General features: G+C 65.7%; 51 protein-coding genes (2 of these 51 running past the window's edge). 22 read left to right on the top strand and 29 right to left on the bottom strand.

Going from position 1 to position 57,130, the window contains the following annotated elements:
* Positions 1–59: the end of a peptidylprolyl isomerase gene (locus AC3A35_RS07130; protein ID WP_487435291.1), read on the top strand. The gene continues 223 nt to the left of window position 1, outside the view; 59 of the gene's 282 nt are visible here — the last part of the coding sequence; its start codon lies off the left edge, out of view; the stop codon is at positions 57–59.
* Between the two features lie 132 nt (positions 60–191).
* Here the strand turns inward: AC3A35_RS07130 and AC3A35_RS07125 are convergent, their stop codons facing one another.
* The 8 genes from AC3A35_RS07125 to AC3A35_RS07090 form a co-directional block, all read right to left on the bottom strand.
* Positions 192–3,032, bottom strand: coding sequence for an Hsp70 family protein (locus AC3A35_RS07125; protein WP_487435290.1), 2,841 nt, complete (start codon positions 3,030–3,032; stop codon positions 192–194).
* Between the two features lie 75 nt (positions 3,033–3,107).
* The gene (locus AC3A35_RS07120) at positions 3,108–5,021 is read right to left on the bottom strand and encodes an Hsp70 family protein (protein ID WP_487435288.1); all 1,914 of its coding nucleotides are present in this window, start codon (positions 5,019–5,021) and stop codon (positions 3,108–3,110) included.
* Complete coding sequence (locus AC3A35_RS07115) at positions 5,018–5,587, bottom strand: DUF2760 domain-containing protein (RefSeq protein WP_487435286.1); 570 nt, start codon at positions 5,585–5,587, stop codon at positions 5,018–5,020. The genes AC3A35_RS07120 and AC3A35_RS07115 overlap by 4 nt, the downstream gene beginning before the upstream one ends.
* A gap of 402 nt (positions 5,588–5,989) precedes the next feature.
* Positions 5,990–6,613: a NapC/NirT family cytochrome c gene (locus tag AC3A35_RS07110; RefSeq protein WP_487435285.1), complete on the bottom strand. Its 624-nt coding sequence runs from the start codon at positions 6,611–6,613 to the stop codon at positions 5,990–5,992.
* 168 nt (positions 6,614–6,781) lie between these two features.
* Entirely contained in the window at positions 6,782–8,110 is a 1,329-nt protein-coding gene (locus AC3A35_RS07105) for an ethylbenzene dehydrogenase-related protein (RefSeq protein ID WP_487435284.1), read from the bottom strand.
* 243 nt (positions 8,111–8,353) lie between these two features.
* Complete coding sequence (locus tag AC3A35_RS07100) at positions 8,354–9,823, bottom strand: aminoacyl-histidine dipeptidase (RefSeq protein ID WP_487435282.1); 1,470 nt, start codon at positions 9,821–9,823, stop codon at positions 8,354–8,356.
* A 38-nt stretch (positions 9,824–9,861) separates the two neighbouring features.
* Positions 9,862–10,140: an acylphosphatase gene (locus tag AC3A35_RS07095; protein ID WP_487435280.1), complete on the bottom strand. Its 279-nt coding sequence runs from the start codon at positions 10,138–10,140 to the stop codon at positions 9,862–9,864.
* Between the two features lie 23 nt (positions 10,141–10,163).
* Positions 10,164–10,478: an EthD family reductase gene (locus AC3A35_RS07090; RefSeq protein WP_487435279.1), complete on the bottom strand. Its 315-nt coding sequence runs from the start codon at positions 10,476–10,478 to the stop codon at positions 10,164–10,166.
* Positions 10,479–10,701: 223 nt separating this feature from the next.
* On the opposite strand from AC3A35_RS07090, the gene AC3A35_RS07085 reads away from it, so the two are divergent.
* The gene (locus AC3A35_RS07085) at positions 10,702–11,352 is read left to right on the top strand and encodes an SGNH/GDSL hydrolase family protein (protein ID WP_487435278.1); all 651 of its coding nucleotides are present in this window, start codon (positions 10,702–10,704) and stop codon (positions 11,350–11,352) included.
* Between the two features lie 33 nt (positions 11,353–11,385).
* On the opposite strand, the gene AC3A35_RS07080 is transcribed toward AC3A35_RS07085, so the two are convergent.
* The gene (locus AC3A35_RS07080) at positions 11,386–12,003 is read right to left on the bottom strand and encodes a DUF5610 domain-containing protein (RefSeq protein WP_487435277.1); all 618 of its coding nucleotides are present in this window, start codon (positions 12,001–12,003) and stop codon (positions 11,386–11,388) included.
* Positions 12,004–12,382: 379 nt separating this feature from the next.
* Between AC3A35_RS07080 and AC3A35_RS07075 the strand changes: the two genes are divergently transcribed.
* The 10 genes from AC3A35_RS07075 (at position 12,383) to AC3A35_RS07030 (ending at position 28,236) form a co-directional block, all read left to right on the top strand.
* Positions 12,383–14,656 carry an NADP-dependent malic enzyme gene (locus AC3A35_RS07075; protein ID WP_487435276.1) on the top strand — a complete coding sequence of 758 codons (2,274 nt, stop codon included), beginning with the start codon at positions 12,383–12,385 and terminating at the stop codon, positions 14,654–14,656.
* A 109-nt stretch (positions 14,657–14,765) separates the two neighbouring features.
* On the top strand, positions 14,766–15,941 hold the full coding sequence (locus tag AC3A35_RS07070) for an acetyl-CoA C-acetyltransferase (protein ID WP_487435275.1): 1,176 nt from the start codon (positions 14,766–14,768) through the stop codon (positions 15,939–15,941).
* Positions 15,942–16,115: 174 nt separating this feature from the next.
* Entirely contained in the window at positions 16,116–16,859 is a 744-nt protein-coding gene (gene phbB / locus AC3A35_RS07065) for an acetoacetyl-CoA reductase (protein WP_487435273.1), read from the top strand.
* 270 nt (positions 16,860–17,129) lie between these two features.
* Entirely contained in the window at positions 17,130–17,819 is a 690-nt protein-coding gene (locus AC3A35_RS07060; protein WP_487435272.1) for a hypothetical protein, read from the top strand.
* Between the two features lie 273 nt (positions 17,820–18,092).
* Positions 18,093–18,824: a S1 family peptidase gene (locus AC3A35_RS07055; RefSeq protein WP_487435271.1), complete on the top strand. Its 732-nt coding sequence runs from the start codon at positions 18,093–18,095 to the stop codon at positions 18,822–18,824.
* A gap of 137 nt (positions 18,825–18,961) precedes the next feature.
* A complete protein-coding gene (locus tag AC3A35_RS07050; protein WP_487435270.1) occupies positions 18,962–19,087 on the top strand; it encodes a hypothetical protein in 126 nt (41 codons plus the stop codon).
* Positions 19,088–19,675: 588 nt separating this feature from the next.
* Positions 19,676–23,014, top strand: a complete 3,339-nt coding sequence (locus tag AC3A35_RS07045) for an ATP-binding protein (RefSeq protein ID WP_487435269.1) — start codon at positions 19,676–19,678, stop codon at positions 23,012–23,014.
* Positions 23,011–24,741, top strand: coding sequence for a sensor histidine kinase (locus tag AC3A35_RS07040; protein ID WP_487435268.1), 1,731 nt, complete (start codon positions 23,011–23,013; stop codon positions 24,739–24,741). The genes AC3A35_RS07045 and AC3A35_RS07040 overlap by 4 nt, the downstream gene beginning before the upstream one ends.
* On the top strand, positions 24,738–25,175 hold the full coding sequence (locus AC3A35_RS07035) for a response regulator (protein ID WP_487435267.1): 438 nt from the start codon (positions 24,738–24,740) through the stop codon (positions 25,173–25,175). The genes AC3A35_RS07040 and AC3A35_RS07035 overlap by 4 nt, the downstream gene beginning before the upstream one ends.
* Before the next feature lie 178 nt (positions 25,176–25,353).
* Positions 25,354–28,236, top strand: a complete 2,883-nt coding sequence (locus tag AC3A35_RS07030; RefSeq protein ID WP_487435266.1) for an EAL domain-containing protein — start codon at positions 25,354–25,356, stop codon at positions 28,234–28,236.
* A gap of 44 nt (positions 28,237–28,280) precedes the next feature.
* Here AC3A35_RS07030 and AC3A35_RS07025 read toward each other — a convergent pair whose 3' ends face one another.
* Complete coding sequence (locus tag AC3A35_RS07025) at positions 28,281–28,880, bottom strand: cysteine hydrolase family protein (RefSeq protein ID WP_487435265.1); 600 nt, start codon at positions 28,878–28,880, stop codon at positions 28,281–28,283.
* A 121-nt stretch (positions 28,881–29,001) separates the two neighbouring features.
* Between AC3A35_RS07025 and AC3A35_RS07020 the strand changes: the two genes are divergently transcribed.
* Positions 29,002–29,880 carry a LysR family transcriptional regulator gene (locus AC3A35_RS07020; protein ID WP_487435264.1) on the top strand — a complete coding sequence of 293 codons (879 nt, stop codon included), beginning with the start codon at positions 29,002–29,004 and terminating at the stop codon, positions 29,878–29,880.
* Between the two features lie 99 nt (positions 29,881–29,979).
* Here AC3A35_RS07020 and AC3A35_RS07015 read toward each other — a convergent pair whose 3' ends face one another.
* A complete protein-coding gene (locus AC3A35_RS07015; RefSeq protein WP_487435262.1) occupies positions 29,980–31,287 on the bottom strand; it encodes a cation:proton antiporter in 1,308 nt (435 codons plus the stop codon).
* 202 nt (positions 31,288–31,489) lie between these two features.
* Positions 31,490–32,494 carry a nucleoid-associated protein gene (locus AC3A35_RS07010; RefSeq protein WP_487435260.1) on the bottom strand — a complete coding sequence of 335 codons (1,005 nt, stop codon included), beginning with the start codon at positions 32,492–32,494 and terminating at the stop codon, positions 31,490–31,492.
* A gap of 197 nt (positions 32,495–32,691) precedes the next feature.
* Between AC3A35_RS07010 and AC3A35_RS07005 the strand changes: the two genes are divergently transcribed.
* Positions 32,692–32,955, top strand: a complete 264-nt coding sequence (locus tag AC3A35_RS07005) for a hypothetical protein (protein WP_487435259.1) — start codon at positions 32,692–32,694, stop codon at positions 32,953–32,955.
* Positions 32,956–33,018: 63 nt separating this feature from the next.
* Here AC3A35_RS07005 and AC3A35_RS07000 read toward each other — a convergent pair whose 3' ends face one another.
* The 11 genes from AC3A35_RS07000 to AC3A35_RS06950 form a co-directional block, all read right to left on the bottom strand.
* On the bottom strand, positions 33,019–33,963 hold the full coding sequence (locus tag AC3A35_RS07000) for an alpha-E domain-containing protein (RefSeq protein WP_487435258.1): 945 nt from the start codon (positions 33,961–33,963) through the stop codon (positions 33,019–33,021).
* 25 nt (positions 33,964–33,988) lie between these two features.
* Positions 33,989–35,407, bottom strand: coding sequence for a circularly permuted type 2 ATP-grasp protein (locus AC3A35_RS06995; protein ID WP_487435256.1), 1,419 nt, complete (start codon positions 35,405–35,407; stop codon positions 33,989–33,991).
* Between the two features lie 367 nt (positions 35,408–35,774).
* Complete coding sequence (locus tag AC3A35_RS06990) at positions 35,775–36,272, bottom strand: Csu type fimbrial protein (protein ID WP_487435255.1); 498 nt, start codon at positions 36,270–36,272, stop codon at positions 35,775–35,777.
* Positions 36,269–38,686, bottom strand: a complete 2,418-nt coding sequence (locus AC3A35_RS06985) for a fimbria/pilus outer membrane usher protein (RefSeq protein ID WP_487435254.1) — start codon at positions 38,684–38,686, stop codon at positions 36,269–36,271. The genes AC3A35_RS06990 and AC3A35_RS06985 overlap by 4 nt, the downstream gene beginning before the upstream one ends.
* Before the next feature lie 34 nt (positions 38,687–38,720).
* Complete coding sequence (locus AC3A35_RS06980) at positions 38,721–39,365, bottom strand: fimbrial biogenesis chaperone (protein WP_487435253.1); 645 nt, start codon at positions 39,363–39,365, stop codon at positions 38,721–38,723.
* Positions 39,366–39,462: 97 nt separating this feature from the next.
* A complete protein-coding gene (locus AC3A35_RS06975; RefSeq protein ID WP_487435252.1) occupies positions 39,463–39,984 on the bottom strand; it encodes a Csu type fimbrial protein in 522 nt (173 codons plus the stop codon).
* A gap of 166 nt (positions 39,985–40,150) precedes the next feature.
* A complete protein-coding gene (locus AC3A35_RS06970) occupies positions 40,151–41,035 on the bottom strand; it encodes a response regulator transcription factor (protein ID WP_487435251.1) in 885 nt (294 codons plus the stop codon).
* A 329-nt stretch (positions 41,036–41,364) separates the two neighbouring features.
* Entirely contained in the window at positions 41,365–42,546 is a 1,182-nt protein-coding gene (locus AC3A35_RS06965; RefSeq protein WP_487435250.1) for an acetyl-CoA C-acyltransferase family protein, read from the bottom strand.
* A 21-nt stretch (positions 42,547–42,567) separates the two neighbouring features.
* A complete protein-coding gene (locus AC3A35_RS06960; RefSeq protein ID WP_487435249.1) occupies positions 42,568–43,494 on the bottom strand; it encodes a CobD/CbiB family protein in 927 nt (308 codons plus the stop codon).
* A gap of 221 nt (positions 43,495–43,715) precedes the next feature.
* Positions 43,716–44,210, bottom strand: a complete 495-nt coding sequence (locus AC3A35_RS06955) for a CoA pyrophosphatase (RefSeq protein ID WP_487435248.1) — start codon at positions 44,208–44,210, stop codon at positions 43,716–43,718.
* 216 nt (positions 44,211–44,426) lie between these two features.
* Entirely contained in the window at positions 44,427–45,077 is a 651-nt protein-coding gene (locus tag AC3A35_RS06950) for a TIGR02281 family clan AA aspartic protease (RefSeq protein ID WP_487435247.1), read from the bottom strand.
* Between the two features lie 125 nt (positions 45,078–45,202).
* Here AC3A35_RS06950 and AC3A35_RS06945 point away from each other — a divergent pair, with 125 nt between their 5' ends.
* The 6 genes from AC3A35_RS06945 to AC3A35_RS06920 are packed head-to-tail and all read left to right on the top strand — an operon-like array spanning position 45,203 to position 52,122.
* Entirely contained in the window at positions 45,203–45,646 is a 444-nt protein-coding gene (locus tag AC3A35_RS06945; RefSeq protein ID WP_487435246.1) for a type IV pilin protein, read from the top strand.
* Complete coding sequence (locus AC3A35_RS06940; protein WP_487435245.1) at positions 45,637–46,251, top strand: GspH/FimT family pseudopilin; 615 nt, start codon at positions 45,637–45,639, stop codon at positions 46,249–46,251. The genes AC3A35_RS06945 and AC3A35_RS06940 overlap by 10 nt, the downstream gene beginning before the upstream one ends.
* Positions 46,248–46,685, top strand: coding sequence for a type IV pilus modification PilV family protein (locus tag AC3A35_RS06935; protein WP_487435244.1), 438 nt, complete (start codon positions 46,248–46,250; stop codon positions 46,683–46,685). Before AC3A35_RS06940 ends, AC3A35_RS06935 begins: the two co-directional genes overlap by 4 nt.
* 12 nt (positions 46,686–46,697) lie before the next feature.
* Positions 46,698–47,819, top strand: a complete 1,122-nt coding sequence (locus AC3A35_RS06930) for a PilW family protein (RefSeq protein WP_487435242.1) — start codon at positions 46,698–46,700, stop codon at positions 47,817–47,819.
* A complete protein-coding gene (locus AC3A35_RS06925; protein WP_487435241.1) occupies positions 47,819–48,472 on the top strand; it encodes a pilus assembly PilX family protein in 654 nt (217 codons plus the stop codon). The genes AC3A35_RS06930 and AC3A35_RS06925 overlap by 1 nt, the downstream gene beginning before the upstream one ends.
* Before the next feature lie 29 nt (positions 48,473–48,501).
* Positions 48,502–52,122 carry a pilus assembly protein gene (locus tag AC3A35_RS06920; protein WP_487435240.1) on the top strand — a complete coding sequence of 1,207 codons (3,621 nt, stop codon included), beginning with the start codon at positions 48,502–48,504 and terminating at the stop codon, positions 52,120–52,122.
* Between the two features lie 140 nt (positions 52,123–52,262).
* Here the strand turns inward: AC3A35_RS06920 and AC3A35_RS06915 are convergent, their stop codons facing one another.
* On the bottom strand, positions 52,263–52,535 hold the full coding sequence (locus tag AC3A35_RS06915; RefSeq protein WP_487435239.1) for a hypothetical protein: 273 nt from the start codon (positions 52,533–52,535) through the stop codon (positions 52,263–52,265).
* A gap of 274 nt (positions 52,536–52,809) precedes the next feature.
* Between AC3A35_RS06915 and AC3A35_RS06910 the strand changes: the two genes are divergently transcribed.
* Together AC3A35_RS06910 and AC3A35_RS06905 are read left to right on the top strand one after the other, a co-directional pair.
* Positions 52,810–53,835: a hypothetical protein gene (locus AC3A35_RS06910; RefSeq protein WP_487435237.1), complete on the top strand. Its 1,026-nt coding sequence runs from the start codon at positions 52,810–52,812 to the stop codon at positions 53,833–53,835.
* 78 nt (positions 53,836–53,913) lie between these two features.
* Positions 53,914–54,978 carry a 2Fe-2S iron-sulfur cluster-binding protein gene (locus AC3A35_RS06905; protein ID WP_487435236.1) on the top strand — a complete coding sequence of 355 codons (1,065 nt, stop codon included), beginning with the start codon at positions 53,914–53,916 and terminating at the stop codon, positions 54,976–54,978.
* Here the strand turns inward: AC3A35_RS06905 and AC3A35_RS06900 are convergent.
* The 5 genes from AC3A35_RS06900 to AC3A35_RS06880 form a co-directional block, all read right to left on the bottom strand.
* Complete coding sequence (locus AC3A35_RS06900) at positions 54,969–55,163, bottom strand: YjfB family protein (RefSeq protein WP_487435235.1); 195 nt, start codon at positions 55,161–55,163, stop codon at positions 54,969–54,971. The two genes, AC3A35_RS06905 and AC3A35_RS06900, sit on opposite strands and share 10 nt — an antisense overlap.
* A 100-nt stretch (positions 55,164–55,263) precedes the next feature.
* Positions 55,264–55,749, bottom strand: coding sequence for a YajQ family cyclic di-GMP-binding protein (locus AC3A35_RS06895; RefSeq protein ID WP_487435234.1), 486 nt, complete (start codon positions 55,747–55,749; stop codon positions 55,264–55,266).
* A 20-nt stretch (positions 55,750–55,769) separates the two neighbouring features.
* Positions 55,770–56,093 (bottom strand): pyrimidine/purine nucleoside phosphorylase, encoded by a 324-nt coding sequence (gene ppnP / locus AC3A35_RS06890; protein ID WP_487435233.1) that lies wholly within the window; start codon positions 56,091–56,093, stop codon positions 55,770–55,772.
* A 14-nt stretch (positions 56,094–56,107) separates the two neighbouring features.
* On the bottom strand, positions 56,108–56,338 hold the full coding sequence (locus AC3A35_RS06885; protein WP_487435232.1) for a DUF2788 domain-containing protein: 231 nt from the start codon (positions 56,336–56,338) through the stop codon (positions 56,108–56,110).
* 40 nt (positions 56,339–56,378) lie between these two features.
* Positions 56,379–57,130: the 3' portion of an argininosuccinate synthase gene (locus tag AC3A35_RS06880; RefSeq protein WP_487435231.1), read on the bottom strand. It continues 478 nt past the right edge of the window; the window shows 752 of its 1,230 coding nt (coding positions 479–1,230); the start codon falls outside the window, past its right edge — the gene reads right to left on this strand; its stop codon occupies positions 56,379–56,381.

The following is a 57,130-nucleotide window of genomic DNA, read 5'->3' as shown; positions in this document are numbered from 1 at the left end:
GCCCGGTTAAGACCCAGTTCGGCTATCACCTGCTCGAAGTCACCAGCCGTCGCGACTGAGTCTGGCGTTCCCCGCGCACCCCGTGGGGACTCCACACCGCGGCCCGGGCCGGAGAATGCGTTCGGGGCCTGCCCTGCGACACATCCTGATCCGGGCCCCGCGTCCGGCCCGGCCCGCCGGCCAGGCCTTGATCAGCGCTCGATGAGGATCAGGCCTGCCGGCAGGGATTCGCCGAATGCGCGTCGCCGATCGGCCTCGTCGAGCGCGACCACGCTGCGCACCTGAACGATCCAGCTCTCCGGGGCATTGACCTGCGCCAGTCGGCGCGCGACCTCCTCGCGCGTTGCCGGCGCCAGATCGCGCGCGCGGTCGCCGGTGTAACGGGCGAGCTGGGCGGCAGCGAAGGCGGCCGGTTCGACCTTTCTCCAGTCGAGGGCGAAGACCGCGGCCAGCCATTCGCTCGCGACCTCGGCCGGCACCACCGTGTGCGGGCTGGCGTAGAGCGGCTCGCGCGCGCCGACCCGGCCCAATGCCCACCAGGCCTGAAGCTTTTCGGCCGGCAATGCCAGCCGTTCGAGCAGCCAGCGCCCCACCTCCACCTTGTGCGCCACCGGCACCCGCTCGAGCGACGCCGCCAGCCGCACCATGTCGTCGTAGGCGCCGAAGGCCGCGCTCCGGTTGCGGCGAGGGGCGGCAACCAGGGCCTCGAGCTGGTTGGCGAGGGTCTCGAGCAGCACCAGTTGCGCGGGCTCGGCCAGACCGGCCGCGGCGCGCCGCCACAGGGTCCACCACTCCGACCAGTTCTGGCGTTCGTTGACGTACTGGATGCCATGTTCGAACAACGCCCACAGCTGTTCCACCCGCCAGCCGTCCAGCGGGGCGCCGCAACCGGGGCGCAGGCAGTAGCCCGCGAGGTTGAGCCACACCCGTTCGTGTTCGGGCGAGCGCCGACGGCGTCTGGCCCGCTCCCACAGCGCGTCGAACAGCGCGCGCGCCAACGCCATGTCCCACTCCTCACGCTTGCCCAGCAGGTTTTCGAGTTCGCCGCGCAACTGGCGCACCGGTTTGTCCGCGCGGCCCTGCGCCGGGCTGCCGAATACCCGGTCGATGCGCTCGACCGCGGCGCCGAAATGCGCCGGCAGACCGGCCAGCGGGTCGGGCGCGGTGTCGGCCTCGAGCTCGGTCCCGGCGCCACGCAGTTGAAACTCCAGCAACCAGCGACGGGCAGGGTCGGCTGCGCTGACGCAATGCATGCGCAGGGTGCCGACCTCGGTGATGGCGCTGATGAGCTCGACCGCGACCTCGCCGCGCCCGCCCCCCTCACCCGGCACGCCCACCACGGTCGCGATCGGGGGCAGGCGGACGAAGTCCTCGCCGGCGAGCGACACCACGTCACCGGGCCGATAGACGCGGTCGGCGCTCGACGCGACCAGGTGAAAGCGCACCGGCTGCCCCAGGCGCAGGGCAAAGCGGTGATCGGCCAGATGGATCTCGCTGTCCTCCACCGTGCCGCGTGGCAGCACGCAGATGCCGCGTGTGCTGCCGCCCGGCTCGCCGGTGTGATCGCGGGCGTGCCCGTCGAGCACCAGGAAATAGCTGCGTGCCGAGCCGCCCCCGATGGCCGGCGCCACGCCTTCGCGCCCGAGTGCGTAGGCCACCGCGCCGCGCGCCACGGCCACCTCGGGCTCGGTGTTGGCGAGCACCCGCGGCGGCGATCCGCGCCAGCCCGCAAGCGTGTCGACCAGCCGGCTGGCCAGCGTCGACGAACGAAACACGCCGCCATTGAGCAGCACCGTATCGGGCACCGCCAGGCCCTCGGACCCGGACGCAGACGCGTCCGCCGCCGGGTCGCCGAGGGCCGCGCGCGAGGCCGCGGCGTAACGCCCGAGGAAGGCGGCGAGGTGGCGCGTGATCGCGGGGTCGGCCGGATAGGGCAGGCCGAACTCGACGATGCCGGAACGCCGCCGGCGCGGGGTCTCGTCGGCTGCCACCGGCGGGAAGAAGCCGTCGGCGACGAGCTGCAGGACCTCGTCGCGGGTGAGTTCGGTGGAGCGCGCGCCGCCCACCAGGCGCGCGCCGGTACCCAGCAGCGTGACCGTGACCTGGTCCGGCGCGGCCTCGGCGAGCAACAACTCCTTGGCCGCGCGGCAGTGCTGCACCAGTTGCGAGAAGCGCGCCGCAGTCAGCCCCTGCCCGGCCCCGCCCAGGCGCGGCTCGAGCAGATGGGCAAGGGCCAGATCCATGTTGTCGCCACCCAGCATCAGATGCTCGCCCACCCCGATGCGGGTGAGCCGCGGGGCGGCGTCGCCGGTGGCGGCCCGATCCGATGCAACCTCGATCAGGGTGAGATCGGTGGTGCCGCCACCGACGTCGCACACCAGCAACAGACGGGTGTGGCGCAACTCGGCGGCGAGGCGGGCGCGGTGGCGAAACAGCCAGTCATAGCAGGCCGCCTGCGGCTCTTCGAGCAGGCGCAGCGTGGGCAGACCGGCCATACGGGCAGCCTCGACGGTGAGTGCGCGTGCGCCTTCGTCGAACGACGCGGGTACCGTGAGCACGATCTCCTGCGCTTCCAGCGGTGCATGCGGAAAGTGCTGCTGCCACGCCGCGCGCACGTGCGCCAGATAGCTCGCGCTCGCAGCCAGCGGCGAAACCCGGGCTACATCGTCGCCCGCACCCCAGGGCAGGATGGGGGCGAGGCGATCGACCGCGGCGTGCGACAGCCAGCTCTTGGCGCTCGCGACCACCCGCCCGGGCACCTGCGCACCGAGCTCGCGGGCGAACGCCCCCACCACCACCTGGGCCACCCCGGCCAGGTCGGCGCTCAGCCACGGCAACTCGGTGTCGCCCACCGCCAGTTCGCCCGCCGCCGGGTGATAGCGCAGCGAGGGCAGCAAGGGCCGTTCGCCCACCGCACCGGGGGCCACCAGCTGGGCGACGGGCAACAGACGGATGTCGTCGCTGTCCGGCGCGGCGTAGGCCACCACGGTGTTGCTGGTGCCGAGGTCGATGCCGACCCGGTAGCGCTTCACCGGACCGCCTGCCGGGCGGTACCCGGGTATGCGGCACACGGGGCGGCGTACCCGGCGGACATACGGACGGCCACGTCAGGCGGAGGCGTCGCCACGGACCTCGAACTCGACCTTCCAGCGCTGCTTGCCGTCGACCGGCAGGGCTTCCAGTTCCAGGGTGCCGGTTTCGGTGACCCGCGCGTGCAGCCTGACCCGCACGATCTCGCCGACCGCGCGGCCGTCCGCCGGCAGGGTGGCCTCAATCTCCTCGAGCTCGTGCAGTTCATCGGGCGCCCAGGCATCGAGCAGCGTGCCCACCTGGTCGTGGCGCCGCACCGACGAGCCGAAGAAGCGAAAACGTACCGGCTCGCCCACCACCAGGCCGAACTCCAGTGCCGGCAGCGCGGCCTCGGTGCCCTCCTCCATGCCGAACGGCGCCAGGCACAGGGCCTCGATCGGCGGCTCCATGCCCGGCACTGCGGGCATGGTCGATTCGACTGCCACGTAGTAGGCGCGCGCCGTGCCGCCGCGAATGCGCACCCCGCGACCACGGCGCACATAGCCGTAGTAGGCGGCGCCACGCGCCACCGCCAGATCGAGATCGGCCCCGGCGAGCAGGCGCGCCGGCGGCGCCCCTTCGGCGCCGAGCCAGGATGCCAGGGTGGCGAGCAGGCGCTCGGCCAGCAGGTTCGACTTCAGGACGCCGCCGTTGAACAGCACGGCAGTGGGGTGGAGAAAGCTCGCCTCGTCCGGCGGTGCGCCAAACCCGTCGAGTTCGGCGGTGGCCTCGCGCTGGCGGGTGAGGAAGGCAGCCAGGTGACGGGTGATGGCCGCATCCTGCGCATAGGGCAGGCCCAACTGGGTGAGCGCGCTGCGGGCTCGGCTTTGCGGATGCTCGACAACGGCCACCTCGGGAAAGAAACCGTCGAGCAGGATGGCGTCGAGTTCGGCGCGGGTGAGTTCGGTGCGGATCGAGCCGCCCACCAGTTTCGAGCCGCGGCTCGGTACCACCAGCGCCACCGTGTCGACGTCCGCATCGCCGAGCAGGGTTTCCTTGGCCGCGCGACAGGCATGGGCGAGCGCCCGCGTCTGCCATGCATCGAGCCGGGTGCCCTGCTCGGCGAGCTTGCGCACCACGCCGTAGGCGAGCGCCAGATCCATGTTGTCGCCGCCGAGCAGGATGTGATCGCCCACCGCGACCCGGTGCGGCTCCAGCGTGCCGTTGCGCTCGACCACGGCGATCAGCGACAGGTCGGTGGTACCGCCGCCGATGTCGACCACCAGGATGATGTCGCCCGGGCGCACCTCCTTGCGCCAGCGCCCGGCGCTGCTCTGGATCCAGCTGTAGAGCGCGGCCTGCGGCTCTTCGAGCAGGGTCAGGCGGGCGTAGCCTGCGGCCGTGGCAGCCTCGGCAGTGAGCTCGCGCGCGGCCGGATCGAAAGACGCGGGGATGGTGACGGTGACATCCTGGTCGGCAAACGGGGCCTCGGGATGGGCCGCGTTCCACGCCTCGCGCAGATGGGCGAGGTAGCGCACCGACGCCTCGAGCGGCGAGATGCGCGCCACTTCTTCGGGGGCATCGGCGGGCAGGATAGCCCCGCGCCGATCCACGCCGGGATGGCACAGCCAGCTCTTGGCACTCGCCACCATGCGGATCGGCGTGGTCGCGCCGCGTGCGCGCGCCAACGCGCCGACCGCGAAATCGTTGTCGGCCGCCCACGGCAGGCCGAGATCGCCGGGAGCGAGTTCGCTTTCGTGCGGCAGATAGACGAAGGACGGCAGCAGCGGCTGGTCCTCGACCGCGCCCGGAGCGCTCAGTTGCGGAATGGAGAGCACCTCCAGCTGCGCCTGCTCGCCGTCGCTGGCCTCGGTGTCGACATACGACAGCGCGCAGTGAGTGGTCCCGAGATCGATCCCGATGGCGTAGCGCGGGCGGGCGTCGACCGCATGGTCGAGGACCTCCGGCGTCGCGTCGGCCTGCTCATCCCCGGCCGTATTCCTGCGGCTCACAGCTCCACCTCCGCGGGCGCGATGATGGCCGCATCGTGGCCCGCGGAGAGACGCGGCAGGCGCGCATCGGTGATTCGCCAGCCACGGTGGGTGAGTTGCCCGGAGAACGGCGGCTGGCCCACCACATTGCCGCTGAGGCGGATCGCCGCCGCTTCGAACCCGGCAGCCAGGGTGATGCGCTCGCCCTCTGGCTCGGTGCGCACCGGCTGCAGCGTGAAGTGCTCGCGCAAGGCCTTGCGGCAACCCTCGTGCACCAGGCGCGCGGCCGCGCCGATGTCGGCGTCGCTGTAGGCGACGATGTCTTCCTCGACGAAGTCGACCAGGCGCGCCTCGCGCTGCAGCAGGCCGAGCAATTGCAACGCGGCGTCTGCCGAGGCCTGCTGCTGCAGCGGAGCTTCGCGCGCCGGCTGGGACGCGGGAGCCTCCGCGGCCACCGGCTGCGGAGCCGGCCCGGCTTCGCGCAGCTGCCGGATGCGCGCGGCCAGCTCGGCGTTGCCGAGAATCGCGAAGAAGGTCCCGAAGGCAATGGAAATACGACCGAGCAGGGAGGGGCTTGAATCAATCATGCAGGCGCTCCTGGAATCGTGGTGATTGAAGACGGATCGGGGAAGCGCTGCTGCCGAAGCAGGAGGCATCCTCGTGCCGGCGTGGCGGGCGTCGATGCCGAACGATTTTTGCACTGCAATATAGCGCATTCTTGAGCAACTGCCAGCGGCCCGCCGGCAGTTACCGACGGGAAGGCCGGGCGCCAGGGCAAGGGGAGTCTACATGAACACCGCCGGCGCCGACGCGGTGGAAGCCGCCGCGCCGGCATCGATCACCCGGGGTTCAACCGCAGCGCGGCGGCCACGCGCGGCGGGGTGACCGGGGGCCACGACGGCCAGGATTTCCGCTCGCGCGCAGCCGGGTCGCGGCAGCTGGCGGCAAGCTCGGGAATCGCCGCGGGGTTGCGCTCGCACGCAACCCGATCACTCCGCGATCACCTTTTCGTAATGCGCCTCCCAGCCGTCGGGGAGCTTGTGCGCGATCCCCTGATGGCAATCGATGCAGGTCTCCTTGTTCGCCGGGGCCTCGGTGTGAAGGCGCTGGGCGCGCTTGGCCTGATCGCCGATCGCCATGGCGTCGAACGCGTGACAGTTCCGGCACTCGCGCGAATCACTGGCCTTCATCGTCCGCCAGACGTTGCCAGCGAGCGCCAGTCGCTCGGCGTCGAACTTTTCGCGGGTGTTGATGGTGCCGAGCAGCTTGTGATAGACCTCGCTCGATGCACGGATCTTGCGCACCATCTTCGGTCCCCACTCCCGCGGCACGTGGCAATCGGCGCAGGTCGCGCGCACGCCGGCGGCATTCCGGAAGTGCGGCGATTCCTCGTATTCGGGCTGGATGAAGGCGCTCATTTCGTGACAGGAAGTGCAAAACGCCGGCGTATTGGTCACCTCGAGCGCGGTGTGGAATCCGCCCCAGAAGATCACGCCGACGATGGCGCCGACGAGGAAGATGCCACCCCAGGCGAAGCGCCCGGAAGGACGCCAGAACCACCGCCATAGCCTCGTGAGCGCGTTCGGTGAGCGTTGATTGTCGGATTGTCCCATGCTGCCTCCGCTGTGTGAGATGCCCCGGGCCAGGCAAGGCGCAACGCAAGCGGCGGATTACCGGGAACGCAGCCCGAACCTGGCCTGTCGGGACAAAAAACCGTCGTTGATGCGCCGCGGCGGGGTGTATTCGGTGGCGCCGCCGCGGCAAGCCGGACTATGGTCGGGTCATGGCACGGTCACGGCCGGGATCGTTCCCCCGGCGCCGACGCTCAGTGTCAGCGGGAACGAGACGTGGTGGAAACGGGTGGTGACGTTGTCGTCATGGATCGCGAAACCCACGTTGTACACGCCCCCCGCCTTGAGGATCTTGTCGTCCTCGGGATGGCCGGTGTCGAGCTTGCGCGTCCACAGCACCGTCCACTTGCCGTCTTTCCAGCTTCCCTTTACGTCGCCGTTGTCCGCTGCCGATCCTGCCGCATCGGCGCGCGACAGCACTCGGCCGGGCAGGATGTCGCCCTTCTTCCAGCCCGCCTTGGGATCGTAGGCGACGGCATTTTCTTCGCGGATGATCGCGTGCGGCTTCGCGGCGTTGCCGATGTCGGCCATCGCGATCGCCTTGACCCCGACCTTGCTCGCGTCGAACATGAATTTCGGGGTCATCGTCTTTCTGTCGACATTCCAGCTGAATGGCCCCTTGCCGGCATCGGGCAGGCGGTACTCAAGCACATAGCCGTCATCGGCCATGCCCACCGCATTGCTGCGCGCCCCGCGCCACTGCATCAGTTCGACGAATTCGCCCGCAGCCTTGAGCTTGGCGATGTCCTCCGGCGACTTGGTCTTGTCCCATTTCGCCGCGTCGTCGGTACGCGTGTTCGGCAGGTACTTGCGTACATCGCTTTCCTTCAGCATGCCGCCGATCAGCGCATGCGCCTGCACCTGCTCCTTGGTGGCCTCTTCCGGCATGTCGCGCATGCCGTTGTGGCAACTCAGCCAGCAACCCTGATTCTTGAACAGCGGGATCTTGCCATCGTCGATCATGATCGCCAGGCGGTCCTCATACAGCGGTGGCTCGGCGCCACTGCGCACCTTGTCTTTCGACCGCGGTCCGCCGATGAAAGCCCATTTCTCGCCGTCATACATCATGTAATCGTGCATCTGACCGGCACGATCCATCTGCGACTTCCACTCGAAGCGGAGATAGAGATTGTCCTTGTCATGAGCGGCCTGGACGTCGAGACTGGTCGAACCATTCTTGCCGGCAATGGGCGCGGGCTCGAGCCGTCCGCCCTTGACGATCGCCTTGCCCAGTTCCTCCTCCTCGCCTTCGTGACACGACGTACAGGCGTCACCGGCCTTGACCTTGTTGTCGGCGCGCCGGTGAGCCGGGCTCTTCACCCAGTCGTAGCCGGCCTGCCCCGGATAGAACAGCTTCACGGTATGGGTCGGGATCTTCGACCAGTCGGCAGGTGGCGCAGACCATGCGGGCATCGATATGACGGTTGCCACTGCGGTGATGGTTGCGCCATATGACAGTCTTGTAGCGAATGTATTCATTATTTTGTCCTCCTCCATGAAACGGGCACGACAGCAATACCAGGAGCCCCGGTCGCGACACGCCAGTGCGCCGGGCCTTTACCAAACGCGTTGCCAGTTCAGTATAGGCTTGGCATTGCGAAAAACCACGCCGATGGCCACGTTATTTGGTTCACGCCGGCCGCGCCGGCCCTGCGGCCCACGGCGGCATGATGTCAGTGGCGTAGCGCCGCACGGTGGCGGCGGCGCTCGATCGTGGCCGGCTCAGCGCACCACGCGGGGCGGAATTGCCGCCAGCACACTGGCCAATAGGCGCCAGGCACGCTCCACGCTGCTCACTTCCAGTCGCTCGCCGGGTGCATGGGCGCCGCGGATCGTGGGGCCGAAGGAGATCATGTCCATGTCCGGCCAGGTCGCGGCAAAGATGCCGCACTCCAGCCCGGCGTGGATCACCTTCACCGCGGCCTCGCCACCGAACTCGCGCCGGTAGGCGTCCTGGAACAAGGCCAGCAGGCCGGAGTCCGGATTCGGCGCCCAGCCCGGGTAGGGCTCGGTGAGCGTAGCCGGGATGCCGGCGAGCGAATACAGGCTGACGATCTCGGCCGCGAGCGCACGCGTACCGGCATCGACCAGGGATCGCACCATCAGTATCGCCTGCAGGCGTTCGGCATTAAGGCGCAGCATGCCGAGGTTGTTCGAAGTTTCCACCACGCCCGGCACGCGCGCGCTCATGCGCCGCACGCCGTGCGGGGTCGCATGCAGGAGCGCCAGCACGGTGCGTGCGGCATCAGCGCTGAGTGCCCGCGCCGGCAGGTCGGATTCCGCGGCGAGGTGCAGGCGGAAGCCCTCGTCCACGCCGCCCAGTTCATCGGTGATCTCCGCCCCCAGCCGCGCCACCTCCGCCTGCAGTGCCGCGGCATTGCCATCGGCCACCACGATCACCGCCTGCGCCTCGCGCGGCAAGGCATTGCGCGCCGTGCCGCCCTCCATCGATGCCAGCCGGAATGCCACCCTCGCCTGCGCCAGGCCCTGCAGCACGCGCACCAGCAGCTTGATCGCATTGCCGCGCTGCAGGTGGATATCCACCCCCGAATGCCCGCCCTGCAGCCCGTCGACGACGACCCGCAGGGCCTGCAACCGGGCCGGAACGGGCTCCGAAGCGAGCGGCGCATCCACCACCACGTCGGCCCCGCCGGCGCAGCCGAGGTAGAACTCGCCCCAGTCCTCGGTATCGACGTTGATCAGCAAGCGCCCCTGCACGGCGTCCGCACGCAGGCCGTGCGCGCCGCTCATGCCGGATTCCTCGTCCACCGTGAGCAGCACCTCGAGCGCCGGATGCGCGAGTTCGTCCGACTCCAGCACCGCCAGCGCCAAGGCTACCCCGATGCCGTTGTCCGCGCCCAGCGTGGTCTCGTCCGCCACCAGCCAGCCATCACGCAGCTCGGCGCGGATCGGGTCGCGCAGGAAGTCGTGGCCGCTGGCGGCGTTCTTCTGGCACACCATGTCCAGATGCCCCTGCAGCACCACGCCCGGCCGGTCAGCGTAACCCCATGTGGCCGGTTTGGACAGGACCAGGTTGCCGGTGGCGTCGATGGCGACGCCGAGCCCGCGCATCCGTGCCCAGCCGGCGAGTTCGTCGCGCAGGGCACGCTCGTGGCCCGAGGAACGGGGGATGCGGCACAGGGTGGAGAAATGGCGCCAGACGGCGGCGGGTTGCAGCGCGGAAAGATCCATCGGGTGCGTCCTGCTCGATGCGGGTTGGCGGCTACGGTTCAGCCGGTCGGTCGCTGCACGAAGGAATCGAAGCACCCGTCTCCGTCGCTGACCACGACCTCGCGCACGCGCGCCTGCGGCGGCCCGGCGTGCGCCCATGCGATGAGCACGTCCAGGGTTTCCGCGTCGCCGGAGATCATCGCCTCCACCGAGCCGTCGGGCCGATTGCGAACCCAACCGCAGACCCCCAGCGAGCGGGCCTGCTCGACCATGGACCAGCGATAGCCGACGCCCTGAACGACGCCGCTGATCTCAAGGCGTAGAACGCGTTCAGACATGAGTCGGCCTCCTGCCATCCGGGTCAACCGACCACGACTTCGCTGATCTGCAGCACCGGGGCGAGGTCGGTGTAGTTCGGAATGTCGCCGAGGATCTCCTCCGCATGCGGCCCGAACCCGGCCTCGAAGGCCTCGACCGACTCGCAGTACAGGTGGCACATTGCGACGTAGGTCGGCGGCGTATCCCGAGCGTCGCCGGAGAGTCCCCGGTCCACCGTATAGTAGATGCAGTGGTCGCCCATCCTGTCTTTCACCATGGGAAGGTGGACGTCACGGTAGTACGTGTGGTCGAACCGCGCACCGGGTGTGTTGGGGTACATCACGCTGACCTTGATCATGCCTGTTCTCCTCGAAGATGGGCCCCGCTTGCCGGGGAGGAAAGTGTCCGCCACTCCCGGGTCGCCGCGCAAGCGCAGATGGCTTGAAATGCGTGAACGGCATTGCCAGAATGCGGGCACACCGTGCGCCGCCCCCTTTGATCCCGGCGACATGGGGCACATCCGGGGCCGTCCGATCACACCCGCTGGTTCTTTCGCGCAATAGTGCATCACGGAGGGCGCCATGCAGCACATCCTCGTCTATGCCGACTCCCTGTCGTGGGGCATCATCCCCACCACCCGCAGGCGCCTCACCTTCGACCAGCGCTGGCCGGGGGTGATGGAGATCGCGCTCGCGGCCGCCGGTCGTCGGGTACGCGTGATCGAGGACTGCCTGAACGGTCGGCGGACAGTGTGGGACGACCCGTTCAAACCCGGGCGCAACGGTCTGCTCGGCCTGGCCCAGCGGATCGAAATCCATTCGCCGCTGGACCTCGTCGTGCTCATGCTCGGGACCAACGACTTCCAGTCGATGCACGCATTGAACGCCTGGCATTCGTCCCAGGGGATCGCGGCGCTGGTATCCGCGATCCGCACCGCGCCGATCGAGCCCGGCATGCCGGTGCCCGCGGTGCTGGTGGTCGCGCCACCGCCGATCCAGGCGCCGCGCGGGCCGATCGCGCCGAAATTCGCCGGCGCCGAGGCCAAGTGCGTGGGATTGGCGGCCGCCTACCGGCAGACCTGCGCCGAACTGGACTGCCATTTCTTCGATGCCGGAACGGTCACGCCGTCCAGCCCGGTCGACGGCGTCCATCTCGACGCGGACCAGCATGCCTTGCTCGGGTGGGCACTGGCCACGGTCGTCGCGCCCTTGTTGGCGGCCACGACGCGGTAGGAGGCGGTCGGACTGGAGCGATCGTCACGCCCCTCAGGTGGCCGCCGCGCCGGCATCGTCTGCCGCAGCGGCCTCATCGGGCGGGCTCGACAGCGCCGCCAGGCGGCTGGCGAGGAGGTCGTCCAGGCCCTTCTGCACCAGTTCGTAGGTCCTGGCGATGCCGGTGGCGCTATCGCCCTGGAGCACGCCGAGCCCCTGCAGGATGTCGGCCGCCTCGTTGTAGCCCTGCTCGAAGCCGCTGCGTATCAGGTCCACGAAATCCCGCACCAGGGTCGCCTGATCGCCGCCCGCGTTCTGCGCGGCGTAGCTTTCGAAGAAACCGGTGGCGAACGCGAGGATGCGCCCGGCGGTGCCCGCGGGCGAGTTGTCTTCGCCCAGCGCAGTCTGCAAGGCGTCGACGCCCTTCTCGGGCGCGAGCAGTTCGTTGATCTTCTCGATCGCGCTGCGGAACAGCAGCGCCTGGCTGTCGTTCCCGGAGCTGATCGATACCCTCAGCGAGGCTTCGAGGATCAGGGTGTTCTGCGTGGTGCGCTGCTCTGCCTGGACGCCGGCACCCGTGTGCCGGACTTCGCTATCTGCGCCGGTAGAGACGGCCTCGCTGCGATGCACCGTTGCGGATATGGATTGGGACGCGGAAACGTTGATGGCCATGGCGATACTCCTGATCCGGTAAACAAACACTAGACCGGAAAGCGCGCTGACGACATGTTCCCCGAAAACTATAATCGACCAAGGGGACGCCGAATGTGCAGGCCGGTGCATCGAGACGTCGCGCCCGGCCGCCCCGGAACGCAAGCCGTCGCCACCCTCGTGCAAACCGCAATATCCGTGAAAGGAATCTGCAAGCAGAATACGCCATTGTCCCGCTGACAGCGGAGCACGGCACGCCAGGGGGCCTCTTTGTCCCTTGCCCACGGCCACCGACGCTCGCTCCGCTCCCGCCCAGGACAGCCCGTACGGCCTCGCTCGGCGGGGACGCGAAAAAACAAGCCGGCCACCGGTGACAACCAGAATCAAAGGAGAACGATCCATGGACGAGCAGCTGCGCAGGGATGCACTGGAGTACCACGAGTTTCCGACCCCGGGCAAGATCTCGGTGACCCCGACCAAGGGCCTCGCCACCCAGCGCGACCTGTCGCTGGCCTATTCGCCCGGCGTGGCCTACGCGTGCACCGCAATCTACGAAGATCCGCTGCTTGCGGCGCGCTACACCTCGCGCGGCAATCTGGTTGCGGTGGTCACCAACGGGACCGCGGTGCTCGGCCTGGGCAACATCGGGCCGCTCGCCGGCAAGCCGGTGATGGAAGGCAAGGGGTGTTTGTTCAAGAAGTTCGCCGGGGTCGACGTGTTCGACATCGAGCTCGACGAGCGCGACCCGGACAAGCTGGTCGAGATCATCGCCAGCATGGAACCCACCTTCGGCGGCATCAACCTCGAGGACATCAAGTCGCCCGAGTGCTTCTACATCGAGAAGAAGCTGCGCGAGCGGATGAAGATTCCGGTCTTCCACGACGACCAGCACGGCACCGCGATCGTCGCCGCAGCGGCGGTGATCAACGGCCTGCGCCTGGTCGGCAAGGATATCCGCGACGCAAAGCTCGCCGCCTCGGGCGCCGGCGCCGCTGCGCTGGCCTGCCTCGACCTGCTGGTGAGCCTGGGCATGCCGGTCGAGAACATCCGCGTGGTCGACGGCAAGGGCGTGATCTACGTCGGCCGCCCGGAAGGCATGGACGCGAGCAAGGAGCGCTATGCGCGCGACACCCCGGCGCGCACGCTGGCCGACATCATCGTCGACGCCGACATCTTCCTCGGCCTGTCGACCGGCGGCGTCCTGAAGCCCGAGATGGTGGCGAAGATGGCGCGGGATCCGATCATCCTGGCGATGGCCAACCCCACCCCGGAGATCATGCCGGAGCTGGCCAAGGAAGTGCGCCCGGACGCGATCATCGGCACCGGCCGCTCGGATTACCCGAACCAGGTGAACAACGTCCTGTGCTTCCCCTTCATCTTCCGTGGCGCGCTCGATGTGGGCGCGACCACGATCAACGAAGAGATGAAGGTGGCGACGGTGCGTGCGCTGGCCGACCTGACCCATGCCGAGATCCCGGCCGAGGTCGCCAGCGCCTACGGTGCCGAGGGCCTGCGTTTCGGCCCCGAATACCTGATTCCGAAGCCCTTCGACCCGCGCCTGATCGAGAAGGTCGCCCCCGCGGTGGCCAAGGCGGCGATGGACAGCGGCGTGGCGACGCGTCCGATCGAGGATTTCGCCGCTTACCGGCAGCAGCTGCGGCGCTTCGTCTACCACTCCGGCACCAGCATGGAGCCGGTGTACCAGGCCGCGAAGAACGCGCCCAAGCGCGTGGTCTATGCCGAGGGCGAGGACGAACGGGTGCTGCGCGCGGCGCAGATCGTGGTCGACGACGGGCTGGCGACGCCATTGCTGATCGGTCGCCCGGACGTGATCAACGCGCGTATCGCGAACTACGGTCTGCGCCTGACACCGGGCACCGACTGCGAGATCGTCAATGTGCTCGACGATCCGCGCTACGACGAATGCTGGCAGGAATACCACCGCCTCGCGGTGCGCAAGGGCGTGACCCAGGCGGTGGCGAAGGAAGCGATGCGCAACCGCTCGACGCTGATCGCCGCGATGCTGGTACGCCGTGGCGACGCGGACGGCATGCTGTGCGGCACCACCGGCATCTACGCCGAGCACCTCGGCTTCGTGCGCGACGTGATCGGCCTGCGCGAGGGCGTGCATACCTTTGCCGCGATGCAGATGCTGATGCTGCCCGGGCGCCAGTTGTTCATTTGCGATACCCACGTGAACCTCGATCCGACCACCGAGCAGATTGCCGAGATGACCCTGCTCGCCGCAGACGAGGTACGCCGTTTCGGCGTCAAGCCCAGCGTGGCGCTGTTGTCGCATTCGAGCTTCGGCAGTTCGAGCGCCGAATCGGCGACCAAGATGCGCAGGGCGCTGGCGCTCATCCGCGACCGCAACCCGGACCTGGCGGTCGACGGCGAAATGCACGGCGACGCCGCGCTGTCGCGTCCGGTCCTCGACGAGCTGATGCCGGAGAACACGCTCCACGGCGAAGCCAACCTGCTGATCATGCCCAATGTGGACGCGGCGAACATCGCCTACAACCTGTTGCGGGTGGCGGCCGGCGGCGGCATCACGGTGGGGGCGATCCTGCTCGGCGCCGCCCGCCCGGTGCATATCCTGACGCCGTCGTCGACGGTGCGCCGCATCGTCAACATGACCGCGCTCACGGTGGTCGACGCCGACGTACAGCGCTAAGACGTATGGCGGGGCGGCGCAGGTGTCGCTCCGCCAACAACTGCGCCGCCGCCCGGCGGCGCATCTGCCGCCCGCGGCAGGATACGCGGGCACCCAAGGAGAGCTCAAAATGAACGACGTAGTCATCGTCGCCGCGGCACGCACCGCGGTGGGAAAATTCGGCGGCACCGTGGCAAAAGTGCAGGCAGCGGATCTCGGGGCACGCGTCATCGCCGCCCTGCTGCAGCGTACCGGCGTCGACCCCGGCCTGGTGTCTGAAGTGATCATGGGCCAGGTGCTCACTGCCGGCTGCGGCCAGAACCCGGCGCGCCAGGCCGCGCTCAATGGCGGCTTGCCCCACGGCGTACCGGCCATGACCATCGGCAAGGTCTGCGGCAGCGGCCTCAAGGCCACTCATCTGGCGGCGCAGGCGATCCGCTGCGGCGACGCCGACATCGTCATCGCCGGCGGCCAGGAGAACATGAGTGCGAGCCCGCACGTGCTCAACGGCTCGCGCGACGGGTTCCGCATGGGCGATGCCAAGCTCGTGGACACGATGATCATCGACGGCCTGTGGGACGCCTACAACCACTACCACATGGGTACGACCGCCGAGAACGTGGCCGCCCAGTTCGGCATCAGCCGCGAAGAACAGGACGCGTTCGCCGCCGCCTCGCAGCAGAAAGCCGAGGCGGCGCAAAAGGCCGGGCGCTTTGCCGACGAGATCGTGCCGGTCGAGATCGCCTCGCGCAAGGGCACCATCGTGTTCGACACCGACGAGTATCCCAAGCATGGCACCACGATCGAGAGCCTGGCCGCGCTGAAGCCGGCGTTCAGCAAGGACGGTACGGTGACCGCGGGCAACGCGTCCGGCCTCAACGATGGCGCGGCCGCGGTGATGATGATGAGTGCCGCGAAGGCGAAGGAACTCGGCCTCACCCCGCTGGCCCGCATCGCCGCCTACTCATCGGCCGGGCTCGACCCCAGGATCATGGGCATGGGCCCGGTTCCGGCGTCGCGCCTGTGCCTGTCCAAGGCCGGCTGGTCCACGTCCGACCTCGACCTGATGGAGGTCAACGAGGCCTTCGCCGCCCAGGCGATCGCGGTGAACCGGCAAATGGAGTGGGACACCAGCCGCATCAACGTGAACGGCGGTGCGATCGCGATCGGCCATCCGATCGGGGCGTCGGGCTGCCGCATCCTGGTTTCGCTGGTGCACGAGATGATCCGCCGCGATGCCAAGAAGGGGCTCGCCTCGCTGTGCATCGGTGGCGGCATGGGCGTCGCCCTGTGTATCGAGCGCTGACCGCGCACCGTCCTCGCAGCTGCGTCAGATCGTCGTCTCCACCGGCGGGTGCGGGTGGGGGCGGCGTGCACGTGCCTTGTCGTGAGCAGCGGCACGTGTGCGGTCATCAGGTTCAACAATAAGCGGGCCGATGACCCAGCACCCTCATCACACCCAACAGGAAGGAGATCGACAATGACGGACAGAATCGCACTGGTAACCGGCGGCATGGGCGGCCTCGGCGAGGCCATCTGCATGAAACTGGTCCACCAAGGCTGCAAGGTGGCGGTCACGTATTCGCCCGGCAATACCCGCCATCAGGACTGGGTTGCCGAGATGGAAGCACAGGGATTGAAGTTTCTCGCGGTCGAAGCCGACGTTGCCGACTTCGACTCGTGCGCGCGTGCGGTGGCAAAGGTGACCCAGGCGCTCGGCCCGATCGACATCCTGGTCAACAACGCCGGCATCACCCGCGACATGACCTTCAGGAAGATGGGCAAGGCCGACTGGGACGCGGTGATCGGCACCAACCTCGATTCGGTGTTCAACATGACCAAGCAGGTCATGGACGGCATGGTCGAACGCAAGTGGGGCCGGGTGATCAACGTGTCGTCGGTCAACGGCCAGAAGGGTGCGTTCGGGCAGACCAACTACTCGGCGGCCAAGGCCGGCATGCACGGCTTCACCAAGGCCCTGGCGCTCGAAGTGGCGCGCAACGGGGTGACCATCAACACCATCTCGCCGGGCTATATCGGCACCAAGATGGTGATGGCGATCCCGCAGGAGGTGCTCGACACCAAGATCCTGCCGCAGATTCCGGTTGCGCGCCTGGGCAAACCGGAGGAGATCGCCGGCCTGGTGGCCTACCTGTGCTCGGAGGAGGCCGCCTTCGTCACCGGCGCCAACATCGCGATCAATGGCGGGCAGCACATGCACTAGCGGTGCCTTTGGCCCCGGCCGCCGGTGGCGACACCATGGGTGCGCGCACGGCAGGCCGGGAGCCTTTCCCCGCGCCGTGTTGACGCTGCCTTCGGCGCCGGCTGCCGCGCTGCGGCCCTCCGGCCTCACGCCTTCGAGCGCCAGGAAACCCGCTGTCACAACTCATTACCTTGCGTAACAGCCTGCACGGGGTGGATGGCCTACCGTAGGCATGAGTGTTGCCGGGGGCTCCGATCGTCGAGCCCCGCAGCCTCATCCGCGAGGCACATCATGACCACACCGACGAGCATGAGACGAAAGATCTGGGGTTTCCCCCTGATCCTTGCGCTGGCGCTTGGTGGCTGCGTCGTCGCACCGGTTACCCCCTATGGCTACCACGAAGAGGTCGTCATCGTCACCCCGCCGCCCCGCGTCGAATATCGGGGCTATCCGCCGGCAACCGGATACTTCTGGATCGACGGCTACTGGAACCGTGTCGGTCGACGCCATGACTGGGTGGGTGGACGCTGGGCACCACCGTCTCATCACCATCGCGCCGCCCCGCAGCGCAACTGGGAGCGCGATCACGACCGCGACCGGATCCATGCCCGCGATCGTGATCGCGACCGCGATCGTGATCACGCCAGGCCGCAGAGCCGGGACCAGCGCCGCAGCGACGACGGCGTCCGGCAACACAGGGAGCGCGCAAGCGCCCAGATCCAACAGCGCGAACGCGTCCGGGACGGCTGGTCCCAGATCCAGCAGCGCGAGCGCACCCAGATCCAGCAGCGCGAGCGCGTGCAACTCCCGCAGCGCGAACGCGTCAGGGACGGTTGGAACGACCGCGAACGCAATGCTGCCGCTGCATCCGGGCGGCCACGAGAACGGTCGGACCGGAACGACTGGCAGCGCGTCCAGGATCGGAGCGCCAGCGAGACGAGACAGCGCGGCGACAACCCCTGGCGTAACGAACCGCGCTGACCGAGGACAGGTTCGCGTCCCCCGGCACCCGAACCCCACGGGCGCCGGGTTCAGTCTTGCCCCGATACACCCCTGCGCCATCGGCGCGGCGCAGACGGGTGCGTGGCCCCTCGGCGATCGCGGCGAGCGTTCATCACCGACGTCCACACCGGCCGCCGCGGTGGTACGAACAGCCCCTGGCGGGCACAATGGACCCCGGCACACAATGACGGCCGGCCCCGCCAGCGCTTGACTTGCGGGCCCTGGATCCGGCCCCCGACTCGGAAGACCTCCATGATCGAACCCCTGCTCCTGGCCTCGGCACGGATCGTCACCTTCGTGAACTACCAGCAACTGACCAATGCCAGCGGGTTCTTCTTTGAACGCGACCAGCGCCTGTTTCTGGTGACGAGCCGCCACGTCCTGTTCGACCAACCCAGCCTGCACAACCCGAACCGGATCGAGATCGAGCTGCATATCGATCCGGACAACCTTGCCGAATCAACCGGATTCTCGATACCGCTGTACCACGACGGCAAGAGCGTCTGGCGTCAGGGCCGTGACACCGCCGGCGAAATCGATGTGGCCGTGATCGAGCTCGATCGCGACGCGTTGCCGCAAACTACGGTCTACCGCGCGTTTACCCCGCAACACCTGCTCGGCCGCTTCGATCAGGTGGAGGTCGGCACCTCGCTGCTGGTGGTCGGATTTCCCCTTGGTTTTCACGACACGCTGAGTCATATGCCGGTGGTGCGTCAGGCCATCATCGCCTCGTCGTTCGGACTGCGTTTCCAGGGAATGGGCTATTTCCTGACCGATGCGCGCACCCACCGCGGTACCAGCGGCGCGCCGGTCGTGATGCGCATTGCCGAGCCGGAAGCAGCGCTTCGCGACCTGCCCTGGATGTTGCTCGGCATCCACTCGGCCCGGCTCGATGTCGGCACCCGCGACCTGAAGCTCGACGAAGCCCTGGGCCTGAACTGTGCCTGGTACGCCGACATCCTGCTCACCCTGACCGAGCACTGATCGAGCACCGAGCGCGCACCAAACCCTCTCCCCCCGATAGGGCCCCGCCCTTATTTTGCGGCACCCGGTTTCTCCCGGCCCGGCGGCCTATACTGAACCAGCACTCGCGCCCGCAGGTGCCATTCAGGAGAACGACCATGAGCAAAGGCCAGCACAGCAACAAGGAGTCCCGAAAACAACCGGCGCTGAATCCCAAGGAGAAAAAGGCCGCCAAACAGGCCAAGAAGCACGAATCCGACGTCAAGCCGATCATTCCCCATTGAGCGCCCGGACCCGCCGGGGGTGACGTCCGCACCCGACGCCTCCGTCGCCTTTCCGCGCCGATCCGGACACGCACCCCGTATCGCCCCTGTCACTTGAAATGGATGGCGATCGACTGATGGACCGACCATCCAGGCAGGTCGGGGTGACCGCCGTCGACCTGCCAACGGCGAGACACCTGCAGGGTCGATGACGTCGCTTCGAGCGCACTGCCAGTAGACAAGCGCAGCGCCGCGAAAGAGCGGCGCGGGTCCGGCCGCACCCCGGCCGCCGGCCAGTTCGCCACGGGCGCGGCCGAGCACCCGACCGCATCCGGGCAACTCACCTCTGCAGGGAGCGAACTTCCGCCTTGATGGCGCCGATCCGCGCCGTCATCGGCGCGTGGTCCCGTGGCGCCGGCACAGGCGATCCACGATAAAACGCCATGAAGCCGTTGGTGGACCGGCCCCCGCACGGGCTGGCCAGATACCCGCGGTCGGTCCGCCGGCGCCGCTTCGGTAGCCGGCGCGGCGATTGGGGGTATACCATCTGGTTCAAACCAATGGATCGACACGCGACCGCTCGCGGACCGACCGGCGGAGGACATCTGCATGAATGGCATCCCTTCCGACGTGGCAGCGAAAGGAGTCACCGCCGCGGTGACCGCCCGCGGCACGACAGTGCCTCCGATCGCCCACCCCGCATCGACGATCGTGCTCGCCATCGCCATTCCCTTTGCAGCCCTCGGGCTGCAGTGGGTGCTGTGGGACTACTTCAGGCCTTACGTGTGGTTCCTGTTCCTGCCGGCAACCTTTGTCAGCGCCTGGATCGGCGGTCTGGTCGGCGGCCTCGCGGCAACCCTCATCAGTGCGTCGATGGCCTGGTACTTCTTCATCCCGCCTGCACTGTCATTTGCGTTCAAGGACCCGTCGGCAAGCTACGCGGTGGCCGTGTTCGTCCTCATGGGCGGTTTGTTCTCGTGGTTCCACGAACGCCTGCGGCGGTCGATGCGGCACGCCGACGAGGCGCTCGCCACGGCCGCCGCAGCCAGCGAGAGAATCACCCATCTGTACGAGGAGACACTGCAGCTCGATGCATTGAAGAGCCAGTTCTTCGCCAATCTCAGCCACGAATTGCGTACCCCGCTCACCCTCATCCTCGCACCGCTGGAACAGCGCCTGCGCCGCGCGCCCGGCCCCGACTTTCCCGAGGCCGAGCGCCGCGAAACCGAGGTCATGCTGCGCAACGCGCGCCTGCTCTACCGTCATGTCACCGACCTGCTCGACGCGGCCCGACTCGACGCCGACCGCGTGGGCATGACCTGGTCGCGGCTCGACCTCGCCCGCCTGATCCGGGCGATGGCCAGCCACTTCGAAGCGCTCGCGGCCGAGCGCCGGATCGCTTACACCGTAAGCGCTCCGGAACGGCTGCAGATCGAAGCGGACGGTGAAAAGCTGCAACGCATCCTGCTCAACCTGCTGTCCAATGCATTCAAATTCACCCCTGACGGCGGAGCGATCACGCTGCGGCTGGCGCAGACCGGCACCGCTGCGCTGATCGAGGTGCAGGACAATGGGCCGGGCGTGCCCCCTGCCCTGCGCAAGGCGGTGTTCGAACGCTTCCGCCAGGGTCAGGACGAGGGCGGTGCTCGCCGGAATCATGTCGGCACCGGTCTGGGCCTGTCTATCGTCAAGGAGTTCATCGGGTTGCACGATGGCACCGTCGACCTGACCGAAGCGCCGGGTGGCGGTGCATTGTTCTCGGTACACCTGCCGCTGGCTGCACCGTCGGGCGCGGTGTTCAGCGCCCCCGTGGCGCTCGACGAAGTCCTCGACCGCCAGGCGGTCGAGGAGTTGGAAGTGCACCCGCGCCCCGAGGCTCCGATCCTGTTGCCTGCCGACGACGAGGCCCTGGTGCTGGTGGTCGAGAACAACATCGACCTGAACGAGTTCATCACCACCCTGCTGCGCCCCCATTACCGCGTATGCAACGCCTTCAACGGCCGCGAGGGCCTGGACATGGCGCTCGCATTGAGGCCCGACCTGATCATCACCGATCTGACGATGCCGGTCATGAGCGGTGACGAGCTGGTGACCGAATTGCGCAGCCGGCCGATCACCAGCGAGCTGCCGATCGTGGTGCTGTCCGCGCGGAGCGACGACGACATGCGTCTGCGACTGCTGCGCCAGGGCGTGCAGGATTACCTGACCAAGCCGTTTTCCACCGAGGAGTTGCTCGCGCGCGTCGGCAGCCTGGTCGCATCGCGCCGCCGGACCGAATCCGAACTGGCCGCCAGCGCCGCGCGCCTGCGCCGTCTGGCCGAGGTCGTCGAACAGATCGCCGCGGTGCGCGACCTGCCCAGCTTGATGGCGATCGTGCGCCGTGCGGTGCGCGAACTGACCGGCGCCGACGGCGTCACCCTGGTGCTGCGTGACGGCGGCCACTGCCACTACGTGGACGAGGATGCCATCGGTCCGCTGTGGAAGGGACAGCGCTTCCCGCTCGAATCCTGCATCTCCGGCTGGAGCATGCTCCACGCCGAAGCCGTCGCGATCGAAGACATCTACGTCGATCCACGGATTCCCTACGCGGCCTATCGCCCCACCTTCGTCAAGAGTCTTTCCATGGTGCCGATCGGGCGCGACCAGCCACAGGGCGCGATCGGCTGCTACTGGGCAGTCCGCCACCGGGCCACGGCCGACGAGCTCGAACTGCAACAGGCCCTGGCCGACGCCATGTCGGTGGGCATGGCCAACCTCGATCTGTACCGCGACCTGACCCGCGCACGGCAGCTCGCGGAGCAGGCTGCAGCGGCGGCACGCGCCAGCGCCGCGGTGCTGAAGGAGGCACAGCACCTGGCCGGCCTCGGCAACTGGTCGTGGGATCTGCAGACCGACAGCCATTTCTGGTCGGAGGAGATTTTCCGTATCTATGGCCGCGACCCGAGCCTGCCCGCGGCCACCTATCCCGAGGTCCAGCGCTATTTCACCGCCGACAGCTGGGACCGGCTCGCCGCCGCGGTGGAGATCGCAAGAACGCAGGGCACGCCCTATGAATGCGACGCCGAGATCGAGCGCACCGACGGAACCCGGCGCTGGGTGATGGCGCGCGGCGACACCACGCTCGACGCCGACGGTGTCGTCATCGAACTCCACGGCACCGTCCAGGACATCACCGAGCGCAAGCAGGTGGCCGAGGAGCTGCGCGAACTCAATGCCAGCCTGGAACAGCGTGTCGAACTGCGGACCGCCGAACTCACCGCCGCCAACAAGGAGCTCGACACCTTCGCCTACGCGGTCTCACACGACTTGCGCGCTCCCCTGCGCGCCATGAGCGGCTTCTCGCAGGCGCTCCTCGAGGACTATGGCGACCGGCTCGACGGCGATGCAAAGCGCTATCTCGACCAGATCAACGTGGCCAGCCGCAAGATGAGCCAGCTGATCGACGGGGTCCTGTCGCTGTCGCGCAGTGCGCGCGGCGACCTGCAGCGCGAAACCATCGACCTGTCGGCGATGGCGGCCGGCATCGCCGACGACCTGGCGCGGACCGAGCCCGATCGGGTCGTGGCCACCGCGATCGAGCCGGGACTGAACATCGTCGGCGACCCCCGCATGGTCGAGGCGGTCATGCGCAACCTGTTGGGCAACGCCTGGAAGTACACGGGCAAGACGGCACATCCGGCGATTCGCGTGTATGCATGCGCGATCGACGGTCGGCAGGGCATCTGTGTGGCGGACAACGGCGCGGGTTTCGACATGGTCCATAGCGACCAGTTGTTCCAGCCCTTCCGCCGCCTGCACCGGCAGGACGAATTCCCCGGAATCGGCATCGGCCTCGCCACCGTGCAGCGCATCGTCCGCCGCCATGGCGGCGCCATCCGCGCCCAGGCCGCACCAGGCGAAGGCGCCACCTTCGGCTTCACCCTGGACGGCGAGTGCGAGACCCCATGACAACGCCGCGCAGCCGCTTCATCCTGCTTGCCTGCGGCAGCTACATGGTGCTGGCACTGGGCTGGATTTACACCTCGGACCAACTGCTCGCCGCCTTCACCGACCTCGAATCGATGGTCTGGCTGTCGACGGCGAAGGGCGCGTTCTTCGTCGTCGCCAGTGCCGCGGGCTTCTTTCTCGCCCTGCATGCCGTTCCGCCCGCCCAAACCGGCGCCGGCGAACGACTGATGGACACGCTGGCGATCGGGATCTCGCCGCGCGGGTGGCCGGCGGGGCTGGGCTATGTGTTCGCCGTCGCCGTGGCGCTCGTCATGCTGGTGGTGCGCGACAGCCTTGCGGTCGCGTTCGACGACCGGCCGCTGCTGATTCTGTTCATGTTTCCGATCATCCTCAGCGCCCTGCTCGGTGGCCTCGGGCCCGGTCTGGTGGCGACCGCGGTGGCCGCGGCCGGCGTGGCCTATATGGCGATTCCGCCGCTGCGCGACTTTCGCATCGCCGCCGGCCACGACCTTGTGCAGTGGGGCTTCCTGATCACCAACGGCGTGGCGGTCAGCGTACTGAGCGAAGTGCTGCGACGCTCGCTCGGGCGGGTGGAAACCAACCGCCGTCTGCTCGATGCGGTGATCTCCGGCACACCCGACGCGGTGTTCGTCAAGGACAGGAAGGGCCGCTATCTGCTGGCCAACACCGCCACCGCGGGCTTTGTCGACAAGCAGGTGGACGAGATCCTCGGCCGCGACGACCGCTTCCTGTTCCCCGAGGCTTCGGCCCGCGCACTGATGGCGACCGATCAGGCGGTCATGGCCGCGGGCCGCACCCAGACCCACGAAGAACGGATTTCAACCTGCGATGGCAAGGCGCTCGTCTTCCTGGTGACCAAAGGGCCGGTTTTCGACGAGGCCGGCCAGGTCGTCGGCCTGTTCGGCATCTCGCGCGAGATCACCGCCAGCAAACGGGCCGATGAAGAGATCCGCCGCCTCAATGCCGAACTCGAATGTCGGGTTGCCGAACGCACCGCCGAACTGCAGGCGGCCAACCTCGAACTCGAAGACCTCGCCTACGCCCTGACCCACAATCTGCGGGCGCCGCTGCGAGCGATCGGCGGGTTCGCGCAGCTGCTGGTCGAGGACCATGGCAGCCGCCTCGAAGGTGATGCGAGAAGTTGTCTCGACCAGATCATCCACGCCAGCGACAACATGGGCGAACTGATCGAAGGGATCCTGGTGCTGTTGCGCTGCACGCGGGGCGAACTGTGCCGCGAGACGGTCGACCTTTCCGCGCTGGCGGGCCGGCAACTCGACCAACTGGCCCAGCACCAGCCGGGTCACCGGGTGACGGTGCACGTGGACGCCGGCCTCACCGCTGTTGCCGACCCGGCCATGATCGGGGCCGTCCTTACCCAGCTGCTCGAGAACGCGTGGAAATTCACCCGTGACCGGCCCCATGCCATGATACGCGTGACCGCCGGCACGATCGGCGACCAGGCAGGCATCTGCGTGGCCGACAACGGTGCCGGCTTCGACATGGCGCACGCCGAGCGGCTGTTCCAGCCTTTCCAGCGCCTGCATCGACAGGACGAGTTCGAGGGCACCGGCGTTGGCCTTGCCATCGTCCAGCGCATCATCCACCGTCACGGCGGCAGGATGCGCGCGGAGGCAGCCCCCGACGCGGGCGCAAGATTCTGTTTTTCGCTACCTGCCGGCAATGACAAAGGAGGCGTTCCATGACGAGCAAGACCATCCTGCTGGTCGAAGACAACCCCCAGGACGAACTGCTGATCCTGCGCGCGCTGAAGAAGATCAACCTGGTAAATCAGGTCGACGTGGTGCGCGACGGACAACAGGCGCTGGATTACCTGTTCGCCGAAGGCGAGTTTGCCGCGCGTGCCGATGACGGCTTGCCGACCGTGGTCCTGCTCGACATCGGCCTTCCGCGCCTGTCCGGACTGGAGGTGCTGGCCCGCCTGCGCGTCGACCCGCGTACCGCGCTGCTCCCGGTGGTGATCCTCACCTCTTCCGACGAGGAGCGCGACCGGCTGACGAGCTACCAGAGCGGCGCCAACAGCTTTGTGCGCAAGCCGCTTGACTTCACCGAATTCGCCGAAACGGTGGCGCGGCTCGGCGTCTACTGGCTGGCGACCAACGAAGCCCCGCACCGCTAGTTCGATGACATCGAGATGGCGAATGCTCCTCACTTTCCAGGTCCCGGCATGACGTTTCGCACATGGCCGACGCGGTTTCCAGTGCTTTTCCGGGCAGAACCCGGATACTTGAACAATCTCCTCAACGCCCCTGCGGAAGCCGCGCGCAGGCGCGGACGGACCGCCGCAGAGATCGCCGATGCTCAAGCTTCTGTACATTGAAGACAATCCTGCCGACTTCCAACTGCTGGTCCGTCACATCCAGCGGCAGGGCATGGTGGCGGATGTGGTGCGGGTCGAGGACGAAGCCGGTTTGTCTGCCGCCCTGGACGGCATCCGCTGGGACGCCATCCTGGCCGATTACAACGTCCCGGGACTGAACTTTCGCGACACCCTCGCCCAGTTGCGCCGACGCGTCCCCGACTGCCCGCTCATCCTGGTTTCCGGTTCCATCGGCGAGGAGAACGCGGTGGAACTGCTCAAGGAGGGGGTCTGGGATTTCGTGCTGAAGGACAACCTCGCGCGGCTGTGTCCGGCCCTCGAACGGAGTCTGCGCGACAGTACCCAACGCATCGAGCGGCAGGACACCGAGTTGGCCCTGCACGAAAGCGAGGAACGCTTCCGGGTCATCGCCTCGACCATCAATGATGTGATCTGGATGGCCGACATTGTCCACAAACGGATCTTCTATGCCAGTCCGGCCTACGAGGAGATCTGGCAGCGGTCGGTTGCCTCGCTCTATGCCAGCCCGCGCTCGTTCGTGGAAGGTGTCCACCAGGGCGACATCGAACGGGTCATGGCCACCGTCCATTCGGCACAGGCGAACGCCCGACCCTATGCGCACGAATACCGCGTGGTGCGGCCCGACGGCTCCGTGCGCTGGGTCCTGGATCGCGCGTTCCCCGTCGCCGAACCGGCGGGCCCGCCGACCCGCTACGTCGGGGTGGTGAAGGACATCACCGAGCGCCACCTGGCGGAGGAACACCTGCGCCAGGCCGCGACCGTCTTCGAGAGCACCCGCGACGGGGTCATGATCACCGACCTCGACGCCTCGCTGGTGGCAATCAACAAGTCTTTCACCGACATCACCGGCTACACCGAAGCCGAAGCCCTGGGTCGCACCCCCTCCCTGCTCCGGTCGGGCCGGCACGGTCCGGAGTTCTTCCAGGCGCTGTGGGCGAGCCTGCTCAATATCGGGCAATGGCAGGGCGAAATCTGGAACCGGCGCAAGGACGGTTCGGTGTACCCCGCGTGGCTGACCCTGTCCACGGTGCGCGACAAGCACGACCGTCCGACCCACTACGTCGGCGTATTCAGCGACATCAGCCAGCTCAAGCACAGCGAGGAGCAACTGGCGCATCTTGCCCACTACGACCCGCTCACCGACCTGCCCAACCGGCTGCTGCTCCAGTCCCGCCTGGAGCACGCCCTCGACCGGGCGCAACGCCATGGGCACCGGGTCGCGGTGCTGTTCATCGACCTCGATCACTTCAAGACCATCAACGACAGCCTCGGACATGTCGTCGGCGACCAGTTGCTGGTGGACGTCGCACGCCGCCTGCGCGCACGCGTGCGCAGCGGCGACACCCTGTCCCGCTTCGGTGGCGACGAATTCCTGCTGCTGCTCGAACCCGTGGGCACCCCGGATGAGCCGGCGGTGGTGGCACGCGACATCGTGACCGCACTGGCCGCACCGTTCCTCCTGGCCGGCAGCGGTGAAGCCTATGTCGGCGCCAGTATCGGCATCAGCGTCTTTCCGGAAGACGGCGCCAACGCCGCTGACCTGCTGCGCAATGCCGATGCGGCGATGAACGGGGCCAAGACCAACGGACGCAACGGCTTCTGTTTCTACACCGCCGACATGAATGCCAACGCGGTCGCCCAGCTGGCGCTCGAAGCGGCCTTGCGGCGCGCGCTTGAACGCGACGAATTCGTGTTGCACTACCAGCCCAAGGTCGACCTGCGCACCGGCCAGATGGTCGGCGCCGAGGGGCTGATCCGCTGGCAGCGCGAAGGCGGCGAGCTCGAGACGCCGGCGCGCTTCATCGCGCTGGCCGAAAAGACCGGACTGATCGTGCCCATCGGCACCTGGGTCATCGATGCCGCCTGTGCCCGCTTGCGGCGCTGGCGCGACGCCGGCCACCCCGAGCTGCATCTGGCGGTCAATGTATCCGGCCGCCAGTTCTACGCCGATGATCTGGCCGAGATCGTGGCGCAGGCCCTGGCGCGCCATGAGGTACCGGCGGCCTGCCTGGAACTGGAGGTGACCGAGAGCATGCTCATGGCCGATCCGGAACGGACCATCGCCATTCTGCATGCGCTCAAACGCATCGGTGTCAGACTGTCGCTGGACGATTTCGGCACCGGTTATTCCAGCTTCGCCTATCTGAGCCGCTTTCCGATCGACACCCTGAAGATCGACCGGTCTTTCGTGCGCGACGTGGTCAGCGAACCCACCGCGGCCATGATCGCGGTGTCGATCATCGACCTTGCCCACCGGATGCACCTCAAGGTCGTAGCCGAAGGGGTCGAGACCGAAGCCCAGCTCGGTTACCTGCGGACGCGCGGCTGCGACCAGATGCAGGGTTATTTCTTCGCGCGGCCGATGTCGGGGGAGGCCTTTTCCGCGCTGGTGAGCGAGGGCCGATGCCTGCCGCAGCCGGGGAGCGAGACCGCGGCCGATCGCACCCTCCTTCTGGTCGACGACGAGCCGAACGTACTCTCGGCGCTACGCCGGTTATTGGCGCGCGACGGCTACCGTACCCTGACCGCCGAGAGCGGCACCCGCGCGCTCGAGCTGCTGGCCACCCATCCGGTCAAGGTGATCATCTCCGACCAGCGCATGCCGCACATGACCGGGACGGATTTCCTCAGACGGGTCAAGGATCTGCACCCCGATACGGTGCGCATCGTGCTCTCCGGCTACGCCGACCAGGAGTCGGTCACCCGGGCGATCAACGAAGGCGCCATCTACCGGTTTCTGCAGAAGCCCTGGGACGACGACCGCCTGCGCGAACATGTGCGGGACGCCTTCCTCTACCACGATGCGGTGATCAAGCCACGTACCGACCAGGGCGCCTGAGCACGGCGTCGCGAGCGCGCCCGCGCAAGCGTGCGGGCCGAAACTCAGTCTGGAATGGCTGCACCGTCCGCCACCACCACCGCGAACAGGTCGGCCAGCGCGGCCAGCGCCGCGCGCTGCAGGGCGATGGCATCCACGGTGCCACCGTCGGTTGCCGGCAAGGGCCGCGTTGCCGTGGCGCTGGCCGGGATCACGACTTCGTAGCCGAGGTTGAAGGCACCGCGGGCAGTGGAATTGATGCACATATGGGTCATGAACCCGGCGATTACCAGCCGGGTCGCCCCGAGCGCCTTCAGCCGCGCATCGAGGTCGGTGGCGACGAAGGCATTCGGATAATGCTTCACCACCACCGCCTCGCCCACCTGCGGGGCCACCTTGTCGGCAATCGCACCGGTCGCGGCACGGATGTCGAACGGCGACCCGGGACCGGAGTCGTGCTGAATGTGAATCACCGGCACCGCGAGTGCCCTGGCCCGTCGCAGCAGTCGGGCACACTCGTCGAGTGCGGGCTCGAAACCGACCAGCGCCAAAGCGCCATCGCGATAGGTGTTCTGGGCATCGACCAGGATCAGGGCAGCGCCGGACAGGGGGGTCGGCGCAGAGGGCTTGGCGGACAACTGACGCAGGGTGATGGGCTCGGGCATGACGGGGTCCTCGGCAGGTGAAGTCGGTGCTGCGAGACTAACCGCCCGACGTGCCTGCGCATATCGACATTGCTGCCGCCCAACCCTGCAATAATGCAGGCCTTCGGACAGGGGACGGCGGATGAACTGGGATGATCTGCGCTTTCTGGTGGTGATCGGACGCGAACACACGCTGGCGGCCGCGGCCCGTCGCCTCAAGGTGGACCAGACCACCGTCGCACGGCGCCTGCGCGCGCTCGAATCGGCGCTCGGTACCGTGTTGTTCGAACGTAGCGACGGCCTGTGGCAGGCGACACCGGTCGGCGCGCGCATCCTTGAACGGGCCGGACACATCGAAGAGCAGGTGGCCGGACTGGGGCGCGTGGCCGAGGCCGACGGCCGGGCGGTGGGCGGGGTGGTGCGGATCACCTCGGTGAGCGCGATCGTGGCCGACTATCTGGTCCCTCGCCTCCCCACGCTATACGCCCGTCATCCGGCGCTGTCGATCGAGCTGATCGCGAGCAACGACAACCTCAGCGTATCGCGCCGCGAGGCCGACATCGCCATTCGTCTCGCGCGCCCGGCCAGCGGTGACTTCCTGATCCGGAAGGTGGCCGAATGCGCACAGAACGTCTACATCTCGGCGCACGGCGACCCATCGGTCGCGACACCCGACTGGGTGGCCTACAGTGAGGAGCTTGAGCACACCCCGGAAATGCGCTGGTTAGCCCGGCATGTGCACGACGGACGGGTGCGTCTGCGCACCAACAGCCTGCATGGCCTCACGCGTGCCGTCGCCAGCGGCATCGGTCGCGGCATCCTGCCCTGCTTCTTCGCCGATCCCCATCCCGACCTGCTCCGGATCGAAGGGCCCGAGCCGGTGCCCAGTCGCGATCTGTGGCTGCTGATCCACCCCGACGCACGCCAGCAGACGCGGGTGGCGGCAGTTGCCGATTGGCTGGCCGAGCACTTTACGGCCGACGCCGACGCGTTCCGCGGCACGCTGCCCGCACCCCGCTGATGGGCCAACCACGGGGGGATCCAGCGCACGCCGACGAAGCCACGAACGACGGTTGCCGAAACAGCCCAGGCGCGCCATGCGCCTCGATGCCACGGCGGACTACTTGCGGCGCCCCGACCAGAACCATCCCATCATCGGCTTGACACTGACGCCGTGGAACAGAATCGACAGGGTCACCACCACCAGGGTCATGTGGATCAGTTCCAGTGCGACCGGTTCCGGCAAACCGTGCTGGATCGCATACATCAGGTAGTAGAGCGAGCCGATGCCACGCACGCCGAACCATCCGGCAAGCCCCCGTATGCGCCACGACGTGCGCGTGCCGAGCAGACCGATCGCGACACTCACCGGGCGCGCCACCAGAAACAGGAACAGCGCCAGCCCGACCGCGCGCACGCTCCACGAATCGATGAACAGGGAGCCGCCGACCAGCAGGATCAGCACCACTTCCGACAAGCGCTCGAGGTGCTCCTTGAACACCAGCGAACCGCTGCTGATCCCCGCCACTTCCTGCTCTGCCTCCTCCAGCACCGCAGCCTCACCCTCGCCACCCGGCTCGCCGCGGAGGCTTTCCGCCACCTCCGGCGCACTGCCCGCGAGCTCGCGCTCGGTCTGGCGCAGCGCCACGGCGGCGAAAAAGACCGCCAGGAATCCCCATGCGCTGGCCACCACGCTGAGTCCATATACCGTACCGATCAGCCCCAGTCCGAGAAAGTCATCCATCAGGCCGTACGACGGTTTCCGCGCACGCAGCGCATGGCCCACCCGCGCCAGCGCCGCGCCGCCCACGACCCCGATCACGATCGCGGCAGCCGTCGCCCACAGCAGGTCGACCAGCACCCAGCGCACCCCGAACTCGCCGAGTTCGTGCAGTCCGAGCAGCCCGAGACCGAGCATCACGAACGGGAACGCGCTGCCGTCGTTCATGCCCGCTTCGCAGGTCAGGGTGAAGCGCAGGCGGTCGCGGTCGCCCGGATGACGGGTCTGGACGTCGGTCGCCAGCACCGGATCGGTGGGCGCCACGATGGCGCCGAGCAATATCGCCGCGCCGATCTCGATGCCGAGCACAAGATGCGCGAACCCCGCCACCATCCCCACGGTGAGCGCCATCGACAGCGTCGCCAGCAGGATCGGCGCGCGCCAGCGCGGCAGGCTCACCGGAACCGGCATCTTCACCCCGGCCGAGAACAGCGAGATCAGCACCACGGCCTCGGTCAGCACCTCGAGCAGGCCGGACTGCTGGAGCGGATTGAAGTGAAACAGGCCGAGTCCGATCGGGCCGACGACGATGCCCACCGCCAGATAGACGATGGCCGAGGTTACCGGCAGGCGTTTGAGAACCGACGAGGTCAGTCCCATCGCCAGCAACAGTGCGCCGACGAGCAGGAACCATTGAGCGTTTGTCATTGGCGATATGCAGTAGTGTGTGGTCGAGGCGTCCGGTGCTGCCGTGTGCCGCCGGGGCGGCGGCACTGCGGGGCGAACGCCGGACGCAGGTGACGGGCCAGAAGTATCGGTGAAATCCGCCGCCAGGCGGGCAGCCGTTGCCAGCCGTTACCGTTCGGGCGAGCGATTCGCGGGGGCCGCCGGGGCACGCCCCGGGCGTACCCTACTCCTCCAGCAGCATGCGCTTGAGGTAGTCCGGCAGGCCGGACAACACCAGGGTATCGGTGGCGCGATCGTAGTGCACCGCGCCGGAATGCAGGCCGCTGCGGTCGAACTCCAGCTTCCACTGCTCGCCACTCGCACTGAAGCGCACCAGCTGGCGGATTGCGCGCCGATCCGGGACGAAGCCGCTGCTCAGCTTGAGCCCCTCGGTGTTGAGCACCGCATCGAGCTGCGCGGCCCGGTCCGGGCATATCTGGCGGGCGACCTCGTCGAGCGCGAGCGGCTCGCCGCTCTCGCCCAGCTCGTCGAGATAGCCGTGCGCGCGCTCGAGCAAGGCATCGCGTGCCGGCGGCTCGAGGCGTTCGCTGTCGACGAACTGGTTGAGGGCCAGCACCAGCTTCCTGGTTTCCTTCCGCGCGACGACCACGTCGCTGCAGCCGAGAAAGCGCTTGAACCACGGCGCGACATCGCCGCGCCCCTTGAGAAAGCTGATATAGCGTTCATCGCCGCGCTGCCAGCCACTGAGATCGATGCGTCCCGCCGCCCGCAGGGTGGAGAAATCCAGATGCGCGCAATCGACCACATCGAGTGCGCCGGTGATTGCGCTCCCCACGGTCTCGCCCACCAGCGCCACCCACAGCGTGTCGGTGCTGTCCTCCTGTATACGGGCAAGCAGCACGAAACCGTCGGTCGCGACCTCGTCGTCGATGCAGGCCTGCAGCTGTTCCATCATCCGCTGCGACAGGGTGGCGAAATCGATGCTGCGCGCCACGACATGATCGTGCACCAGCAGTGGCAGCGGATAGGCAGCCTCGTCGGTCTCGAAACGGCCGAAGCCTTTGCTCGAACGATCCGCATAGTGCCCGCACAGGCGCTCGACCAGCCGCACCGCGGCGCTGTCGAGTGCGCACGACGAGGCGCGCAGGTCGACCGTGGCGGGGGCGCCTTCCGGCTTGAGCAGGCGGTGGACGACGAGGTCGGTGATGGTATGCTGAACCTGGCTCATGCGAAAAAACTCGAAAACATCGGGGGCCGAATTCTCGCACGTCGCCGGCACCGGAATCTGGTCTGCACGCATCCGGACAAAAAAAGCGGATTGAACTATCCGCAAACGTCACCCAACATCAATTCATCGGGGGCAACCGCCGCGTACGGCAAGCGGTGACACACCGTGAGCCCGAGCAGTTCGGGCAGGAGAACACCATGCTGACGATTCAAGACTGTATCGAGCTATCGGATCTGACCGAGGACGAACTGCTGGCGATCGCCGAGCACGAACATGTGCCGGAGATGCTTGCGGTGGAGATGGGTGCCTACATGGTCCAGACCGCCGAAGGCGAGAAGCGGATCAAGCGCATGATCGCCGACGACATCGCCATGGCCAGGGAACATGGCAACCTGAAGCATGCCGCCAAGCTGAAGCTGATTCTCAAGCACTACCTCGAGCACCACGCCAAGGCAAAATGAACGCGATCACCGGCGCGTGGGCCCCCGGGCAGCCCGAGAGGCTGCCCGGGAGAAGCTTGCTGGTCAGGACACCGGAACCAGGAAGTCGTCCGCAATCCGGTTTCCCAGCCCCTGCACGCGGTCGAGCAGGCGCAGGATGTAGCTGTGCAGGCCGCCGCGGACGATGTCGTCGATCCGACCGAAGCGGAGCTGGGCCTCGAGTTCGCCCGCCTGACGCTCGGTTTCGGCCGACTGCGCATTGCTCACGCGCTGCAGGTTGGAATAGACCTCCTTCAGGCACCGTGCCAGCGAACGCGGCATGTCGACCCGCAGCAGCATCAGCTCGGCGACCCGCGACGGCGTGATCAGGTCGCGATAGACCTTGCGATACACTTCGAACGCCGACACCGAGCGCAGCAGCGCACTCCACTGGTAATAGTCCGCGGCGCCGCCTTCGGCCTCGCCGGCCGGCAGCAGAATCTGGTATTTCACATCGAGGATACGCGCGGTATTGTCAGCGCGCTCGAGGAAGGTGCCGATCCGGATGAAACGCAGGGCCTCGTCCTGCAGCATGGTGCCGATGGTGACCCCGCGCGACAGATGCGAACGGTACTTGACCCACTCGAAAAACTCGCCGGCGCCCACGTCGGCGAACTCCTCCCGGCTGAAGTCGCGCATCTTGAGCCATGTCCCGTTGGTGGTCTCCCACAGCTCCGAGGTCAGCGTGCCGCGCACCGCATGGGCGTTCTCGCGTGCTGCGCGCAGGCAGTTGCGGATACACGACGGATTGGTCTCATCGAGAATCATGAACTCGAGCACGTTGTCGGGCGTGATTTCGGCGTAGCGCTCGTGAAACGCCGTCTCCAGTCCCATGATGCGCAACGTGGCGCCCCAGGCCTGGTCTTCCTGGATCTGTGATTGCGGCATCATCGACATGCGCAGGTTCACATCCAGCATGCGTGCGATGTTCTCTGCCCGCTCCATGTAGCGGGCCATCCAGTAGAGGTGATCAGCAGTACGGCTCAGCATTTGTTGTTCTCCATCAGGCCTGACATCACGCTTCCAGCACCCAGGTATCCTTGGTGCCGCCGCCCTGCGACGAGTTCACCACGAGCGAGCCCTCACGCAATGCCACCCGGGTGAGCCCGCCCGGAATCAGCTGGATCTCCTCGCCGGACAGCACGAAGGGACGCAGATCGATGTGTCGTGGCGCGATCCCCGATTCGACGAAGGTCGGGCAGGCCGACAGCGCGAGGGTGGGCTGGGCGATGTAGCGCTCGGGGAACTTCTCGACGATCTTGCGGAAATCCTCGATCTCGGCCTTGGTGGAGGCCGGCCCCACCAGCATGCCGTAGCCGCCGGCACCATGGACTTCCTTCACCACCAGCTCGGCCATATGGTCGAGCACATAGGCCAGATCGTTCTTCTTGCGGCACATGTAGGTCGGCACGTTGTGCAGGATCGGCTCTTCGCCGAGGTAGAAGCGGACCATGTCCGGCACATAGGGGTAGATCGACTTGTCGTCGGCCACGCCACTGCCGATCGCATTGGTTACCGTGACCCGGCCCGCCTGGTAGGCGCCGAGGATGCCGCGTACCCCCAGTTCGGAATCCGGACGGAAGGCCTGCGGGTCGATGAAGTCGTCGTCCACCCGACGGTAGATCACATCGACGCGTTGCGGTCCCTGGGTGGTGCGCATGAACACCTGCTCGTCCTTGACGAACATATCCTGCCCCTCCACCAGCTCGACCCCCATCTGCTGGGCCAGGAAGGCGTGTTCGAAATAGGCGCTGTTGTAGGCACCCGGCGTCATCACCACCACCGTCGGGTCGGTCACCCCGGTCGGCGCCACGCTGCGCAGCATGTTGAGCAGCATGTCGGGATAGCGGTCGACCGGCGCCACCTTGTAGCGCGAGAACAGGCGCGGGAACAGCCGCATCATCATCTTGCGGTTTTCGAGCATGTAGGACACGCCCGACGGCACCCGCAGATTGTCTTCGAGCACGTAATACTCGCCTGCACCGGCGCGCACTACATCTACGCCCGCAATGTGCGCATAGATGTCGCGCGCGACATCGACGCCCTGCATCACCTTGCGATATTGGGCATTGTTCAGCACCTGCTCGGGCGGGATGGTGCCGGCGCGGAGGATGTCCTGATCATGGTAGATGTCGCGGATGAACATGTTCAGCGCCTTCACCCGCTGGCGCAGGCCGGCAGCCAGCATCTGCCACTCGTCCGCCGGAATGATGCGCGGGATGATGTCGAACGGGATCAGCCGCTCCGTTCCCGCATTTTCACCATACACCGCAAAGGTGATCCCGTAGCGGTGGAACAGCGCGTCGGCTTCGGCACGTTTCTGCGACAGTCGCTCTTCCGGCATCTCGGACAGCCAGTTGGCGTAGGAGGCATAGTGCGGACGGACCCGCCCTGCCTCGTCTGTCATCTCGTTGTAGAAGTTCTTGATGGTCATGACGCGGGGCCTGCCTTTCTCGTTGTGATTCCGGACTACCGTATATCAGCGAAAAGCGTGCCAGCAGAAAAGCGCTCCTGAACCATGCTTGCATGGCCTTTCGCACGGAGACTGCACCGTTTGCGTGCATGTTCATGATAGCGCACCAAAATGTGGTGCATAACCCGTTGCGGGCCATGCCGTCGCACAAATCGGGCGCACATCGAGTCGGGGACGGGGTCAGCGGACTCACCGGACCCGCCTTGCGGTGAACCTTGCGTCCTCGGGCTGATGACACCTTCTGCCATCATCCCCGCTTCCGGATACCGTCGGATCAGTTTCGGTACGTGATCAGGATGTCGTGATTGACCGGGTCGACCGGCCGTCCTCAGTACGTGACGCTGACGACGATGTTGTCGCTGTAGCTCCCCGCATAGACATTCTGACGGCTCGGAATGCGGCCGTACACCGTATGCGTCGCACCGGTGCCGCTGCCGCCGACGACGGCGCTGCCGCCCGTGCCATCTCCCCAGATGGTGCTGCGCGAAGCCTCCCGATACAGGTTGTACGCAAGTTGGTGGGCGCCGCTGGCCATCCAGCGCGAAGCATAGGACCCGTTCCCCGAACTGATGGCGATCGAATAGGAAGCGGCCGCGTCGCAACTCACGCTGACACTCCCGGCACCATCTGAATTCACATTGCTGAACACGTCGTAACTGCCAAAGTTGACGCCGGTCGCGCTGACGCTGCAGGTGACCGACCAGGCCGACAGCGAAGTGCCGAGCAGAGTGGCCGCCACGAGCCACGTCGATGCCGCGCTGCGGGTGGTTCGCCGCCCAGAGACCGTAGCCGGGACACGGTGAAGTCGATCGAATGATCGGGTCATGGCCTTACCCCTGCGCACGTGTAGGTCCCCAGATGGGGCAGCGGATCGGTCGTTGGCAGGAAGGGCACGACGACTTCGCAATGCTGGCCGCGCCAGCCGATGCGCAGGCGATTGCTTGGCAAGAGCCCGGTTACATACACCTCGCCTTTCAAGCCGGTGGGGAATTCATTCGTCTCCCCGGCGATGTTCACGACCGCCCCCGCGGGCAGTGGCTCACCGTTATCGAGAATCACCGTCAGCAGCGCGCCGCGCGAGCGTCTTACCGGGATTTGCAGCAGCACCCCGCTGCGCAGGTAGGGCACGGTGTCTTGCGCCAGGGCATCGATCTCCGCATCCATCGGCAGATCCGCTTGTTCGATACGGATGGTATTTTTCTGGTAAGGGCGCAGCCGCGGCACCAATGCACTGCCGCCGGCGTCGGTGTGCGCCACCACTTGATTGTCGGCGTAAACGCGCACGCCCGGATAATCGGGAACCTGCACCACGGCAAAGGCGTCGCCGATCTGCCGGCTCGCGAACACATTGCCCCCCAGTATCGCCACGCTGCCGCGGGCGCCGGCGCGATAGCCGGTCTGCCCCTGGTCTCGGGCTGCCTCCAGCGTATACAGGCCGACCGCGTTCTGCACACTGAGGTCGGCGCCCACGCGCTGCGATTTCGTCGCCTCGGTCGCGCCGGCGACGAGGCGATAGCCAATGCCGTCGCCCGGCGGCAGATTGCGTTGCACCTGCACCACCGCCTGGCTGCCGGTCGGGTCGTGGGCCGCGCTGACACTGGCGCTGCTCCGTTCCCCCAGCACGTACGTGAAATTCAGGTTGAACGAGGTCTTCGTTTCTCCGCTCAGAACGCGCAGCACCGAGAAGCTGAGGAAGCCCAGTTTCCCGAGCCGGATGCTGTAGCTCGCATTAGCCAGCTCGACCTCGTCCCGGTCACGGTAATCCTGGCGGGTGTAACTCGCGGCCACCGAGCCGTAGGCGCCGGCGTTGGCGCCGACGAAAAACTGACTCACCTGGCGCGGCGCCAATTCGCCCGGCTGCAGCCCGAGCTGTGCAAAGCGTTGGCTGGCGAGTTCCACGTTTCCCCCAAGACTGAGCGATCGGCTCTGGCGCTCGAAGCCGAGCGCGACCAACTCACCCGTGCCACGCTCGGCGTGGCTCGCGGCAACGGACGCACTGAACAATCCGGCGGTGGGCCACAACCATGCGCCGGAAACACCCACCGTCTGCTGCTCGCGCAGCAGCTCGCCGCGCGCCTCGCCGGTGAACGCGTTACTGAAGCCCAAACGATGGGTGGCGACCACGGCGAAGCGGCCATAATCATTGCTGTCGATGCCATAGTTGTTGCGCACAAAACCCATCTCATAAGAGTACTCGCGCAGGCCCTCCTGCAACAGGCGCGGGCTGGCGTAGTAAGGCAAGGTGATCACCTGCTCGCGGCCCAGCAGGTCGCGCACCACCAAGCGCGCTTCGCCTTGCCCGCTCACAACGGGGAGATCGCGGATGGTGAACGGGCCGGTCGGCACGTCGCGGCGCAGGCGCAGTGCATCGTTGACGAAGAGATCGACCGTGGACGGCAGCACGGCCTCTGCGCTTGCACTCGGCAGCGGGAACGTGACCAGGCCAGGCTGGGTCGCGAAATTGGTCGCCCACTGCAAGCCGCCAAAGCGCAGCGAGCGCCCCCAACTGCCCGCCGCGCTGATCGCATCGCCGATCCGGAGGCTCGCCAGCTGCGCCGGGCGATCCTGCGTCCAGGTCGTGTCGAGGCGGACGACGTGTGCGCCGGTGCCGGTGTCGCGCGCGAGCACGCTTCCGGTGCCCGTGCCCCACGCATTGAAGACGCCCACATCAAACAGGCCGCCAGCGTGAGTGGGGCCGTCCGCGCGATCGACCGACAGATCGTAGGTGACGAAGGCGCCCGGCGCCGCGGGCCGCGGGACGCTGAATCCTGCATCCTGCCCGATCAGCGAGGTGGCCAGGAAGAGTCCCGACGGCGCATCGACAGACAACGTCTGGCGCGACTCATCCACTTGATACGTAAGACCCGGAAATGCGTCGAGCGAATACCAGTCTTCACCGCCACGGCGCAGCGCCGCCGCACCTGGCACGCGTAGCCGCCAGCGCTCCAAATCCTCACCTCGCGCGAGCAGGAGCCCATCGCTGCGCCGACGGAGCAACAGCACGGTCTCCTCCGGACCCTGCCGGTTGATGCGCAGCGCCAGGAATATTTCGTCTGTGGCAACGGTTTCAACGCCCGCCTGTTGAGCGCTTTCCGGTGTTGCGGCAAGCGCCGTGCCCAGCATTCCCGCCAGAATCACCACGACGCACGCGCGGATCGACTTGATGCGGTATGGAACTTCTCGAAAACCATGAAAGAGCTGCCAGTTCGCGGGGGAATGGCAGTGAAAGAACGGAATCATTGCGTCCCCGACACGCCGCTGCGGGGCGCTCGGGTCACTCCTGTTCTACAACGAGTTCCGCCTCAATATCACCGGCATCCGTCTGGGCGAAAAGGCGCAACGCGCTACCCGGCGGCGGGGCCGGGGCAGCGTCCACCAGCCAGTCGCGGCTCTGGCCCGGGAGCACGTAGGCGGCGACCTGCCGGGTGGGAAGCGGCTCCCGGCCGGCTGGAACGAGCCTGAAATTGGCGACCTGGATATGGGCCTTGCCGTCGTTGCCCAAGCCAAGCTTGAGCTGTCCCTGTGGTGTGCGGCTTAGCTGCCAGCGCAGCACCGGCTTGGCCGCAGCGGATGGCAGCACGAACACCGGTATCCCGATGCGCAGCGCCACCTGCAGCCCCTGGAAGTCCGGTCTGGGTGGGGGCGGCACCTCTTGCAGGTAAAGCCGGTAGCTGAGCTCGCGCTCGGGATCGGGGGCGCGACGCAGCCCTACCCGGACGATCTGCGAGCCGCCGGGAGGCACGGTGAAAATCGGTGGCGTCGCGAGGATCTCGCGGGTCGGGTCGTAGACATCCTTGGCGTCCTGCTGCGACCAGCTCAGCACTTCCAGTTGCACCACGGTCGGCTCGGCGCCGTCGTTGCGCACCGTGAGCGCGCCCACCTGGTGGCTGGCGGACAGCGTCGCGCGTACCGGGCTCACGACGAATGTGCCCGCCTGCGCCGAAGTACACGCCAGCAGGTACAAAAAATAGAAGGCGCGGCCTGCACGGCCGCGCCTCCTGGCTTTCAGGCTGGCGTTAGAAGTCGATGGTTGCGGTGATGGTGTCACTGTAAGTTCCCACGATCGCGCTGGTCTGGCCGCCGGGGATTCGGCCGAAGACGGTAATCGCCTGCGCTGCGCCATTGCCTGTGCCGGCCTTGGTTGTTGTCCCGCCGATCAGATCCCAGTTGATGCCGCCCGATGCAACAGGGGACAGGTTGTAGTTGAGCAGGGTGATCGCATCCGTATGCGTCAAATGCCGCGTGGTTACCGCTGCGCCAGCGCTTACGCCAGCACTCAGCCCGATCGTATAGGGGCTTCCGTTGGTGCAGGTGGCGGTGAGGGTACTGGTGCCGTCGACATCCCCGCCGAGCGCGCTGAAGTCGCCGAAGGCAAGGGGGCTTCCTGAAACCGTGCATGCCGCGGTGACGTTTGCCGTCACGGCGAATGCGCCGGTGGTTTGCGCGGCGTAGCTGTTAGCGCCGAAGGTGGCGGCGCCGAGGGCGAACGTAGCAAACAGTGCTGAGTTTAACGCGTGTTGTTTGAAGTTATTTCTCATGATCTTTCCTTGGATGAGCGTGGTTGTCTCTTGCCTCACCCAGTCTGAACCTGCTTTCGCTACTACGGCATGAACGGGAATGCGGCTGACAGTTCACATCCTAGCGGTGCGCGGCGACCTATGATATCCGCAACAATACCTGCGCGGTAAATGTCATACAGCGGTCTTACTGCGCATGTGCGTTGGTCGCAGCGCCGCGCACGTCGATCACCATACGCACCAGTTCGGGCAGCGAGCCCGCATCCATCTTGTCCATGATTTTTGCCCGATGATTCTCGATGGTCCGCGGGCTGGTGCCGAGCATGTATGCGATCATCTTGTTGGCGTTTCCGGCAACGAGGATCTGCATCACTTCGTGCTCACGTGGCGTCAGGCTGGCGACACCTTGTTCGATCTTGGCGCGACGCAGCTCGCCATTCCGGCTCTGCAGCTGCATGTCCGGGGAATAGAATTGGCAGGTGTTGCGCTGATGTTCCCGGCCATGGCACATCGCGATGTCGGCCTTTTGCAGCAGCGCATCGACGTTATCGGCATCGGCCGGGAAAAAGGCGACGCCGACGGTCGCCGTGACTGCGATTTCCCCACTTTCGAGTTCCAGGGGCTGGCCGAGCCCCTTCAACAGCCGTCGCGTCGCGATGGCAGCGTCCTGCGTCTCAGTAAGGTCCTCCAGTATCACCGCGAATTCGTCCCCGCCTATGCGGGCGACCGTATCGCTTTTTCGCGTGCAGTCTTTGAGACGCTCGGCCAGCTTCTTCAACACGAGATCGCCAACCTGATGGCCATAGCTGACGTTCAATGCCTTGAAGTGATCGAGATTCAGCAGCATCAGACCAACGAACTGCTTGCTGCGGGTCGCGCGTGCCATCGCGCCGTTCAAGCGATCGAGAAACTGGCTGCGATTGGGCAACTCGGTCAGCAGATCGATCTGGCCGAAATCGCCCAGCCAGTATTCGACCTGTTCGCGTTTGGGCGCGTTGCGAGCCGCCGCGCCCCTGGAACCGACGGGCGCGCGGTCGCGCTTGATGGATGTGGGCCGGGAAGTTTGCTTCATCGTGGCTGCCTCCATTTTCCCGGGGCAATGGGCGGAAGCTTCGCTAAGGCGGCCAAGGACCAGCTCGGCGACAAAAGCCTCAACGCCCAGAATCCGGGTGTTCAAGACTGTGCCAACGAGCGGGCGCTGTCAAGTTGCTTTGTCATACACCCTCGTCATGCGACTCCCGCCTGCAGTTAGCCGCGACACCCTTTCCGTTCGGCTAACGCATCCCGTTGCCGGGCAAGTAGAGGACTTGCATCTCCAAGTTGGTGTGCCGTTCGTGGCGCATCAAAAAACAAACCCCGCCGGAGCGGGGTTTGCGATGTGCAGCACAATCACGGCAGCAATCAGATCCGTTCCCAGATCGTGGTGATGCCCTGGCCGCCGCCGATACACATGGTGGCCATGCCGTAGCGGCCATTCACGCGGATCAGCTCATGCAGCAGCTTGGTGATGATCACGCCACCGGTGGCACCCACCGGGTGACCGATTGCGATCGCACCGCCGTTGGGGTTGACCTTGGACGGGTCGAGCTCGAGCCCCTTGTTCACCGCCAGCGACTGGGCGGCGAAGGCTTCGTTGGATTCGATCACGTCGATCTTGTCCAGCGACAGGCCGGCACGCTGCAGCGCGATCTTGGAAGCGGGGATCGGACCTTCGCCCATCAGCTCGTTCGGCACCCCGGCGATCCCGTACGACACCAGACGCGCGATCGGCTTGTGACCGCCCGCCGCCGCCTTGGCCGCGTCGGCCAGGACCAGGAAGGCCGCCGCATCGTTGATGCCCGAGGCATTGCCTGCCGTCACCGAACCGTCCTTCTTGAACGCCGGCTTCATCTTGGCCAGCGCTTCCATGGTGGTGGCGCGCAGGTGCTCGTCGGTGTCGAACACCACGGTGCCCTTGCGGGTCTCGAACGAGATCGGAACGATCTGGCTCTTGAAGCGACCGTCGGCTACCGCCGCGGCGGCGCGCTTTTGCGACTCGAGCGCGAAGGCGTCCTGATCTTCACGGCTGATGTCCCACTTGGAAGCCAGGTTCTCGGCCGTGATCCCCATGTGGCCGACACCGAACGGATCGGTGAGCACCGCCACCATGGCGTCGATCGCCTTGGTATCGCCCATGCGCGCGCCGCTGCGCAGCGCCGGCAACAGGTAGGCCCCGCGCGACATCACTTCCACACCGCCGCCGACGGCAAAATCGGTATCGCCGAGCAGAATGGACTGGGCGCAGTTCACGATGGCCTGTTGGGCCGAACCGCACAGGCGGTTTACCGCAAACGCGACCGAATCGGTGGTCATGCCACCCTGGATGGTTGCCACCCGGGCCACATAGGCATAGCGCGAATCGGTCGGGATGCAGTTACCCACCGCGGAAAACGAAATCGCCTTCGGATCTACGCCCGATCGTGCAATGGCTTCCTTGACCACCAGACCACCGAGTTCGCCCGGCTCCAGATCCTTCAGCGAGCCATTGAAACCACCAACGGCGGAACGTACGGCACTCAGCACTACGACTTCACGATTAGCCATCAAAACACCCTCCTCGAAAAATTAACCGCCCACCCAGCCAGCCAGACCCAGCAAGGCAAGCAACAACAAACACACGACCAGGGCTCGCCACACGAGCCCGACCGTGCTCTGCATGTAATCTGCATCGGCTTCGTCGCCCAGCCCCATCTCGGGCCGATCGACAATCTCGCCCGAGATGTGCACCGGCATTCCCAACCGCACCCCGAGCGCACCTGCACCGCTTGCAATCAGTATAGCGGAGCCCTTGTCGGGCCACAGCATCGCCTGCGTACGCCAGCAAAACACCGCATCTTCGAAGTCGCCCGCCACCGAGAACGAGGCCGCGGTCAGCCGCGCCGGCAGCCAGTCGATCACCGCAAAAGCTTGGCGCGCAAAGCGCCCGAACTCACCAAACTCCACGTCGCTGCGCGCGCCCCACTCTTCGTCGAAGAAGCGTGCCAGCCGATACATCAGCGCTCCGCTCGGCCCCGGCAGCAGCACGAACCAGAACGCCACCCCGAACACATTGCGGTGCGCTGCCACCAGCGCCTGTTCGATGGCCAGCCGCGCCACCTCGCTCGAACTCGCTTCATAGTACTGGCCACCGCGCCACTCGGCCAGCAGCGACCGCGCCCGCTCGAGCTCGCCCATGCGCAATGCAAGGTGGATATCGGTGAAGAAATGACTCTCCTGCCGGAAACCCATGGTGAAATAGAGCACGACGATGTTGAACGCAAACGCGAGCAGCGGATGCAGATGCCACAACAGGAAGTACGCCACCGCGCACGCGACGGTGCCCAGCACGACGATCAACAACCACGCGATCCGCCCGTTGCGGGCCTGACCATCATTGAAGCGATGCGCGAGGGCGGCGGAAAGCCTGCTCAGCGGCGCAACCACGAACTGCTGTACCGGAAGCGGCCGGACCTGCTCGATCAGCAGGGCAATGATCAGCGAAAAAAGCGTCATGCGTATTCGGAAAGGATGGGGAAATCAGGGCATCTGATTGTTTGCAACCAAGATACCACAAAGGCACGGCAGAATTGGCACGCGACCCGGGTCAATCCCTCCGCCGGCATGCAAACGTCAACCCGAGTCACGGCACGATCCGACCGGAGCGCACGCTGAAGATCATGTTACGGGCTGCAAAAGGTGCGCGAACGCCCCAATCGAGGTGCCCGCCCTGCGGTTCAGCCCTCGCCCTTGAGCACCTGATACAGCGACATCAACATTCCCGCCGTCGCCCCCCAGATGTAGTAGTCGCCGTACGGCATCGCATGGAAGTGCCGCGTCCGCCCCTCCACCTCCAGGCTGTGGCGCAAGTGGTTGGCCGGATCGAGAAAATGCGCCAGCGGCACCTCGAAGGCTTCGGCCACTTCGAACGTATCCAGGACCAGCTCGAACGGCGGATGCACCAGCCCCACCACCGGCGTCACCCGGAAGCCGGTGCCGGTGAAGTAGTCGGGCAGCGCGCCGAGCAGTTCGACCCGATCGGCAGCCAGACCGATCTCCTCCTGCGTCTCGCGTAACGCCGTCGCCACCGGCGAAGCATCACCCGCCTCCACCCGGCCACCGGGAAAGCTGATCTGTCCGGGGTGGTGGTGAAGGTGGTCGGTGCGGCGGGTAAGCAGCACCGAGGGCATCGCGTCACGCAGGACCAGCGGAACGAGGACCGCCGCCGGCATGTGCGAGGATCCGAGCTCCATTCCCGGCCAGTCGGACGCCGACGGCAGCGACCTCGCCGAACTCAGCCTCGACCTGAACTCTCCTGCAAGAACATCCAGTACTGACGACACTTCGCAAACCCCTGCCCGATCAACCAACACCATCATGAACTTGGCCGCGCATCGAGCGCGGCTGGTTCCTGCCCCTCACTACACGCTGCCGTATCAGCCGCAATATCAGAAACGCTTCTTGAGCACCAGGCGACTCCCTTCGCGATTCATTTCCATCCGGTTCAGGAAGCTCATGCCGAGCAGGGCGATCGGAAGATCATTCGCATGGACCGCCGCATCCACCCCGTGAAGGACCACCTGGCCGACCTTGATCGAGTCGAGCTTGACCCGCCAGACACGCGTGGTTCCATTCGCAGTCTGGCTCATCCCCGGTTCGCCGCGGGTAACGTCGATGCCCATGCGGCGGGCGTCGGACATGCCGATCGATACCAGGGTTGCGCCGGTATCGACCAGAAACTGGACCGCTACGCCATTGACGAGCCCGGTGGTCACGAAATGCCCGCGCCCATCGGCCTCGAGGTACAAGTCCTGTCCACCGCCGGACACTCCCCGAACCACCCGCTCCCCGAGGCGCAGGCGCTCGCGCACGCCGTTCACGTCGACCACCGCGGTGTCCCCATCAACCGCCAGCAGCACCACACCCTCTCCGGTGCGCTGACCGACCGACAGCGTTTTGGGCTGACCGCCGTTGATCACCAGTACGGCCTTGGTGCGGAATACGCCGGCAAGCGCCACCTCGGTGGCAAGCGCGACACCCGGGGCAGCCCACACCGCAGATCCGAACACGAACCCGAACACGATTCTCCACTTCGACACCTGGCGCCTCCGCCCTTTTGCAGACCGCCCGGTTATCACATACTTCACGCCGTTCGTCGAGCCCCTGATGTCACGCGCGATCGGCCAACGTATCGTGACCGCATGGAAAACCTCGAGAGCGCCCCGTGAAACACATCAGACCCCGCCCGACCGCAAACGGATTCACCCTGATCGAACTCATGATCACCGTTGCGATCATCGGAATTCTCGCCGCCGTCGCCCTGCCTGCCTACAACGACTACGTCATGCGCGGCCGGCTGGTCGAGGCCACGACTACGCTGTCCGACATGAGAGTCCGGCTGGAGCAGTACTATCAGGACAACCGCAACTACGGTACCTCGCCCACCTGCGGCATCACCAACCCGACGGGCAGCTTCTTCACGATGACCTGCGCCACCACAACCGGTCAGGATTTTGTCGCGACCGCAACGGGTACCACCGGGGGACCGACCGCCGGCTTCACCTATACCATCACCCAGGCGAATGTGCGCGCCACCACCGCGGCGCAAACGGGCTGGGGCACGAGCACGACGTGCTGGGTGGTGCGGAGAGGTGGCGGATGCAGTTGATTGCCCCCCGATCCAACCAAACCGGCCTGTCGCTGATCGAACTGATGGTCGCGATCACGGTGCTTGGCATTCTCATCGTCATGGGCTTCCCGAGCTATACGCAGTGGATCCAGAACAGCCGCATCCGGGCTGCAGCGGAATCCATCGTGTCCGGGCTCAACCTTGCCCGCACCGAAGCCATCCGGCGCAACACCACGATCCGTTTCGACCTGGTGAATTCGCTCACCAGTTCGTGCGCGCTGTCCACCTCCGGTACTTCATGGGTCGTGGCCCGCGGCAGCCCCGCCGGCGCGTGCGGTGTCGCACCGGCCGCCGCCACCGACACCAGCGCGGCAACGACGTCCGACCCGAAGATCGTCCAGAAATGGACGTCGGCCGAAGCTGCGCAAGGCATCACCGTTGCTGCAACCGGCGGCACTTCGATCGTGTTCAACGGATTGGGCAGGGTCAGCGGCGCCAGCCCGATCACCCGGATCGTCGTCAATCACAGCACCGGGACCGCTAGCGATCACCGCCGTCTCGAGGTTCGCGCGACGTCCGGCGGGCTGATCCGGATGTGCGATCCACAGGTTTCCGACACAAGCGACCCGAGGGCCTGCCCATGAGCACCGAAGCTCGCACCAATCAGACCCGCAGTGCGCAAAGAGGCGGAACCCTCCTCGAGGTTCTGGTCTCGCTGGTCATCTTTTCCATCGGCGTGCTCGGCATCGTCGGTCTGCAGGCCACCGCGGCGCGCAATAGCGGAGAGTCGAAATACCGCGCCGATGCTGCGCTGCTCACCGACCAGTTGATCGCCCAGATGTGGACCAGCAACGTCGCGGTGAGCGGCGTACTCAGCAGCTTCAGTACCTCGGGCACGATCAGTTCCAAGGTATCAGCCTGGCGTACCAAGGTCGCCGCCACCCTGCCCGCGGGTACCGGGGCGGTGAACGTACTCGATGCGACCGCCGGCCTCGTTTCGATAACGGTGTGCTGGCAGGCACCAGCCGCCGACCAGCACTGCCACACGACGACCGCCCAGGTCCGGCTCAACAGCTAAGCGAGTTCGAACATGAAGATGCTAACGAAACTTCGCTATCTGCCGCCATCCGGCGGGCTACAGGCAGGCATCAGCCTGATCGAGATCATGGTCGGCATGGTGGTCGGGATGATCGCGGTGACCGTGATGCTCAATCTGTTCGCCAACACCGAAGGCCGAAAGCGCCTGACCAGCGCGACCGCCGACACCCAGATCAACGGCCAGATTGCGGTGGTGTCGATCGAGCGTGACGTGCGCAATGCCGGCCTCGGACTGTCTTCCATGGGGTGTAACGGCATCCTGATCTACAACGAGAACTACACGCCGACGACGATGACCTTGTCGGGCCTGCCGGTGGAGATCACCGCCAATGGCAGCGATCAGACGATCACCCTGATGACCAGCACCGACAGCCTGAGCGTGTTCAAGACCGGCATCGAGGCATGGAACCTCGCTTCCGCCGAACTCGACGTCGAAAACGCCGTTGGCTTCGATATGGCATACGAGGCATCGACCAGCGCCAACCGTCCGCTCGCAGTGATCAACCAGGGCGGCAACTGCGTCGTCATCCAGATCACCCAGGCGCAGGTTAACCCGAACAAGGTGCAGCACAACTCGGGGACCCAGGCCCCCTACAACTCCACTCAAGCCGCCACCTTCTTTACCAACAATGGATTCAGTGCCACGGGCGGCGGCACGCTCTCCATGTTCGGTCAGATGGAGGCCTATCAGTACTCGCTCAACAGCGCGACTGACGTACTGCGGGTCGCCAACCTGACTCCGCTTACTGGTGGCAGCGCAGCGCCCGTCGACCTGGTGTATGGCGTGGTCGCACTGCGCGCGCAGTACGGGCTCGACCTCAATGGTGACGGCATCCTCGACGATACCGACAGCGACGGGGCCGGCAACTTCATCGCGCACGACGACGCCAGCGTGACCTGGGGTTCGGTACTGCCGAACAACGTTATTGCCGTCCGCGTTGCGCTGGTCGTCCGCGCGAGCCATTTCGACAAGGACTACGACACGGCGAGTGTCTCCTGGTGGGAGGGTGGCACCGCAAACACACTGAACTTCACCAACGATGACCGACGTTATCGTTATCGCGTGTTCGAGTCCGTCATCCCCTTGCGCAACCCGATCTGGAACATTCCGTAATGAACGCACCCTACAAACAACGCGGTGTTGCGCTGTTCATCACCCTCATCATGCTAGTCGCAATGACGATCGCATCGATCGCACTGGTACGGACAGTCGATACCGCCAATGTCATCGCCGGCAATCTCGCGTTCAAGCAGTCCACCCTGCAGATCGGCGACATTGGCATCGAGTCGGCGGCCACCGCGCTGCAGTCGTCGATCCTGACCGGGGCCGCAGAGACGACCTGGAGCTTCGGGAGCAGCTGCACGTCGAACGCCTGCCGCAACTACCACCCGACCATGCTGAAGACGAACTCGATCGGCGTCCCGACCAATCTGTACAACTGGCCCGCATCCGGACCGGCGGTCGGAACCGCGATCCTGTGGGACAGCGTGCCGGCGCTTTCCGGCGGTTCCATCCCTGCCGGCTACCAAATCCAGTACGTCATCGACCGCCAGTGCCACGGCCCGGCGCCGGTGACCGACATCGCCGGCAAGTGCCTGGCCGACGTGCCGCTCACCGAAGGCGGCGAGAAGGGGGTAAGCGGACGCCCGGTGACCAAGTTCTCCACCTCCGACACGGTCTATTACCGGGTGACCGTCCGCGTTCGCGGACCGCGCTCGACCGAGACTTTCATCCAGTCGATCCTGACCGGCCCCCCCGACTTCTGATCATGCCGAGCACCAAAGGAATCCGCACCATGCATTCCACAATCGACACCCGGCCACGCTGGCATCGCATCCTCGCCATGATGTGTGCGCTGTCCATCTCGGCCACTCCCGCCTGGTCGATGGACCTTGCAGACGTGCCGATGGCGGCACGGAACACGGTTAGTCCCAACCTGATCTTCGCCCTCGATGACTCGGGCAGTATGGACTTCGAAGTCCTGTTGCCCACCAGCGACGGCGCGCTGTGGTGGCACACCGGCGACCAGAGCTTCGTTGGCCGCGATTCGCTCGACCAGACTGCCGCGGGCGTGATCAACTTCAATCAGGCGGGTATTGCGAACGCCACCTGGAAGAAGTTCGTCTATCTCTTTCCCAATGACACGGGAACGGGAAACCGGATCTATCCCGACGAAGGCGATGCCCACTACGCCATAGCACCCACCGCAGAGTTTGCATGGCTGCGCAGCGCCAAATACAACTCCGCCTACTACGACACCGCAAAGACCTACTCCCCATGGCCGGCCGCGCATGATGGTACGAATCCGGTCACTTTTGTCGGTGCGACTGCGGCAACCGCGGCGAGCCATCCACTGAAGGGCGGCAATGCATTCGACCTGACCGCAGACCGGACATCGAATCTGGCGAACTACACGTTCAGGATGTTCAACGGCATGACCGTTCCGGCAGGCGCCCGGCGCTTGAACGGGACCACCTGGGAAGACGTGACCACCGACACTGTCGTGACCGACGGACCGTGGGACGTCGAAATCACCTACTACCCGGCCACCTTCTATCATCCCGACAGCACCGGCACTTTCACCGGGCCGGACGGCAGCCGGCTCAAGCGCTATGAAATCAAGAGCGGGAACAGCTTCCCGAGCGGGCGCTCCTATGCCGACGAGATCCAGAACTTCGCCAACTGGTTCGTTTACTATCGCAAGCGCCACCTGCTGATGAACGCCGCCATCGGCGGGGTATTCGACGGAATGGACGACATTCGTGCGGGGATGTTCCGGCTGAACGGTCTCACCGACGTGACGATGTACGATTTCAGCTCAAGCACCGATGCCAGCAACGAGAAGCGCCTGCTGTACAGCTTCTACAACACCCAGGGGACGGGTAGCACGCCGACCCGCAACGCCCTCGATCACGCCGGCCAGCAGTTCATGCGCTCCGATGCAAATGCACCGATACAGTACGAGTGCCAGTTCAACGCGGCCTTTGTGCTCACCGACGGTTTCGCAGCGAATTCGCCGTCCGACCTGACCACGCCCGCAAACTACGACGGACAAACCGATTACTCGGTGTATCCCTACAACCGCCAGTACAGCACGACCGGCGCCACGGTCACCCATCCCTATCAGGACAGCTTCAACGGCACGCTGTCCGACATCGCGATGAAGTACTTCACTGAAAACCTGCGGCCCACTCTGCCGGCCGGAAAGGTGCCGGTCAATCAGTACGACGTCGGCCCGAATGCAGACAAGAATCCGAATCTGCACATGAACACCTATGCCTTGGGCCTGGGCACCACAGGGTTTATTTTCGGGGCCGACGCCGCCATTACCCAGGATCCCTTCACCAATGCTCCGACGTGGATCGATCCGAACAGTGCCGCGCGCTCGCCCTCGTCGATCGATGACCTTTGGCACGCCACCCTGAACGGTCGCGGCGCGATGTTCTCGGCCACGGATACGGACACCGCACGACAGAGCATCCAGGCCGTGGTGGACTCCATTGTCAGCAAGGACGGTGCGGCTGCGGCGGTCGCAGTATCGAACCCGAACGTGACCACGACGGACAATGCCTCATACGCCACGACCTATAACTCGGGGAGCTGGACCGGAGACCTGTTCGCCTACCCCCTGGATACCACGACGGGCAATACCAATTTCAACGCGCCGATCTGGAACCCGGCGCCCAAGCTGCAACTGGACGCCCGCGACTTGAGCACCAATCCGCGTCGCATCGCCACTTACAGCGGCAGTTCGGGCACCGGTCAGGGCCGTGCGTTCACCAGCTCCGGCCTCAGCTCCGCGCAAAAAGCCCTGCTGAACTCGCCGTCCGCGACCGACGCCGACAACGTGATCGGATTCCTTCGCGGTGAGCGCACCAACGAAGGGACCCTGTATCGAACCCGCGTTCATCTGCTCGGCGACATGATCAACGCCGAACCGACCGTGTTCCGCGAATCGTTCAACGATTATTTCGACACTGGTTACAGCGTCTACAAAGGCACCACGGCAACCCGGACCAAGCTCGTGCTCCAGGGCGCGAACGACGGCATGCTGCATGCGTTCAACGCGGCAAGCGGTGCGGAGGAGTGGGCCTATATTCCCAATCTGGTCATCCAGGAGGGCAATCTCAACGTCCTCACCCGCACGGCCGGCTTTACCCACAAATACTTCATCGATGCGGCGCCGACCCTTGCCGATGTCGACTTCAAGCAGGTCACCGGCGCGACCGGCTCGGGCACCGACTGGCGTACGATCGCTGTCGGTGGACTCGGAAAAGGTGGAAAAGGCTTCTACGCACTGGATCTGACCACCCCGACCGCCAGCGACGAAACCGCCCTCGCGGCCAAGGTGTTGTGGGAGTTCCCCAATGGTTCCACCAGCGCCACCGATAAAGCGAATGTCGGCTATAGCTTCGGACGTCCGGTAGTGGCCAAGATCGGCTCGACGTGGTACGTGATGGTCAGCTCCGGATACGACAACGGCGCCCTGACCGCCGGCGACGGAAAGGGGTATTTGTTCCTGCTGAATCCGGCCACCGGTGCGGTGGTACATCGCTTCACCACCAACGTCGGTACGTCGGCAGATCCGAGCGGACTGACCCATCTGTCAGCCTATGTCGACAATGCCTCGGTCGATGCCACCGTCGAATATGTCTATGGCGGCGATCTGCTGGGCAATCTGTGGCGTTTCGACTTCACGGCCAATGCCTCGAACAACTGGACGGTCAGCAAACTTGCGACCCTGGTTGATTCCGCGGGGAACTACCAGCCGATCACCACGGCGCCCTCGCTCACCGAAGTGGAGATCAGCGGTGCCGACAAGCGCTTCGTTTACGTCGGCACCGGGCGTTATCTGGGCGATTCGGATATTCCGGGCACCGCAGGTGCAAACACCCATGCGTCGCAGACGCAGACCGTCTATGGCCTGATCGACGATGAGACTTCGTCGCCGGAAATCACCCCTTTGCGCAACAGCCTGCAACAACAGACGCTGGGGAGTGTGTCCAACGGATTGCGCTCGCTTACCTCCGATACCGTGGACTATGCGACCAAGAAAGGGTGGTACGTCGATCTTCCGCTATCGGGAGAGCGCATCAACAACGACCCGGTGCTGCAGTTCGGGGTTCTGGCCTTTACCTCGAACATTCCGAGCACGGATCCGTGTGCGCCGGGCGGAAGCAGCTTCCTGAACTTTTTCGACTACAAGACCGGAGGTGCAATTCCGAACTCGACCTTCTCGTCGAAATTCCTTGGCAACGCATTGGCGAGCCGTCCGATCCTGATCAAGCTACCGAGCGGCCAGATCAAGGTCATCATCCGGAAGTCCGACGCCACCACGGTCACCGAGAATTTCCCGACCCCGGTATCGGGCGCCACCATCCGGCGCATGTCGTGGCGGGAGTTGATGCAGCGCTGAGCCGATCGGGTCGGGTGATGGGCTGAAGGGGGTCGAGTACTCTAAGGATGCTCGCCCCCCCTTTTTTATCGTCGGGTCCGGGCTGACGCGGGGCAACTCAACCCTGGCTCGGCCCGACTGACGGGATGTCGTATCCCTGATCAGGACAGCTCATACCACTTCGTGGTGGTCTTCACCTCGAACGCCGGATACGCGTCATCGTGCGCAAGGAGCAGACGGAAGATCGTGCTGGCGTGCTCGGGCGGAAATCCCTTGCGCTGGCCGTCACGCGTATCCATCGTGAGCGCGGCGAGGAAGTCACGACACTGGCGCGAGCCCCATGTCGATGTGATCGGCGCAAGGTGCGGGTAGCATGCAATGAGGCGGTCGGTGGGACCTGCCAACGAGGTGGGTAGTATGTTGTTGTTTTCCATGATCGCGACGCCGTGGTGAGTGAGAAGAGACCCTGGTCCCTTTGTAGCAAGTTGATCGGCTGCAGACGAGGGCGTTTTTCATGACCGGCCGTGAGAAAGCGCTCGCCGGATCACTGGACTTGGTCGCAGACAGGACTGAAGCCGCATTATTGACCGACCGGTCAATCAATTTATCTATTACTTGATCCAGGTCAACTACTCCACCCCGGTCCTGCCTCATCTTTCATCTGGTGCAGCCCCGCTGCCATCAGACCAATAGAAAGAGGAGACATGCATGGCAAAGAACGAGAAGCTGGCGCTGACGATGGAGTTCCCGCCCGCCACCGAGCAACCGAACGTCTATCCGTTGTCGTGGAACGCGCAGACCGCAAAGATGGAAGAAGTGTGGGATGCGGCCCAGCGCGAGAACTGGGATCCGAAAAAACTGCCGTGGGACACGCTGGATGTAGACTCTTACAGCTGGGAAGAACGCGAGGCGATTGCCTACTGGTGGACGCTGCTGTCGGTGTTCGACGCCTCCGCGCCTCCGGTCTTTGCCGAGGCCTTCGTCAAGACCTATGAAGTGCACGAGGAAGACCCGGTGCGCCGCTGCTTCTTTTCGGTGACCCGCGACGAGCAGAACCACGAGCAGATGTGCGGCCTGGCGATCACAAAATTCCTCGGCCATCCGGACCCGATCACCTACGAGCCGAAGACCGAACTCGGCAAACGCCTGCAGAAGAACGCCAAGTGGCTGTATTACAACGGCGGCCGCTACTGGACGGGCTACAAGAAGGCGGTGCCGAAGTACTCGCTGGCGGTGTTGTTCTCGTCCTTCCTGATGGGCGAAATTGCGGCGGCGACGATCTTCAAGCAGATGCACGAGAACTCGCGTGAACTGGTGTTCAAGGAAGCCTTCCGCAACATCGGCCGCGATGAGGGCCGTCACATGGCGATCTGCATGGCGCTGATGGAACGCGATTACCCGAAGCTGCCACCGGAGGACAAGGCGATCGTGACCAAGCAGATCCGCGCTGGCTACCTGTTCCTGTCCGCCGTGCTGTTCGAGCCGCCGATGGAGTTCTGGGACCTGCCCGAAGACTTCATCGACAACCAGCGCGAAGGCGAGGAAGTCGCGCGCGGCGCAGGTTTCGGGGTGCCGAGCTACGAGGCCAAGAAGGAGAACTGGAAGAACGCGATGCTGAACCTGAAGGGCGTGCTCGACCGTTACGAGATTCCCTTCCCCGCGATTCCCGAGGTAGGAATTTCGGGGCAGGAGATTACCGACGTCGATATGGAAGACATCATTCCTGTGTTCTGACGGTAACGGCAGGTGGATGCACGGCAGCATCCACCTGTTCCTTTTGGTCGGCGTCATCCATAAGAAAACGAGCCCCCCATGCAGAAGATCAAACTCCACCCCTCCGGCCGCGAAGTCGAATGCCAGGGCAGCGACACCGTGCTCGGCGCCCTCGAACGCGCCGGCTATGCGCTGCCCAACAACTGCCGCGCCGGCGCCTGCGGCGAATGCAAGGTAAAGGTGCTGTCCGGCCATTTCGACCAGGGCATGGTGCTCGACATGGCCTTGTCGCAGGAGGAGCGCAAGCAGGGCTACGGCCTGATGTGCATGGCCAAGCCGCTGTCACCGGAGCTGGTTATCGAGTGGGGCACGGAGGACGCCAAACCCAAGCTGTTTCCGCCACGCGAAGATCAGCGCTTCGTATTGGTTGACCGCATTGCCCGCACGCCCCACATCATCGAGTTGCATCTGCGCCCGGTCGGTCAGGTGATGCGCTACTGGCCGGGGCAATACGTGACCCTGGGCGACGAGCGCGCCGGCGCACCCGCACGCTGCTATTCAATCGCCAACGCGCCGCGGGTGGATGGCGAAGTGGTACTGCAGATCACCCGAGTGGACGATGGCAAGACCAGCCGCTGGGCGCACGACGACGTCCGGCTGGGCGACGTGGTGAAGCTCTCCGGCCCTTACGGCACCTTCATCGGCGACCTCGCGGTGGACTCGCCGGTGCTGTGCATGGCTTCCGGCTCGGGCCTGGCACCGATTCTGGCGTTGACCGAGGCCGCACTACGCCGCGGCTATCGCAAGCCCGTGACCTTGATGTTCTCTGCACGCACGGTGGACGACCTGTACGACTCCGGCTTGATGCGCTTCTGGGAAACCAAGCACCGCAACTTCAGCTACAAGCCCAGCCTGACCCGCGAAACGCGTGACGGCTACCTGCATGGACGCCTGCCCGATGTGTTGCCACAGGCATTCAAGGATCTGTCACAGCACAGCGTGTTTGTGGCCGGCAATCCGGACTTCGTGGCCGCATGCGTAGCCGTGGCGAGATCATTGGGTGCGCGCGAGGACATGATCCACACCGAGGGCTACTTCGGCCAGGCCCAGCCGGAGACGGCACCGGCGAGCCACCTGGTCGGCAGCTGCTCCGCTCAGGCGTAGGTATCGATCACCCCACCCACGCTACCGACCGGCGCAGGTGCAGGTTGCGGCAAGGCTTCGAGCAACTGCAGCGCGCCCTGCTGCTGGATGTCGAGCGCCATCTTCAGGACCGCGATCGAAACCTGCTCGCGCAACTGGTTGGCCGAGTTTGCGCTGGCGGCTGCAGCGATCGATGACACGTCCATGAACGAAACTCCTTCCACGACCGGGTGAAGCACTCGGTCACGCCGGGTTAACGGCCGCTTCCCGCAGAACTTGAGTCGTGCTCATCCCGGTCGGCGCCCTTCAGTCCCGGAAATTGCCGAACTGGAGCGGGAAATCGGTCACGTCCTTTTTCACCAATGCGATGGCATCCTGCAGGATGTCGCGCTTGGCGCCGGTGACGCGCACCGCGTCGCCCTGGATGGCGACCTGGACTTTCATCTTGCTGTCCTTGATCAGCTTGACGACCTTCTTGGCCAGATCCTGCTCCACGCCGACCCGGACCTTGATTTCCTGCTTGACCTTGTTGCCGGAGATCTTCTGCACGTCGCCGTAATCGAGGCACCGCACGTCGACCTTCTTCTTGGTCATCTCGGGCAGCAGAATGGCCTTCATCTGGTCGAGCTGAAAATCGCTGTCGCCCCACAGGGTGATGAGCTTGTCGCCCAGATCGACCTTGGCGCTGGTGCCCTTGAAATCGTGGCGACCGGTAATCTTGCTGTTGGTGACCTCGATCGCATTGCGCAGCGACGGCTGGTCGACCTCGGACATGATGTCGAAAGACGGCATGACGGGCCTCGCTTGGATGATCAGCCGAAATGGCAGATGTAGTGATACGGCTCGCCCGACACCTCGATGTCGAAGCTCGAGTTGCCCGGTACGTCGTAGGACTCGCCGGCACCATAGGTCTTCCACTCCGCTTCGCCTTTCAGGCGCACACGGCAGCTGCCGGCCACGCCCTCCATGACTTCCGGCGCGCCGGTGTTGAAGGTGAGTGTTGCCGGCAGGATGACGCCGACCGACTTGCCGGTGCCGTCGGCAAAACGCACGCTGTGGCTGACGCACTTGCCGTCGAAATAGACATTGGCCTTGGTGGTGACGGCCACGCCGTCGAGCTTTTCGGTGATGCTCATGAAAGCCTGGTTCCTTATTCGATACCCATGATTTTCTGGATGAAGCCCTTGGCGACGAAGCCGACAAAGCCCAGCCCGAGCGCGAGAAACATCCACACGGTTCCGTACTTGCCGGCCTTGGATTCGCGGGCCAGGTTACCGATGATGAACAGCATGTAAAGGATCAACGCGGTCAGGCAGACGGTGAGGGAAATCTCCTCGAACTCTGCAATCGTCAATCCGAAAATCAGTACGTCCTTGTCCATCACCGGTGTTCCGAATGTACCCGCCAGCGGCGGGCGGGGGTCAGCCGCGCCTGGCCTTGGCGTTGGCCGCGATGCGCATGCGCAGTGCGTTGAGGCGGATGAAGCCGTGTGCGTCCTTTTGATTGTAGGCGCCCTGGTCGTCCTCGAAGGTGGCGATCGTCGGGTCGAACAGCGAATCGGTTTTCGAGTCGCGTCCGGTGACGATGACGTTGCCCTTATAGAGCTTGATCCGCACCCAGCCATTGACGGTCTGCTGGGTATTGTCGATCAGCGCCTGCAGTGCCAGGCGCTCGGGACTCCACCAGTAGCCGTTGTAGATCATGCTCGCGTAGCGCGGCATGAGGTCGTCCTTGAGGTGGGCGACTTCACGGTCGAGCGTGATCGATTCGATGGCGCGATGGGCCTTGAGCAGGATGGTGCCGCCCGGGGTCTCGTAGCAGCCGCGGCTCTTCATGCCGACATAGCGGTTTTCCACAAGGTCGAGCCGGCCGACGCCGTGCTTGCCGCCCAGTTCGTTGAGTTTGGCCAGCACTTCATGGGCCTTGAGGCGGCTGCCGTTGATCGCGACCACGTCCCCTTTCTCGAACTCGAGGTCGATGTATTCGGCCGCATCGGGTGCGGCTTCGGGTGACACCGTCCACCGCCACATGTCTTCCTCGGCCTCGGCAGCCGGGTTCTCGAGGTGACGACCTTCGAACGAGATGTGCAGCAGGTTGGCGTCCATCGAGTAGGGCGAACCGCCCTGCTTGTGCTTCATCTCGATCGGGATGCCGGCCTTTTCGGCATAGGCGA

It is taken from the genome of Azoarcus sp. Soil_N_20 (assembly GCF_057656155.1).
This window is presented reverse-complemented; position numbering and strand designations above follow the sequence as displayed.

Excerpts from the sequence above, each read along its gene's own strand:
- AC3A35_RS06895 (WP_487435234.1), bottom strand. The coding sequence starts at position 55,749 with ATGCCGTCTTTCGACATCATGTCCGAGGTCGACCAGCCGTCGCTGCGC.
- AC3A35_RS06910 (WP_487435237.1), top strand. The coding sequence starts at position 52,810 with ATGGCAAAGAACGAGAAGCTGGCGCTGACGATGGAGTTCCCGCCCGCC.
- AC3A35_RS07045 (WP_487435269.1), top strand. The coding sequence starts at position 19,676 with ATGAATGGCATCCCTTCCGACGTGGCAGCGAAAGGAGTCACCGCCGCG.
- AC3A35_RS07025 (WP_487435265.1), bottom strand. The coding sequence starts at position 28,880 with ATGCCCGAGCCCATCACCCTGCGTCAGTTGTCCGCCAAGCCCTCTGCG.
- AC3A35_RS07095 (WP_487435280.1), bottom strand. The coding sequence starts at position 10,140 with ATGTCTGAACGCGTTCTACGCCTTGAGATCAGCGGCGTCGTTCAGGGC.
- AC3A35_RS07015 (WP_487435262.1), bottom strand. The coding sequence starts at position 31,287 with ATGACAAACGCTCAATGGTTCCTGCTCGTCGGCGCACTGTTGCTGGCG.
- AC3A35_RS06885 (WP_487435232.1), bottom strand. The coding sequence starts at position 56,338 with ATGGACAAGGACGTACTGATTTTCGGATTGACGATTGCAGAGTTCGAG.
- AC3A35_RS07115 (WP_487435286.1), bottom strand. The coding sequence starts at position 5,587 with ATGATTGATTCAAGCCCCTCCCTGCTCGGTCGTATTTCCATTGCCTTC.
- AC3A35_RS07085 (WP_487435278.1), top strand. The coding sequence starts at position 10,702 with ATGCAGCACATCCTCGTCTATGCCGACTCCCTGTCGTGGGGCATCATC.
- AC3A35_RS07005 (WP_487435259.1), top strand. The coding sequence starts at position 32,692 with ATGCTGACGATTCAAGACTGTATCGAGCTATCGGATCTGACCGAGGAC.
- AC3A35_RS06940 (WP_487435245.1), top strand. The coding sequence starts at position 45,637 with ATGCAGTTGATTGCCCCCCGATCCAACCAAACCGGCCTGTCGCTGATC.
- AC3A35_RS07040 (WP_487435268.1), top strand. The coding sequence starts at position 23,011 with ATGACAACGCCGCGCAGCCGCTTCATCCTGCTTGCCTGCGGCAGCTAC.
- AC3A35_RS06975 (WP_487435252.1), bottom strand. The coding sequence starts at position 39,984 with ATGAGAAATAACTTCAAACAACACGCGTTAAACTCAGCACTGTTTGCT.
- AC3A35_RS06955 (WP_487435248.1), bottom strand. The coding sequence starts at position 44,210 with ATGCCGGCGGCGGTCCTCGTTCCGCTGGTCCTGCGTGACGCGATGCCC.
- AC3A35_RS07110 (WP_487435285.1), bottom strand. The coding sequence starts at position 6,613 with ATGGGACAATCCGACAATCAACGCTCACCGAACGCGCTCACGAGGCTA.
- AC3A35_RS07075 (WP_487435276.1), top strand. The coding sequence starts at position 12,383 with ATGGACGAGCAGCTGCGCAGGGATGCACTGGAGTACCACGAGTTTCCG.
- AC3A35_RS06960 (WP_487435249.1), bottom strand. The coding sequence starts at position 43,494 with ATGACGCTTTTTTCGCTGATCATTGCCCTGCTGATCGAGCAGGTCCGG.
- AC3A35_RS07055 (WP_487435271.1), top strand. The coding sequence starts at position 18,093 with ATGATCGAACCCCTGCTCCTGGCCTCGGCACGGATCGTCACCTTCGTG.
- AC3A35_RS06990 (WP_487435255.1), bottom strand. The coding sequence starts at position 36,272 with ATGACCCGATCATTCGATCGACTTCACCGTGTCCCGGCTACGGTCTCT.
- phbB (WP_487435273.1), top strand. The coding sequence starts at position 16,116 with ATGACGGACAGAATCGCACTGGTAACCGGCGGCATGGGCGGCCTCGGC.
- AC3A35_RS07090 (WP_487435279.1), bottom strand. The coding sequence starts at position 10,478 with ATGATCAAGGTCAGCGTGATGTACCCCAACACACCCGGTGCGCGGTTC.
- AC3A35_RS06985 (WP_487435254.1), bottom strand. The coding sequence starts at position 38,686 with ATGATTCCGTTCTTTCACTGCCATTCCCCCGCGAACTGGCAGCTCTTT.
- ppnP (WP_487435233.1), bottom strand. The coding sequence starts at position 56,093 with ATGAGCATCACCGAAAAGCTCGACGGCGTGGCCGTCACCACCAAGGCC.
- AC3A35_RS06970 (WP_487435251.1), bottom strand. The coding sequence starts at position 41,035 with ATGAAGCAAACTTCCCGGCCCACATCCATCAAGCGCGACCGCGCGCCC.
- AC3A35_RS06995 (WP_487435256.1), bottom strand. The coding sequence starts at position 35,407 with ATGACCATCAAGAACTTCTACAACGAGATGACAGACGAGGCAGGGCGG.
- AC3A35_RS07010 (WP_487435260.1), bottom strand. The coding sequence starts at position 32,494 with ATGAGCCAGGTTCAGCATACCATCACCGACCTCGTCGTCCACCGCCTG.
- AC3A35_RS07105 (WP_487435284.1), bottom strand. The coding sequence starts at position 8,110 with ATGAATACATTCGCTACAAGACTGTCATATGGCGCAACCATCACCGCA.
- AC3A35_RS07070 (WP_487435275.1), top strand. The coding sequence starts at position 14,766 with ATGAACGACGTAGTCATCGTCGCCGCGGCACGCACCGCGGTGGGAAAA.
- AC3A35_RS07060 (WP_487435272.1), top strand. The coding sequence starts at position 17,130 with ATGACCACACCGACGAGCATGAGACGAAAGATCTGGGGTTTCCCCCTG.
- AC3A35_RS07100 (WP_487435282.1), bottom strand. The coding sequence starts at position 9,823 with ATGGATCTTTCCGCGCTGCAACCCGCCGCCGTCTGGCGCCATTTCTCC.
- AC3A35_RS06925 (WP_487435241.1), top strand. The coding sequence starts at position 47,819 with ATGAACGCACCCTACAAACAACGCGGTGTTGCGCTGTTCATCACCCTC.
- AC3A35_RS06965 (WP_487435250.1), bottom strand. The coding sequence starts at position 42,546 with ATGGCTAATCGTGAAGTCGTAGTGCTGAGTGCCGTACGTTCCGCCGTT.
- AC3A35_RS06935 (WP_487435244.1), top strand. The coding sequence starts at position 46,248 with ATGAGCACCGAAGCTCGCACCAATCAGACCCGCAGTGCGCAAAGAGGC.
- AC3A35_RS07030 (WP_487435266.1), top strand. The coding sequence starts at position 25,354 with ATGCTCAAGCTTCTGTACATTGAAGACAATCCTGCCGACTTCCAACTG.
- AC3A35_RS07035 (WP_487435267.1), top strand. The coding sequence starts at position 24,738 with ATGACGAGCAAGACCATCCTGCTGGTCGAAGACAACCCCCAGGACGAA.
- AC3A35_RS07080 (WP_487435277.1), bottom strand. The coding sequence starts at position 12,003 with ATGGCCATCAACGTTTCCGCGTCCCAATCCATATCCGCAACGGTGCAT.
- AC3A35_RS06900 (WP_487435235.1), bottom strand. The coding sequence starts at position 55,163 with ATGGACGTGTCATCGATCGCTGCAGCCGCCAGCGCAAACTCGGCCAAC.
- AC3A35_RS07000 (WP_487435258.1), bottom strand. The coding sequence starts at position 33,963 with ATGCTGAGCCGTACTGCTGATCACCTCTACTGGATGGCCCGCTACATG.
- AC3A35_RS07050 (WP_487435270.1), top strand. The coding sequence starts at position 18,962 with ATGAGCAAAGGCCAGCACAGCAACAAGGAGTCCCGAAAACAACCGGCG.
- AC3A35_RS06915 (WP_487435239.1), bottom strand. The coding sequence starts at position 52,535 with ATGGAAAACAACAACATACTACCCACCTCGTTGGCAGGTCCCACCGAC.
- AC3A35_RS06930 (WP_487435242.1), top strand. The coding sequence starts at position 46,698 with ATGAAGATGCTAACGAAACTTCGCTATCTGCCGCCATCCGGCGGGCTA.
- AC3A35_RS06920 (WP_487435240.1), top strand. The coding sequence starts at position 48,502 with ATGCATTCCACAATCGACACCCGGCCACGCTGGCATCGCATCCTCGCC.
- AC3A35_RS07020 (WP_487435264.1), top strand. The coding sequence starts at position 29,002 with ATGAACTGGGATGATCTGCGCTTTCTGGTGGTGATCGGACGCGAACAC.
- AC3A35_RS06905 (WP_487435236.1), top strand. The coding sequence starts at position 53,914 with ATGCAGAAGATCAAACTCCACCCCTCCGGCCGCGAAGTCGAATGCCAG.